Genomic DNA, 43366 nt, shown 5'->3' on the forward strand with positions numbered 1-43366 from the left:
ACTGTACATTATATTTGGATTTATACTCATCCACCTCCTGCTGGGTACGGAACACTCCATCTGTCTTGAAGCCCATCCATGAACCGAACGGTTGGCCAACCAAAGTCTTGTCAACCCCATTACCGCCACCATAAGTATAGTAAATTTCTTCCGTCAGCTCTGTCACTTCATTTTTGTAATATGAAAGGTTGAATGCTACATTATACTGGAAATCCTTTACCTTATCATTCCAGGTCAGTGCCATCTCGAAACCTTTATTGTTCATCGTACCACCATTATACCAGCAGTAACCACCCTCGCCAATGACAGCGATATACGGTTTCTCCACAAGCATATCACTTGTCTTCTTATCAAAATAATCGAGAGAAGCACTCAGACGTCCGTTCAGGAAAGCGGCGTCCACACCGATATTGAGCTGTCTTGTACTCTCCCACTTCAAATCGGGATTGGTAGACCTCACTTTGTAACCACCGGGAGCCAAAGTCGTTCCATCACCGTTCATGTTGTAGCTTGCATCCTTCAGACTAATCAAGTATTTTGTATAGGGAGCCTCATTATCAATAATATCGTTACCATTGACACCCCATGAAGCACGTAGTTTCAAATCAGCCAACCAATCCCTGGTCGCTTCCATAAACTTCTCACTTGAAATGCGCCAGCCTGCCGACACTGAAGGGAAGTAATCCACATTATTACCCTTTGCCAAGCGGGAAGAAGCATCACGGCGCACCGTAACAGAGGCCAAATACCGTCCTTCATAATCATAGTTCACTTTACCAAAGTAAGACACCATACCATAATTGGAAGCACCGGCACCTACATTCTTACCGGCAGTCACACCGTCGAGATAAATATAATCTTCATCTTCTACAGCCAGTCCCGTACCATAACCGAACATGGATTCCGAATGGTTCTTCTTGGCTTCTGTACCAAGAAGTGCAGTCAGATTGTTCTTTCCAAAAGCTTTGCTATAAGTCACGGTATTGGTCCATACCCAATCCAGTCTTTTGTTGGATGATTGAGTCAGCTTATTGACCTCATCGCGTGCCCATGCCGGCTCAAAAGTTTTGTTGGTTTCATCATAATAATTCATACCGAAATTGGTTTTCAGCACCAGGTTCTTAATCGGTTCAATTTCAAGGAATGCATTACCAAAGATACGCCAGTAATCATGTTTGTTCTGTTTTTCATTCTCCAACAAACGTGCCATATTGGGGGCATCACCCAAAACATCATTGATGGCATCGTTATAATTGCCATTCTCATCATAAACCGTCTTGGCAGGATGCTGTTTGATGGCATTCTCATCTACACCGGCCGGACTGAGGGTCTGTGTCCAACGATTGATGGCAACGTTCTCGCCGATACGCAAGCGATTGTCAAGATAATGATAGTTAGAACTGATGCGGGTATTGATACGCTGGAAATTCGTATTCTCTACCAGACCGTCATGGTCGAGATAGTTCAACGCTAACGAGAAGGCACCATTGTCAGAGCCCTTTGAAAGTGTCGCACTATAATTCTGCATCAAGGCAGTGCGATAAACCACATCGCGCCAATCCGTATCAACGGCATGTACTTTAGCTCCATTCAGGCCGATATAGTCTTGAAGTTGGGGAGTTGCACCATTACCATATATTTCGCTGCTTGGCGTAGCTCCATTATTGGCATACTTATAAGCCGACCAATAAACCTGGCCCCACGCATCTGCATTCAACATATCAAAGCCACATTGATAGGTCTGCAAAGTCAACGACATATCAAAATCCACACGGGTCTCCCCTTTCTTGGCACGTTTGGTAGTAATGATAATCACACCATTGGCAGCCTGTGCACCATAAATAGAAGCGGAAGCGGCATCCTTCAATACCTGAATGGATTCTACATCATTGGAAGAAAGGATAGACGAGATGTTCTCACGGGTCATCACACCGTCAATGACATAAAGCGGGGAATTGGCATCATTTCGGAAAGATGACTTACCACGGACCAATGTAGAAGTATTTCCACCGCCCGGTGTGCCGTCAGTCGTAATGTTCATACCGGCAACACGTCCCTGCAAGCTCGACAACACATTTCCCGTAGGAATATCTGCTACATCCTTCATCTTGACCACAGCCACCGAACCAGTCAAACTGGCCTTCTTCTCGGACATATAGCCGGTCACTACTACTTCATCAATCAACTGGGAATCTTCCGTCAACTCAATGCGTAAAGTGGGCCGTGCCTTTACTGTAACGGTTTTATATCCTATATAGGATACAGACAATGTGGCACCGGAAGCTACAGACAGAGTGAAATTTCCGTCAATATCCGTAATTGTTCCATTACTGTTGGAACCTACTTCCATGACAGAAGCACCGATAATGGATTCACCACTCGATTTTTCAACGACAGTACCTTTTACCTGGACTTGCTGGGCAAAGGAATAGATGCCCGCAAAGAGAAGCACAATTAGTGTGCAAAGCCTGAGACTAATGCTTTTCAACATATCTATTAATTTAAAGTTAGTAATAAACCAATTCTGCAATTGAGTTTTGTGTCAGCAAAATTAAGCGAAACCAGGATTTGCACCTATAACAAATGTTACGAAAGGTGGTATTTTTGATACATCCCCTTTCTAAAGGTATTCTACGCGTGTTTTTTGCTAAATAAACTTTAGCTTTAGCAGCAAATTAATAGAAAAGAATGAAAACAATATGGGAGCAGATGCTAATTGCACCAGCTCTCATAGTATACTCTCTCAGAATCAAAAACGAAAAGCAAAATGTTCCGCACACCGGTATCCTTCTTCATAAAGCTCCGTCAGCTTCTTGATGTCACGCTCGATGCGGTCTACCACTACCGGCTTCTGTGGACGGATCACAACGATTTCCCCGGCGGCTTCCATCCGTTCCACCTGCTCCAACTGTTGATTATAGACAATACTGCGGCGGTTGATGGCTTCACGCAATAGCGGATATTTCTTATATATAAAAGGTGGAACCTTCGTTCCCTGAATTTCCTTACGGTACCCATGATTGCGCGTCAACACCACCACATTATTGGTAAATCCATCCTGACGGGCACGCATCAAAGGGATACTGTCCACAATACCTCCATCCAGCATCGGGATGTTGTCCACGTAGGTAATGGGACAGACAAACGGCAGACTGCTCGAAGCACGCACAATATCAATGACGCGCTCTTTACTCCGCTTCTCCTCAAAATAGTTCGCTTCGCCCGTCTCGCAGTTGGTAGTTACCATCACATAACGTTCGGGACAATGAAAGTATGCCTCGTAGTCGTAGGGAAGTATGTGTTCCGGAAACTCCTGGAACAACAAATCGAAATCCATGATATTCCGCTTCTTCAACAGATACTTCAATCCGATGTAATTGTATTTTTCCAGCAAGTCGATATTACTGTACTTGGCACGCCCGCGCTGGCCGGACATATAGGAAAGTCCGTTGCAGGCTCCGGCACTGACGCCGATGGTATAGGGAAAGCGAATGCCATGATCCATAAAGCTGTCGAGCACACCGCAAGTGAAGACGCCGCGCATGCCACCGCCCTCCAAAACAAGACCGCTACGGTCGTCGATACGTATTATTTTCTCCATAAGTGTCAGAATTAACGCTCCAAAGATAGCTTTTGTTTACGATATTCTACCTATATTTGCAGTTGCAACTATAAATCTATAACATTTTAATTATGATGAAGAAATCAATACTGATGGCTGCATTGGGTTTATTAAGTTTAAACACAATAGCACAAGACACTACGAAAGAGGAAGGTTTCATCTTTACAACCGTAAAAGAAAATCCTATCACTTCTGTTAAGAACCAAAACCGTGCCGGTACATGCTGGTGCTACTCCGGACTGGCATTCATCGAATCCGAACTGCTCCGTATGGGCAAGGGCGAGTACGACCTTTCTGAAATGTTTATCGTACACAACACCTATCTGGACCGTGCCGACAAGGCAGTGCGTACACATGGTGACGTTTCGTTCTCACAAGGCGGTTCGTTCTACGATGTAATTTATGGTATGAAGACTTTCGGTCTGGTGCCCGAAGAGGAAATGCGTCCGGGCGTTATGTATGGTGACACGCTGAGCAACCACACCGAATTGACAGCCGTATCTGATGCCGTAGTGGCAGCTATCGCCAAAGGCAAACTGCGCAGCCTGCAAACCGACAGTGACAAGAACCCACTCTGGAAGAAGGCCATCACCTCTATCCACGATATTTACTTGGGCGAACGTCCTGAAAAGTTCACCTATAAAGGCAAAGAATACACTCCGAAGTCTTTCTATGAATCTACCGGACTGAATGCAGATGACTATATCTCACTGACTTCCTATACGCACCATCCCTTCTACCAGCCGTTCGTCCTGGAAATACAAGACAACTGGCGTTGGGCTTCTTCCTACAACCTGCCTATCGACGAGCTGATGGAAGTGTTTGACAACGCTATCAATAAGGGTTACACCATTGCATGGGGTAGTGACGTAAGCGAACAAGGCTTCACACGCGACGGTATAGCCGTAATGCCCGATGCAGAAAAGGTGCAAGAACTGAGCGGTTCTGACATGGCACACTGGCTGAAAATGAAACCCGAAGAAAAGAAACTGAACAGCAAGCCTCAACCGCAGAAGTGGTGCACACAAGAAGAGCGCCAGCTGGCATACGACAACTGGGAAACTACTGACGACCACGGTATGCTGATTTACGGTATAGCCAAAGACCAGGAAGGCAACGAATACTATATGGTAAAGAACTCTTGGGGTGAAGCCGGAAAGTACAAAGGTTTGTGGTATGCTTCCAAAGCTTTCGTGCGCTATAAAACAATGAACATCATTGTGCACAAGGATGCACTGCCTAAGGATATTGCCAAGAAACTGGGTATTAAATAAATAAAAGAAGGAGATGCATCAAACTGCATCTCCTTTTTCAATTCTTAACAAATCCTACAGATATCTTCCACAATCTGCGGAACCGTCAACCGGTTCTTCTTCAACTGTTCCTCCACATCGTAACGGTCGATAAACTCTTTCTTCACACCATAGTTCAGTACCTTCATATCCGACGGACCGTAGTAACGGGCAATCTTCTCGCCAAAGCCACCGTCCAGCACTCCGTCCTCAAGAGTAATGACCAGTGTATGGTCGAGCTTCAGGTCATCGAGCAAAGCCTCGTCCACACCCGTGATGTAGCGGGGATTGACAAGCGTGGCATCCATTCCTTTCTCTTCCTTCAACCGGGCAGCCACAGCTTCGCCCAACTGATAGAAAGAGCCCAGTCCCAATATGGCGACCTTCTCTCCACGATGGGACACCTCATAACGGTTCAGCGTCTTGCCGTAATCCTTCTCTGGTTCTACATTCCTGCGAACAACCCCATTGGCCGGCACGCGAATGGCAACCGGATGTTCCGTCTGACGGATGCCCCACTCCAGCATTGCCATATACTCCTCACGGCAAGTAGGTGCCAGATAAACCATATTCGGAATATTGCCGATAACCGGAATATCGAAAAGACAAAGATGGGTAACGTCATTCATACTCGACAAGCTTCCCCAGAAGACAAGAATCAGTGCAGGATTATTGTTGATGCAAAGATCCTGGGACAACTGGTCGTAGGCGCGCTGGATAAAGGTGCTGTAAACCCCGAATACCGGTTTTCCACCTCCGGCAGCAATGGCAGAAGCCATGGCAACAGCCTGCTCTTCGGCAATGCCCACATCAATGAACTGCCGCCCTGCCTCTTTGCGGCGCTCCGGTGTAAAGCCAAATACCGTAGGTGTACCTGCGGTGATACCCACCACAGTCGGGTCTTTCTTCATCTCCTGCAACAGATAACCGGCGGTAAGGTCGGCATAGTCTTCACCCTTCCCAGGCTCACCGGTCAGATTGCCGGTCTCAAGGTCGAACGGAACACTGTAATGGAAACGTTCTTTCTGCTCTTCCGCCAATTTGTATCCCTTACCTTTCAAGGTATTGATATGTACCACAACCGGATGCTTCTTGTCCTTCACTTCACGGAAAGCCTCTATCAATTGCTCCACGTCATTGCCATCCTTCACATAGAGATAATCATATCCCATTGCCTTAAAATAGTTGCAGGGAGCCTGACCCTCCGTTTCGCGCAACTGTTGCAGATTGCGGTATAGCCCGCCATGATTCTCGGCAATGGACATCTGGTTGTCGTTGACAATGACGATGAAGTTCGTGCCCAGTTCGGCACCTACATTCAATCCTTCGAAGGCTTCGCCACCACTTAGCGAGCCATCGCCGATGACGGCAATCACATTACCCGTCTCCCCCTTCAAGTCACGCGCCTTGGCAAGCCCGCTTGCCAGACTGACGGAGGTAGAGGTATGCCCAATGACGAAAAAGTCATGCTCACTTTCCGACGGTTCGGAATATCCGGAGACTTCGTCATACTCGTCCGCATTCATAAACGCTGCCCGGCGGCCTGTCAATATCTTATGGGTATAACTTTGGTGAGACACGTCATAGACTATCTTGTCCGTTGGTGAATCGAACACGTAATGCAGGGCTATGGTGGCTTCTACCATTCCCAGGTTGGGACCTACGTGTCCTCCGTGAGAGCTTAACTTGTTTAACAACACCTGGCGGATTTCTCCACCTAATCCGTTCATCTCGCTGACTGATAACTTTTTCACGTCAGCAGGGGAATTTACTTTTTCAATATACATATTCTATAATAACATTTAAGTAGCGATGCTTGTTTATCCGATGCCGCCCGTCGTGCAGGCCTCATCCGGACGCTGCAAAAGTACAGAGGAAACGGGAACGGAAAGGTAGATAAATTACCGGTTTTATTACCTTTTTTACAGATATAGAGCCAACTGATATTTGCGCAAAATCCCTCAACTTGTGCATTTTTCACCCCATTTTCTTGTCAAACCCAACTCTTTCCGTAAATTTGCAGGCTGATAATGAGTTAACCGGCCAATTTCAGTAGCAGGATTCTACTACTCCTATTCCCGGTACTGACATACAAAGAAATACTAATACTAATAATTAATAGCATGAGTTTGAAAATTGTTGTATTGGCAAAACAAGTTCCCGACACACGCAACGTTGGGAAAGATGCCATGAAAGCCGACGGAACTATCAACCGCGCGGCACTCCCTGCCATCTTCAACCCCGAGGACCTGAACGCTCTTGAACAGGCTCTCCGACTGAAAGATGAACATCCGGGCTCCACCGTTACCATCCTGACCATGGGACCGGGACGTGCAGCCGAAGTTATTCGTGAAGGACTTTACCGTGGTGCCGACAACGGCTATCTGCTGACCGACCGCGCCTTTGCAGGTGCCGATACGCTTGCCACTTCGTATGCCCTTGCCACAGCCATCAAGAAGATAGGCGACTATGACGTCATCATTGGCGGACGCCAGGCCATCGACGGCGATACCGCCCAAGTAGGCCCGCAGGTTGCCGAAAAGCTGGGGCTGACGCAAGTGACCTACGCAGAAGAGATTCTGAACGTGGACAAAGCCGCCAAGAAAATTACCGTGAAACGTCATATCGACGGGGGTGTGGAAACCGTTGAGGCTCCCCTGCCCATAGTCATCACCGTAAACGGAAGTGCCGCTCCCTGCCGCCCGCGCAATGCCAAACTGGTGCAGAAGTACAAACGCGCCCTCGGTGCCCAGGAAAAAGCTGCCATCACCAAGGAAGGCGCTGAGCTTGCCTACGCCGGCCTCTACGAGAAATATCCCTATCTGAACATCACGGAATGGAGTGTTGCCGACGTGAACGGCGACCTTGCACAATGCGGTCTGAGCGGTTCGCCTACCAAGGTGAAGACCATTCAGAACATCTCATTCCAGGCCAAAGAAAGCAAAACGCTGACGGGCAGCGACAAGGATGTGGAAGATTTGATTGTTGAACTGTTAGCTAACCATACGATAGGATAAGATTATGAATAATGTATTTGTATATTTAGAGATAGAAGGCACAACAGTTGCCGACGTCAGTCTCGAACTCTTGACCAAAGGTCGTAAATTAGCCAATCAGTTGGGCTGTCAACTGGAGGCAGTTGCTGCCGGCAACAATCTGGCAGGCATTGAAAAACAAGTATTGCCCTTCGGAGTAGACAAACTCCACGTATTCGACGCTCCGGGCTTGTTCCCCTATACTTCCCTTCCCCACTCCTCTGTCCTCATCAATTTGTTCAAAGAAGAAAAGCCGCAAATCTGCCTGATGGGCGCCACCGTTATCGGTCGCGACCTCGGCCCGCGCGTTTCTTCCGCTTTGACCAGCGGACTGACTGCCGACTGTACCTCACTGGAAATCGGCAACCACGAAGACAAGAAGGAAGGCAAGGTTTACGAGAACCTGCTGTATCAAATCCGTCCCGCATTCGGCGGTAACATCGTTGCCACGATTGTGAATCCCGAGCACCGTCCGCAGATGGCAACCGTTCGCGAAGGCGTGATGAAGAAAGAGATACTGGACGCTGACTATAAGGGCGAAGTCATCAACCACGACGTTGCCAAGTACGTGCCCGAGACGGATTATGTGGTAAAAGTCATCGACCGCCACGTAGAAAAGGCAAAACACAACCTGAAAGGCGCTCCCATCGTGATTGCCGGCGGCTACGGCATGGGAAGCAAGGAAGGTTTTGACATGTTGTTCGAGCTTGCCAAAGAACTCCATGCAGAGGTAGGCGCCAGCCGTGCTGCCGTCGATGCCGGTTATGCCGACCATGACCGCCAGATTGGCCAGACCGGTGTCACTGTCCGCCCCAAACTGTATATTGCTTGCGGCATCAGCGGACAAATCCAGCACATTGCCGGTATGCAGGAAAGTGGTATTATCATCTCCATCAACAATGACGAGAACGCTCCCATCAATACGATTGCCGACTATGTCATCAACGGTACGGTGGAAGAGGTTATCCCGAAGATGATAAAATATTATAAATCACACAGTAAATAACAATAAAGGTAATCATGAAAGGGCTGATTCTTATATTTGTTCTTCTTTCAGGTATATCTTCCGCTATCGCTCAAGAAAAGCTCTGGTTGGACAAGAATTACCAATGGACGGACGACTCCATCCAGGCAGTCAAGTATGCTCTTGTTTCCAAGATAAACAAGAAGTGCATCAAGGTGGAAGAGTATGCTTTGGAAGGACAAAAGAAGGATGTCTGGCATTTCTCCGAATACAAAAGCAATCCCCGCAAAAGGATAAGGGAAGGCCTGCATACATCATTCTATGCAAATGGCAAGGACAGCCTGACAGAAGTATATAGAGACAACCGCCTGGAGGGGCAGACCATGGTGTATTATCCCGACGGTGCCATACATCTGGCCCGGAGCTACAGCGATGGTAAACTTGACGGAACACTCCTGCAGTACTATCCCGACGGGAAACTCCGTAGAGAGGAACACTATTCAGAGAATCAGTGTACCGGTGGAAAGATGTTCGACGAGCACGGAACTGAAATGGAACATCAGCCGTATTTCGTGTTTCCATCCTTCCCCGGTGGAATAGAGAACCTCATGAAACTGGTGGCCAATGTTACCAAATATCCGGAAGACGCCTGGAAGCAAAAGGCAGAAGGAAGGGTAATCCTGCAGTTCGTTGTAGACGAAGAAGGCAAGATGACCCATCCCAAAATTCTCCAGTCCGTGCGTTATGACATCGACAAAGAAGCCATACGCGCTTTCGAGGCCATTGCCGACGTCTACCGCTGGTCGCCCGGCTATCAGGACGGAGAGGCCAAGCGAGTGAAATTCACCATACCCCTATACTTCAGAATACCTAAATAACCAAGAAATTATGGCAAATTTTTATACCGAAGTTCCCGAATTGAAGTATCATCTGAACAACTCGATGATGGAACGTATCTGCGAACTGAAAGAACGCGGTTACCAAGACAAAGACAAGTATGACTATGCCCCGCAGGACTATGCGGATGCTATGGACTCTTTTGACAAGGTACTTGAAATCACCGGAGAGATTACCGGAGAGATTATCGCTCCCAATGCCGAGGGCGTGGACGAAGAAGGTCCCCACTGTGCCAACGGCCGTGTGGAATATGCCAGCGGCACCAAGCAGAACCTCGACGCCATGGTAAAAGCCGGATTGAACGGTATGACCATGCCGCGCCGTTTCGGTGGCTTGAACTTCCCGATTACTCCGTACACCATGTGTGCCGAAATCGTTGCCGCCGCCGATGCCGGTTTCGGTAACATCTGGTCACTGCAAGACTGTATCGAAACGCTCTACGAATTCGGTAACGAAGACCAGCACAGCCGTTTTATACCGCGTGTCTGCGCCGGAGAGACCATGTCTATGGACCTGACAGAACCGGATGCCGGTTCCGACTTGCAGAGCGTAATGCTGAAAGCGACCTATGACGAGGCCAACAACTGCTGGCGCCTGAACGGCGTGAAGCGTTTTATTACTAACGGTGACGCCAATCTCCACCTCGTACTGGCACGTTCAGAAGAGGGTACCAAAGACGGACGTGGCTTGTCCATGTTCATCTACGATAAGAATGAAGGCGGTGTAGACGTGCGCCGCATCGAGAACAAGCTGGGTATCCACGGCTCTCCCACCTGCGAGCTGGTTTACAAGAATGCAAAGGCAGAACTTTGCGGCGACCGCAAGCTTGGTTTGATTAAATACGTTATGGCTTTGATGAACGGTGCCCGTCTGGGTATTGCCGCACAGTCGGTAGGCCTTTCACAAGCTGCCTACAACGAAGGTCTGGCTTATGCCAAAGACCGCAAGCAGTTCGGCAAGGCTATCATCGAATTCCCGGCTGTATATGACATGCTGGCTATTATGAAAGCCAAGTTGGATGCAGGACGCTCCTTGCTGTACCAGACTTCCCGCTACGTGGACATCTACAAAGCGCTGGACGACATTGCTCGCGAACGCAAACTGACTCCGGAAGAACGCCAGGAACAAAAGAAGTATGCCAAACTTGCCGACGCCTTCACTCCGCTGGCAAAAGGTATGAACTCTGAATATGCCAATCAGAATGCTTACGACAGCATCCAGATTCACGGCGGTTCGGGCTTCATGCTGGAGTATGCTTGCCAACGTATCTATCGTGATGCACGTATCACTTCTATCTACGAAGGTACTACTCAGTTGCAGACCGTAGCTGCTATCCGCTATGTAACAAACGGCTCATACTCTGCCACCTTGCGCGACTACGAGCAAGTGCCGTGCAGCGAAGAAATGCAACCGTTGATGGACCGCATCAAAGAGATGACCAACAAGTTCGAAGCCTGCACCAATGCGGTGAAAGAGGCACAGAATCAAGAATTGCTGGACTTCGTGGCACGTCGCCTCTATGAGATGGCTGCGGTATGTATCATGTCGCACCTCATCATCCAGGACGCGACAAAGGCTCCCGAACTGTTCGGCAAGTCGGCTCTGGTGTATGTGAACTACGCAGAAGCTGAAGTGGAAAAACACTTTAACTTCATCCGTAAGTTCAAGGCAGAAGAGCTGGAAAGCTACCGCAAATAAACGCATTGCTTGGACAAGGCAAATATAGCGGGCACCGGAGTTTAGCTACTCCGGTGCCCGCTTGTTTTTTCTGAAATACTTCCTCCTGCTTGCCCCTTCTTAAAAGGACAAAAGTTCTCAAAGAGACGAAAGGAAAATTAATACTCTCCGTGCAGCCTCAGCCTGCCGCGCAGCGAGTGTATCTCCCGCTGCATCTCTTCCATCCTTGCCAGCAGATGGTGGATGGCATCAATCCCTTCCATATTGATGGAAAGGTCGTAGTACATACGGCTGTACCGTTCCACATCCGGCAACTCGGAGAAAGGCAGATAACGCTCTCCACCTTCCTGCTCCACATCTATCAGTCCACTTTCGCACAGCATATCAATAAAAGTGGGCTCTATATGACACTTGTCACAATATTCGCTGATGACAATCCATTCGTTCTGCATAATCCGTTCTCCTTTCATTAGTTCATACTCTGAATTTTACGGAACATCTCTTTCTGCTGTTCCGTCAGGTTTGTCGGCAACTTCACGGAATAAGTCACGATGAGATCGCCAAACTGTCCCTCCTTCTTATATACGGGGAAGCCCTTACCCTTCAGACGTACCTTAGTCCCGTTCTGAGTTTCGGGTTTCACCTTCAGCTTCACCTGACCATCCAAAGTATCCACCAACTGGTCGCCACCCAGCAGGGCTGTATAAAGGTCGACGGTCACATCCACATACAAATCATCTCCCAAACGCTTGAATACCGAGTCGTCCGGAATCACAAACGTGATGTATAAGTCACCTGCAGGACCTCCGTTGATGCCCTCGCCACCATAGCCTTTCAGTTTGATGACCTGTCCGTTGGCCACACCGGCCGGAATGGTAATACGCACTTGCTTGCCATTCACCGTCAATATCTGTTTATGGGTCTTCGCAGCCTCACGAAGCGAGAGGTTCAAATCCGCATGATAATCCTGCCCGCGGAAACCGGCATTGGCACCACCTCCGCCGCGCGTACGATGACCGAACATCTGTTCGAAGAAGTCTGAGAAACCACCGGCATTACTGCCCGAAAATTCCTGGCCGTCGGAAGAATACCAATACGTACCGCCTCCGTCCGTACCAAATCCCGCACCGGAACCTCCAAAACCGGCACCGCCAAATCCCCCGAAGCCCCCGGCTTGCTGCTGTGCCCGCTTCTGCGCTTCAAACTCGTCGGCATGTTTCCAGTGTTCACCATATTCATCATATTTCTTTCTTTTTTCAGGATCACTCAGCACCTCATTCGCCTCGTTGATAGCCTGAAACTTATCCTTGGCCGTAGCATCGTTCGGATTCAAGTCAGGATGGTACTTGCGCGCCAGCTTGCGGAACGCTCTCTTGATGTCATCCTGAGATGCCTTTTTGTCCACTCCAAGGACCTGATAGTAATCAATATAAGCCATAGTCTATTAGTTTTATTGTCTAAATACCATAAAACAAATAACACGCCAATTTGTTTTACGCATTACTAAAATAGGTAAACGAAAATTAAAAAGCATCATCAAGCATAATAATTACGTGATAAACAAACATTTAGTTTCAACCAAACACTTATTTCACGTCTATAAAATACCAAAATAGTGTAAACGACACCTAATATCGTCTAATTATTCATCCTAAATCTTCCTAAAATTGACAGAAAATGCTTTATTTGTAATAAGGAAAATTTGTTTTATATATAATCCCCAACCTTAGATTAAAAACCCCCATTATGAAAAGTAATTATTGGCTCCTAACGGTAATATTCGCTCTCGTAGCCCTGCCGGGCAAAGCAGGCGAATGGATCAGAATCAACCAACTCGGCTATTTGCCGCAATCCGTCAAAGTCGCTGTATTCATGAGCGAGGAAGGAACAAACGTAGAAAATTATTCATTGATTGACGCTTTCACCGGAAAGGTGGTGCGTACCTTCAACACAACCAAGGCCACCGGCAAGATGGGAGGCATGAAGAGTACCTACCGGTTGAACTTCAGTGATTTCACAGAACCGGGCACGTATTATCTGAAAGCAGGCAAAGCGGTCTCCCCCCGTTTCCCCATCAATGCACAAGTCTACAACGGTACCGCAGACTACCTGCTGCACTACATGCGGCAGCAACGCTGCGGCTATAATCCGTTCCTGAAAGACAGCTGCCACGTGCACGACGGCTACATCGTCTATCATCCCACCAAAACCGGACAACATATAGACGTCCGCGGAGGCTGGCACGATGCTACGGACTATCTGCAATACACCACCACCTCCGCCAATGCCATCTACCAGATGATGTTTGCCTATCAGGAAAATCCGGAATCATTCGGTGACGCCTATGATGCAGCCGGACATCCGGGAGCCAACGGCATTCCCGACATCGTGGACGAAATCAAGTGGGGACTGGACTGGCTGAACCGGATGAATCCTGCTCCGGGCGAGCTGTACAACCAGATAGCCGACGACCGTGACCATGCCGGAATGCGCCTACCTAACAAAGACCTGGTGGATTACGGCTACGGACCGGGTAAAGGACGCCCCGTTTACTTTTGCAGTGGCGAACCGCAAGTACGTGGAGAGTTCAAGAATGCAACGACCGGAGTGGCAAGCACTGCCGGCAAGTTTGCCTCCTGCTTCGCTTTAGGCGCCAAGATACTGAAAGACTACTATCCTGAATTTGCAGCAGAAATCGAAGCCAAGGCCGATGCCGCCTATCAGGAAGGCGTAAAGAAACCGGGAGCATGCCAGACTGCCTCTGTCTTGTCTCCCTACATTTACGAAGAGGACAACTGGGTGGACGATATGGAACTGGGAGCCATGGAACTGTACAAAGCCACCGGCGACAACAAATACCTGGCCCAAGCCCTTGAATACGGACGTCGCGAACCGGTGACTCCTTGGATGGGCGCCGACAGTGCACGCCACTACCAATGGTATCCGTTCATGAACATGGGGCACTACCATCTTGCCAAAGTGGACAACAGCCGCATCAGCAAGGAATTCATCCGCAACATGCGTACGGGCATTGAACGCACGTACGAGAAAGCGGTAGAAAGCCCCTTCCTGCACGGTATACCCTACATCTGGTGTTCCAACAATCTGACTACCGCCATGCTAACCCAATGCCGGCTGTACCGTGAAACCACCGGCGATGACACATACGCCGAAATGGAAGCCTCCCTGCGCGACTGGCTGTTCGGCTGTAACCCTTGGGGAACCAGCATGATTGTGGAACTTCCCCTTTACGGAGACTATCCCTCGCAACCCCACTCCTCACTGCTGAATGCAGGCGTGGGCAATACTACCGGCGGACTGGTGGACGGTCCTGTCTATCGTACCATCTTCGAAAGCCTGCGCGGTGTCAATATGACGGGAATTCCCGGAACTCCCGGACAAGACTACGAACGCTTCCAGCCAGACCTGATGGTATATCACGACGCCATCCACGACTATTCCACCAATGAGCCTACCATGGATGGAACCGCCTGCCTCACGTACTACCTCTCTGCCATGCAGAAGGATGGAATGAAGCAAGCCGGTATCCCAAATGACAAGAATGTATATGTGGACGGAGGCATTATCCGCACCGATCCCTCAAAAAAGCAAATCACCCTCGTATTCACTGCCGCCGACAAAGCAGACGGTGCCGATGCCATCATCAGTACCTTGAAGAAGCATGGCATCAAAGGTGGCTTCTTCTTTACCGGAGAGTTCTATGAACTCTATCCCGATGTAGTGAAACGCCTGCTCGACGAAGGGCATTTTGTAGGCAGCCACAGTTACGGACATCTGTTGTACATGCCTTGGGAAGACCGTGATTCTCTGCTGGTCACCCGCGAAGAGTTTGAGAACGATATGATGAAAAGCTACGAGACCCTCCGCAAGGCAGGTATCGAATACAAGGACGCTCCCGTCTATATTCCTCCTTACGAATACTATAACAAGGAAATATCTGCCTGGGCAAAGAATATGGGTATTCAAGTCATCAACTATACCCCTGGTACCATGAGCAATGCCGACTACACCACTCCGGACATGGGACAGAAGTACCGGAGCAGCAAATTCATCTACGACAAGATTATGGAGGTGGAAAAGAAAGAAGGTCTGAACGGACACCTAATGCTGATACACTTCGGAACGGACGACCGCCGCACAGACAAGTTCTATAATGGCTATCTGGACAAGATGATTAAGACGCTGAAACGAAAAGGCTACACTTTTGTACCGGTCCGCGAGGCTGTCGGTATATAAGCATACTCTAACAAAGATTTATTGAAAAGGTTAGTTAAAAAGGTTATCGTGCAAAGGTATTTAAGGTAAATATTCAATCGGTTTGTTTTCAGTAAACCTTCCCCTACCCCCAAGAGGGGAAAGTTTCGAAGTAAGCTCCCAGCCTGTGAAGGTTAGGAGCTTTTATATATTTCAGAGAAGCCTTTTTACCGATTGCAGCAATTGCTCGATATCTTCTTCCGTAGTATCAAAAGAGGTTACAAAACGGATTTCGTGGATGGCCTCATCCCAGAAGTAGAAGAAATAGTCCTTCAACAGCTCGTCAATCACCGGACGGGGCATCGTAAGGAAAAGCTGGTTACTTTCCACCTTCTGCGTAAAATGCGCACCTGGCAATTCCTTCAATCCGTCGTAAAGAATCTTTGCCATACGATTGGCATGCGCGGCATTTTTCAACCAAAGGCTGTCCGTCAGATAGGCAGTAAACTGGCAGGACAGATAGCGGAGCTTGGATGCGAGCTGTGCCGACTGCTTGCGCACAAAATAAGCTTCCTTCTTCAAAGCTGGGTTAAAGACAACCACGCTTTCTCCCAACATCAGTCCATTTTTCGTACCACCGAAGCTGAGGATATCTATCCCGCAATCCACTGTCAGTTCCCTAAAGCCAAGATTCAAGGCTGCACAAGCATTTGCCAGACGTGCTCCGTCCATATGGACATACATGCCATGCCGATGGGCCAAATCCGTCAAAGCCCGCAACTCGTCCGGCTTATAGACAGTGCCCAGCTCCGAACATTGCGAAATATAGATGGCTCCGGGCTGCGAATGATGCTGTTCGCCGAAATGGCACAAATAAGGACGGACTAAATCGGGCGTCAGCTTGCCGTCAGGGGTAGCTATAGGACGAATCTGACAACCTGTCATACGGGCAGGCGCACCGCACTCATCGACATAGATATGTGCGGTCTCCGCACAAATAATGGAATTATAAGGGCGGGTACACAGCTGCAAAGCCACCGCATTACTGCCCGTACCATTGAATACGAACAACGGTTCGCAATCCGGCGTAAACGCTTCCCTTATTTTACGGACAGCCTCTTCTGTCCAAGGGTCATCCCCATAACCGACAGCATGGTCACTGTTGGCCCGGTTCAGTGCCTCCATTACCAACGGATGTACGCCTGAATTATTGTCTGAAGCAAAACTTCTCATAATCTTTCTGTTTTTGTTCATTGAAAAGAATGTGCAAAGGAAAGAATATTCTGCAACATGAAAAAACAAAGGAGCACAGATTTCATCCCCCCGGCAGAAAATGCTTCCGCACTATGAAATCTGTGCCCCTCAATCAATCCATTCACTCGGTTCCCTTTATCCGATATAAACATTTACCCCTAGTGAAACATAAAGTTCATCTTCTTCCTGATGAATTTCAATCTTGTCCTCACGGGCAAGCCACCCCAATGCGGCTCCCAACTCCTTGTCCTTCAGTCCGGACTTCCTCTTTAAAGAACCGTAGCTCCATCTGGTATAATCGCTAAGCAACTGCCAAACTTTCCCAGCATTTAGTCCAATTTCGCTTTTGTTCATTTTCTCTTCAATTAAAAAGGTTAATAGTTCTTGTTGATTAGGTTATCTTTACGAAGGGTAAAGATATGATTTTTTATTTTGCTAACAACAAAAACGAACAAAAGATATGAAAACTAATCATTTTTGTAACACTTTTGTAATATTACACGCTTTTTATTAATAATCAAGAAGGTAAATAGAACAAAAAAACCGCAGTATCTATCAAAAAGACACTGCGGTTCTCCTATTTGATTAAGCAATCAGGGAAAACGATCTTACATCATTCCGCCCATGCCTCCCATTCCGGGAGCACCCATCGGCATCTCAGGCTTATCTTCTTTCTTCTCTACGATTACACATTCTGTAGTCAGGAACATACCGGCAATAGAAGCGGCATTTTCAAGAGCCACACGAGTAACCTTGGCAGGATCTACCACACCGGCTGCATGCAGGTTCTCATAAACATCGGTACGGGCATTGTAACCGAAGTCTGCCTTGCCTTCGCGTACTTTCTGCACAACAACAGCACCTTCTTTACCGGCGTTGGCAACAATCTGACGCAACGGTTCTTCGATAGCACGCTTGATGATGTCGATACCTGTGGTTTCGTCCACATTGTCACCCTTGAAGCCTTCCAATGCATCCAATGCGCGAATATAGGCTACACCACCACCAGGAACGATACCTTCTTCGATAGCAGCACGGGTAGCACGGAGTGCATCGTCCACACGGTCTTTCTTTTCCTTCATTTCAACCTCAGAAGCAGCACCCACATAAAGAACAGCTACACCGCCAGACAACTTGGCCAGACGTTCCTGCAGTTTTTCCTTATCATAATCAGACTTCGTAGCAACAATCTGAGCCTTGATTTGTTCGCAACGTTCCTTGATGTTCTCTTTGTCACCGGCACCGTTTACGATGGTCGTGTTATCCTTGGAAACAGTTACCTTGTCGGCAGTACCCAGCATTTCGATAGTAGCTTGTTCCAGCTTCAGACCTTTTTCCTCGCTGATGACAACACCACCGGTCAGCACTGCAATATCCTCCAACATTTCCTTGCGACGGTCACCAAAGCCCGGAGCCTTCACTGCACAAATCTTCAACTGAGAACGCAGACGGTTTACAACCAAAGTTGTCAGCGCTTCGCTATCCACATCTTCTGCAATAACCAGCAAAGGACGACCGGTCTGTACTGCCGGTTCGAGGATAGGCAGGAAATCTTTCAGGTTGGAAATCTTCTTATCATAAATCAGGATGTACGGTTTTTCCATTTCGCACTCCATCTTCTCCGTATTGGTAACGAAGTAAGCAGAGAGGTAACCACGGTCGAACTGCATACCTTCAACCACACCGATAGTAGTATCAGTACCCTTTGCCTCTTCGATAGTGATAACACCGTCTTTGGAAACTTTGCGCATAGCGTCTGCAATCAGCTTGCCGATAACGGGGTCGTTATTGGCAGAAACGGAAGCAACTTGCTCAATCTTGTCATAGTTGTCACCCACTGTTTCCGCCTGGCCTTTGATAGAATCAACCACTTTGGCAACAGCCTTGTCGATACCGCGTTTGATATCCATCGGGCTAGCACCGGCAGTCACGTTCTTCAGACCTTCGGCTACGATAGCCTGAGCCAAAACAGTAGCAGTTGTAGTACCGTCACCTGCATCGTCGCCGGTCTTGGAAGCAACTTCCTTTACCAGCTGTGCGCCAGTATTCTGATATGCGTCTGCCAACTCTACTTCTTTAGCTACCGTTACACCATCTTTCGTGATGTGGGGAGCACCGAATTTCTTTTCGATGATAACGTTACGACCTTTAGGGCCGAGGGTTACTTTTACTGCATTTGCCAGTGTGTCGATACCTTTCTTCAATTGGTCGCGGGCATCGATATTGAATAATATTTCTTTTGCCATAACTATATTTACATTTTAACGATTTACAATTTACAAATTAACCTAAAACAGCGAGCACATCGCTTTGACGCATGATGAGGTACTTGGTTCCTTCAACTTCCAGTTCAGTACCGGCATACTTGCCATACAGCACTGTGTCACCAACCTTCAACACCATTTCTTCGTCTTTTGTTCCGTTGCCTACTGCAATAACTTCACCTTTCAAAGGTTTCTCTTTCGCTGTATCAGGAATAATGATACCGCCAATTGTCTTTTCTTCTGCAGGTGCAGGGAGTATCAGCACTCTGTCTGCTAATGGTTTAATGTTCATAATCTTTTTGTTTTATATGTTATACATTTGTTATAATGGTAATTTTGCTTTAAACAAGCGATAAACAACTTACGAAAACCGTGCCAAACGAACAAGCTGATTGTTTGGCAGACAAAGGCTGACAAAATGGCAAAGTATACAACAATATTTGCTATCTTTGCAGCCTCAAAAATGATTTGACTTATGAACGCAATATGGATAGTCCTCCCCATTCTTACCTTATTGATGTTTGAACTGGGACTGACATTACAAACCGAAGACTTTAAACTGTTCCGCAAACGCCCCCGCCCCATTATTGCCGGGCTGGCAGGCCAAATCATCCTACTGCCGATGCTGGCATTTGCTTTAGGACATGTCTTCCAGCTCGAACCTCTGTTCTTTATCGGCATCATACTCATAGCCTGCTCGCCAGGCGGCAGCTCATCCAACATCTTCTCCATGATAGCCAAAGGAGACGTAGCATTGTCCGTGTCACTGACGGCATGCAGCAGCATTATTACGCTGTTCACTATCCCCGTGATTATGGAATTCGCCACACACTTTGTAGACAGCAATCTGGACATAGATATCCATCTCCCCGTAGGCAGCCTTATCATGCAGAACCTGGTTCTGATGCTTCTTCCCATTGTAGCCGGCATATTCACGAAGCGCTACCGTCCGCAAATGGCAGAAAGGATTCATAATATATTGTCCAAGACAGCCTTTCCCGCACTTATCCTGCTGGCAACCATCTTCTTCATACAGCACCATGCTACCATCACCGGCCAATTCGGCAAACTGGGCCTCTGCATCTCCATTCTTATCCTGCTGGCTATGGGAGGCGGCGTAGTGCTATCGAAGTCCATGCGCCTCAACCGGAAAGAACAACGTACACTCATTATAGAAATCGGTATGCAGAATGCCGCACAAGCAATTGCTGTTGCCAGTAGTCCGTTTGTATTCAACAATGACATTATTGCAATACCTGCCATTATCTACGCACTGGTAATGAATGTTATTCTGCTGATTTATGTGGGAGTGGTGAAGCGGCAAAGATAATCTTCCAACCGGTATCTCCCCTTCTTCTGTGTCGCTTTTCCATACTGTATCACTTTCCGGGGGCAAAAATGCAAACAAGCCATACAATGAATGCACTGCTTTCCCCACACCGGATGCCCATCCACCAACCGGATATTACCTACCGGACAAGATTTGCCGCATATTCCGCAAGAGATACAGCCTTCATCTACATGGAAACTCCTTGTACCAATGACAAAACGGACAAACAAAGGATTCACAACATACGTTTTCAGCCAGGCAGCACTGCCCTCATGCACATTCCAGACCCTCTTCCGTGCAATGACATCTTCGGCAATCGAAGCGACAGCATGCCGTGCGTTCTCTATCTTCTTGAGGCAAAGCGCCCCATCGTCCAAATTGAACATCGGTACATAGGTATTGGGCATTGCAACAGACCAGGCTGCATCCAACGGAAAATGTTCCGCCAGGCGGTTCATTCCCTTTCCCATATCGTCCCCGCATGTACACACGGCATAACGGTAACAGCAGTCCGGCAACCGGAGCTGCGACAAAAAATCAATCAAGACACGAGGTGCATACCATGAGTGTACCGGAAAAACAATACCTAGTCTGTCAGCTATCGACAGCCCTGCGGGTATCGAGCCTTGCTTAAGGCAATCAACAATGCTGACGGCAGTATCATGCATAGCCTCTGCAAGCAATTCTGCAATCCAGCGTGAGTTTCCGGTTGCGGTAAAATAAAGTATCATCGGCAATATGTTTTGCCGACAAAGGTAGTGATTTGACTTGAATTCCTTCTATTCCAGCAGCTCTTCTATGGAATAATTTTCCCAGAACGCTTTTGTAGAATGTACCAATGAACTGCCCATATAGAGCAGGAACAATGCCGCTATGACAATCATCAGGAAACTGACGAGGGCATTGTGTTTTTCTTGCTTAAGCTCAACAGAAACCATAAGAACCTCCTTTTTTGTCAGTACAAAGATAAATGCAGGATGTTTCATTTTTCCTACGCCACTATTACAAATACCTATATTTGTGCCATAAATATACAAAAAAAGGAGCAATTTTGTGCTCCTTTTTAAATGTATTTCAGTTTTTATTATTTCAGTTCGCTAACCAGCTCTTGGGGAGTGACCATTTTCTGCTCTCCGGTCTCCATATTTTTCAATGTCACCTTACCTTCATTCATTTCATTCTCACCCACCAGGGCCACAAACGGGATGGCTTTGGAGTTCGCATACCCCATCTGTTTCTTCATCTTGCTTGCATCGGGGAAAATCTCGGCACGGATGCCTGCCGCACGCACTTCAGTCAATACATTCATTGAGAATGCGGCCTCTTTCTCACCAAAGTTGATAAACAGTAACTGAGTACCGTTCACCGCTTCTTTCGGATAAAGGTCAAGCTGGTTCAGCACATCAAAGATACGGTCTGCACCGAACGAGATACCGACACCACTGACACCGGACATACCGAATACACCCGTCAAGTTGTCATAGCGTCCTCCACCAGTAATACTACCGATTTGCACATCCAGCGCCTTTACTTCGAAGATGGCACCGGTATAGTAATTCAAGCCACGGGCCAATGTCAAATCCAGCTCGATTTCGTTCTTCAAGCCAAGGTTCTTTAAGGTGGAAAGGATAAATTCACTTTCCTCCACGCCTTTCAGTCCGGTCTCGCTGGCAGCAAGAACTTCCTTCAGAGTTGCAAGTTTCTCTTCATTACTTCCGCTCAACAAAATGATAGGTTGCAGTTTGGCGATAGCCTCGTCACTGATGCCTTTCTCTTTCAACTCGGCATTGACATTGTCCAGACCTATCTTATCCAACTTATCAATGGCCACAGTAATATCAACAATCTTGTCAGACTCACCGATGATTTCGGCAATGCCACTCAATACCTTACGGTTGTTAATCTTGATACAAACACGGATGCCGAAGCGGGTAAATACCGTATCGACAATTTGCATCAGCTCCACCTCATTCAGCAAGGAATCACTGCCTACCACATCGGCATCGCACTGATAGAACTCACGATAGCGTCCTTTTTGCGGACGGTCGGCGCGCCACACGGGCTGTATCTGATAACGTTTGAAAGGAAAAGTTATTTCATCGCGGTGCATCACCACGTAGCGGGCAAAAGGTACTGTGAGGTCATAGCGCAAACCTTTCTCGCAAAACTTGCAGGCAAGTCTCGGAGCATTACGGCTCAACAGTTCTTCATCTGTCAGTCCGGAAAAGTAATCACCGGAGTTCTGTATCTTGAACAAAAGCTTGTCGCCTTCCTCACCATACTTCCCCATCAAGGTAGAAAGCATTTCCATCGAGGGCGTTTCTATCTGCTGAAAACCATAGAGATGATACACCTCACGAATCGTATTGAATATATAGTTACGCTTCGCCATTTCTACGGGCGAGAAGTCACGGGTTCCTTTCGGAATACTTGGTTTTGCTGCCATAATCAGTTCAATTATTTTAAAAATCGGACGACAAAGTTACAGTATTTTATTGATTAAGAAAAGAGAATGTTTACCTTTGTATCATTACCGTCGCATAAAAACGACCAAAACAAACTTCAAACTTACACATTTATGAAAGAGAGACTGATTTTATTCTGCATGTTGTTGCTATGCGGCATCGGTGTTAGCCGGGCACAATCCGGCAACGCCAAAGACTTCGACCAAAAAGAAGAAACCATCGTACAAAAGCTGCAACAAGCCGTCAATGAGAAAAACTATAAAGAAGCCGAAAAGAACGGTAAGGCTTTGATAACTCTGTTCAAAGAACAAGACGAGAACACTCAGAAAAAGTACAGCTGGCTCATACAGTCCTATTACTACAATTTAGCCTGCTTCCAATCCTTGTTAAAGAAAAAAGGTGAAGCCATCAAAAATTTAGAACTGGCCTACGACAATGGATTTCAAGATTACAACCACATGATGAATGATACCGACTTAGACAACCTGCGCAGCGATAAACGGTTCAAGGCAGTGCTTGCCAAAGTGAAGAAAGTGGGTGACTACCTCGACATACTTCAAAAAACACCGGGATACACCCACAATGAGCGCCCTGATACACTCCCCCGCTTCGAATACATCAATCCCAACAACAAGTATTTAGTAGAGGTACGCCAATACTTCAAGTTGGACAGTGTGGCAGGCGCAGGCGACGAACTATCAAAAATAAAGAACATACTGACTTATATACACAATACCATAAAACATGACGGAAACCATGAAAGTCCGGCAGGCAGCAACATCATAAAATGGGCAGAAGCTTGCAAAGGCGGTGCGCGAGGTCTGCATTGCGGAGGTCTTGCCCATGTACTGAAGGATTGTTATCTGTCCATGGGATTTAAGGCACGCCACATCAGCGAATTACCCCAAAAATACATTGGCGAATGCCATTCCATTAACGTAGTTTATTCCAATACCTTGGATAAATGGATATGGGTAGACCCTACCAACAATGCCTGGGTGATGGATGAAAACGGCATCATGCTAAGCGTGCAAGAAGTGCGCGAACGTCTGCGAGACGGTCGTCCGGTAATCCTAAATGAAGAAGCCAACTGGAATAACCAGCAGAAGATTACCAAAGAATATTATTTAGACAGCTATATGGCCAAGAATCTCTATAGCATAAAAGCAGACGATGTACTGCTTTGCCCCTCAGACCCTAATGCAGAAAACTTCTTCCAAGCCAAGTACGTGGTCAATGACGATGCCTGGTTCTGGCAGTCGCCCTATTAGGAATAAAAAAACAGATGATGCATCCGGCAGAGACACATCATCTATTTAATCAGACCATCTGTTTCGGGTGAACAGATGGTCTGTTTTTTATGTCTGCATCATGTGTTTAATCTCTGCGTCCCATGAATATCATGATATAATAAATCAGGGTAGCAAGCGAACCGAGAGCAGCCACTACATACGTATAGGCAGCCGAGCGGAGTGCATCTTCCGCTTGCGCATGATTATATGAATTCGTAATGCCGGAATTGCTAAGCCATACCAGCGCACGCTTACTTGCATTGATTTCCACCGGCAAGGTGATGAAGCTGAATAAAGTTGTCAATGCAAACAGTATAATGCCCGCCAGCAACAGTTGCGGAAAGGAGTTCAGCATCAAGATACCTGCCAGCAGCAACCACGTCATCCACTGTGAGGCAAAAGAGACTACCGGCACCAGTTTGCTGCGCATTGTCAACGGAGCGTATGCGCGTGCATGCTGCACGGCGTGACCACATTCGTGGGCTGCAACGGCAGCAGCCATGATGCTATTACTGCTATAAACACTCTCACTCAGGTTTACTGTCTTATTGGCAGGATTATAATGGTCGGTCAGATGTCCGGGAGTATGCGTCACGGTCACATCGTAAATGCCATTGTCGTGCAGCATCTTCAAAGCAACGTCCGCTCCCGTCATTCCGTTGCCGGTAGGGATTTTAGAGTACTTCTTGAACTTGTTCTGAAGATTCATCTGTACCAGCCAACTGACGACGGCAATACCGATAAAAATAATCCATTGCATTCCTATCATTCCTGTTCCCATAATTTTCTTTCTTTAAATTGTGAATAAATCAGTCGTTTCTTATTGTATAACAAATAGTCTGCCAAAAATAAAAGGAAACGGTGAGCAATGCCAGCGTTTCCTTTATCTTTTAGGAAGAATTAAAGATTTCTGATTTATAATTTATTTTTCAATCTCCACCTCTATCACTTTATCAATATCCGTCGGAACCTCCGGCAAGTAGAGCATCACCCCTCCTTCACACTTACGGAACTTCACTGGAAGACGGTCGGCATACCCCACTGCCTTCCTCACTTTCTTGCCTTCCAACGGCAGGAAGAGAGCCTTATCCTGCAATTCGAGAATATGCACGTATAATTTATTTTCTCTTTGTGTAGTGACTCCCCAAGGATGCGGAGCAATGCAGCCGCCACGGGTTCCGTAGATGGTTTCACCGTATACCTTCATCCATTCCCCTACTTCTGCCAGACGCTCCAATGCAACAGCAGGCAGCTCACCGTCCGGCTGAGGACCGATATTCATCAGCAGATTGGCATCTTTACCCGCAGCCTTCACCAGGTAATGTATCAGCGTTTTGGTAGATTTATAATCCTGGTCCGTAATCTTATATCCCCACATTCCATTCATCGTCTCGCAGGTTTCAAGGGGCAAGGCGCTGATATCCTGCCCGGAAAGGCCGGCACGGTTCTCTCCCGGCAGGTCGCGCTCGAATATCTGGATGTCCTCGCCGGCAAACGGTGCTTGATGATGGTTGTTCCCAACCAAGCAAGCCGGTTGCAGGCGGTGTATCATGGCATATTGCCCGGGCAGTTGCCAGTCAAAATCCGGATTCTGGTCCTGGTCCCACCAGCCATCAAACCAAATGGCACCTATTTTTCCATAATTGGTGAGCAGCTCGGTCAGCTGGTTGTTCATGAATTTATAGTAGCTATTCCAGTCGCCCTTCGGATTCGGTCGTCCCGTTCCACGTCCGGTGCGTCCCCACGGAGCATCTTCGCGATACCAGTCGATGTGCGAATAGTAGAGATGCAGACGAATACCTTGCTTGTGGCACTCGTCCGCCAATTCTTTCAGAATATCCCGCTTAAAAGGGGTAGCATCCACAATATTGTAATCGGAAAAGCGTGTGTGGAACATAGAAAAGCCATCGTGATGCCGGGATGTAAAGCAGATATACTTTGCCCCGGACGCCTTAATGGCTGACACCCATCTGGCAGCATCGAATTTGGCAGGATAGAAACCTCCCGCCAGTTTGGCATACTCCTTATAATTAAGGTTCTTGTTCGTCATGGTCCATTCTCCGGTAGCCAGCATACTGTATATCCCCCAATGCAGGAAGATACCGAAGCGATTGTCCCGAAACTCCTGACGGGATTTCAAGTTCTCCTCCGTCGGCTGGTAAGTCTGCGACTGTGCGGAGCACACAAGAAGAAACAACAGTAAAAAAGACAAAAGACGTGTTTTCATGGCAATAAATAAAAAAGGCACGGATTATCCGGACACCCACGGTTCTTCAGATGAAGCCGCGAAATCCGTGTAATCCGTGTCTAAGGTTATCTGTTTGTTTTATTATTCCTCTGTATACCGTTCGATGGTCTGCTCACGGTCCGGTCCCAGAGAAACAATCTTGATGGGCACACCAAGCTGTTCTTCCAGGAATGACAAATATGCATTGAATTCTTCCGGGAACTCATCTTCACTCTGCATCTTGGTCATATCCGTCTGCCAACCGGGTAGCTCTACATAAACCGGTTCAACAGTCTCATTGATATCGAACGGGAAGTAATCAATCTCTTCCTCATCCATCTTGTAAGCTACACAAGCCTTAATGGTTTCAAAAGAATCGAGCACATCGCTCTTCATCATAATCAGTTTGGTAACCCCGTCTACCATAATGGCATATTTCAATGCCACCAGGTCAATCCAGCCACAACGGCGCTTACGTCCTGTCACAGAACCGAACTCATGACCCAGCGTGCAAATCTGGTCACCGGTCTTGTCGAATAATTCCGTCGGGAACGGACCGGCACCTACGCGCGTACAATAGGCTTTGAAAATCCCATATACCTCACCAATCTTGTTGGGAGCAATGCCCAGACCGGTACAAGCACCTGCACAAACCGTATTGGAAGACGTTACAAACGGATAAGAACCGAAATCAATGTCCAGCATTGTCCCCTGCGCACCTTCGCACAATACAGACTTGCCGGCAGCCAGCAGATTGTTCATCTCGTGTTCGCTGTCCACCAACTGGAATTGTTTCAAGTATTCGATACCTTCGAACCATGCCTTCTCCATTTCTGCAAGGTCATACTCATAGTTCAGGCTCTTCAATATCTGTTCATGACGGGCCTTGGCCGCTGCATACTTCTTGTCAAAGTCATGCAGAATGTCGCCTACACGCACACCGTTACGGCTGATTTTATCCGTGTAAGTCGGTCCGATGCCTTTTCCGGTCGTTCCTACCTTTGCATCGCCTTTGGCTGCTTCGTATGCAGCATCCAGTATGCGGTGAGTCGGCAGAATGAGGTGTGCTTTCTTGGAAATGTGCAAGCGTTCCTTCAAGTTATGGTCGGACGCTTCCAATGATTCGGCTTCCGCTTTGAAGAGAGCCGGGTCAAGCACCACTCCGTTACCGATGATATTCACCTTGTCTCCCTGGAATATTCCAGACGGAATGGAACGGAGCACATACTTCTGCCCTTCAAACTCGAGTGTATGTCCGGCATTCGGTCCGCCCTGGAAACGAGCTACGACATCGTATCTCGGAGTTAACACATCAACGACTTTGCCTTTGCCTTCGTCGCCCCATTGTAATCCTAATAATACGTCTACTTTCATTTTTCTTTTTTATGGTTATTATTCTTTTTCTTCCGTTTATTGGCCCGGTCACACTTGCTGCACAACCCATACATATATAAGGAATAGTGCGTAAGATTAAAACGGCTCAGTTTGGTATTCTCAATGGCATGTTGCAACTCCTCGTTCTGAAACTCGGTCACCTTTCCGCACTGGGTGCATATCTGGTGATGGTGCGTATCGCGATTATAAGATTTTTCGTATTGGGAAGAGTTGCCGAACTGATGCTTGATGACCAGACGAGCATTTATAAGCAAAATGATGGTATTGTAAAGCGTTGCACGGCTGACGCGGAAATTCTCCTGGTCGGCCATCAGTGAATAGAGCGTGTCGATATCAAAATGACCGTCTATGGAGTAAATGGTGTCAAGTATGGCATAACGTTCGGGAGTCTTCCGATGCCCGTTCGCATTCAGATATTCAGTGAATATCTGCCTAACTGTATCTTTCACATTCTGACTTTCCATTTGACGGCGCAGTTTTACAGCCAACAAAGTTAATCCTTTTTTGTGGAAAGCAAACGAGAAAGAGATAAAAATTGCGATAAGGGAAATATTCCCTTACCGCATCAGTCTCTATAACCATAGAACTAATCTAACAAACCTCCTCTTTTACAAGATTGTATAGTAATTGTTCTACATCAGAAGAAGAATTGTCCATACCCTCCACCCTGCGGCAAACTTGAAAAGAATTTTCCTCATTTTGCTGCATAAAGCGGCGGATAGCGGTCATGGCTGCATTGCGCACATGATAGGAGCCCGACAAAAAAGCCGTTATTGCCTGGTCGAGGAACTCATTTTCAACCCGTTCACTCATATCCCCTTTCTTCATCAATAGACGGGCTATGGTGAGGAAGCCGCAAACCTGCGTGTATTCGTCCTCGCTTGCAATCCAATGGAAGGACTTGGCAGGCGCATAAGGAAGATGTTGGAATAAATTCATGCAGGTAAGTTCTGCAATCTCGATATTACGGATATCTTCCACCCAGATATCGGCTATCTCGGGCAGGAAACTCTCTACCGGCTGTAAAAGTCCCGCCAATATTTTGCACTCTCTGATATCTTCTTTCCACAAAGCTTGAGCCAGAGAGTGGTCCTTCTCGTAACCGGCAGCAATACCCTTGATACGGGGCAACTCCACGCCGAAGTTCAGCTTATATACCAGCCCTTTCTCACGCATACTTTGGGATACAGCCCCGTTCATTGAGAGACGGAGCTGTGTCTTTATATCTTTCAGCCGCTGATGCAGCTGCTCTTTAGTATCTATCATAGTTCATCATTTATTGACAGAAGGCAATGTAGAATAATCTTTGCTATAACGCAACATCTGTTCCGCATAACCTTCATCATAAGTCACTGTCACATCTGTTATAGTACCGTCGGCATCCGTCACCGCTTCATACTTGGGATTGACGAACCCCTTATACGGCGCAAGATTCAGCTTCTTGTAGCGTTCCAGCACTTCGGCATGCAAAGCGGGATCGACTTTCACGGCATAGGCTTCCACCAAATCATGGGCACCGGCATAGTCACCGGTGGACTTGATACGCTGTATCTCGGCAAGCAACCGGCCAAACAAGTCACGCACTTTCTCATAATCGTTTATCACGACGTACGTCTTCCCATCCTTCTTTACCAATTCCACAACCTTCTCCGCCGCACCTTTCTCGTACACCCAGCGGGCTATGAGCTGACGGTTGCGCATATGGGCTTCTTCTACATTGTTACCCGGCTCGATACGTACAAGCTGTGTCATCAAACCATTCATCAGATAGGTGTAGTATTGAGCCTTATAAGCATCCGCACTTGGAGTAAGCCCCAGTTCCACCAGCTTCGGGTCGGCCACGTAGTAGAGTCCGAACAAGTCGGCGCGCGCTTCTTCGATAGTAGAACCATATGCCTTCAACGCATCCGGGTCCACACCCGGGAGCAATTTACCGGAACCATGTCCCAAACATTCATGCAGGTCAGTATGCAGTTCATCTGTCACATCTGCGTACTTATCAATCAGTTGAAGCTCTGCATCACTGTACACAAACTCCTCATTGAACCCGTTGCCATGAGCTGCCTTGTTATAAGCATCTGTAATGTTACCGATTGTAACGGATTTCGAACCATGATGGCTACGTATCCAGTTGGCATTGGGCAGGTTGATGCCGATAGCAGTTGCAGGATACAAGTCACCGGCCAGAATAGCCGCCGTGATTACCTTGGCAGACACCCCTTTCACTTTCTCCTTCTTGAATTGTCCGTCTACCGGCGAATGGTCCTCAAACCACTGTGCATTGCCGCTTATCAACTCTGTACGCTGGGTAGCTTCCAAATCTTTAAAATTCACCAGAGATTCCCAGCTTGCCTTCATGCCGAGCGGGTCACCATAACTTTCGGTAAAACCGTTCACAAAGTCAATGCGTGAGTTCAAATCCTTCACCCACAAAATGGCATATTCATCGAATGTCTTCAAATCGCCGGTTTCATAGAATTCCATCAGTTTGGCTATCACCGCCTTCTGCTCGGGAGTCTCGGCAACTCCTTCTGCCTTCTTCAGCCAGTAGACAATCTTTTCAAGTGCCTGTCCATACAAGCCCCCCACTTTCCATACTTTCTCCTGAATCTTGCCATCCTCTTTCACCAAACGGCTATTCAAACCATAGGAAACGGGAGTTTCATCCTGCGGATTCTTCAAGGCATTATAGAAATCTTCGGCCTCCTGCTGCGTCACGCCATCGTAATAATTGCATGCGGAAGTCAAAACCAAATCTTCACCGGCAGCTTGGTTCACCCGTTTGGGCATCACCGTGGGGTCGAAAATAACGGGGAACACTTCCTCGCACAGTTGTTCCACAGTCTGTCCTTCGGCAAGCGGCAATGTAGCTGCATCCACACTCTGTACAGCCTGCCTGAAGAATTCGGGAGTAAATCCCGGAACGAACTTTTCGCTGCCATAGTGATGATGAATGCCGTTAGAGAACCATACCCGCTTGAGGTACACTTCCATAGCCTTGAAATCAGGAGTATTCTTATCTCCCTTATAGCCGGTATAGACAGCTTCCAGCATCCGGCGAATCGTCAGGTTGTACTTGCCATTCTGGTCGAAAAGAATGTCTCTGCCCTGCAAAGCCGCTTCCGTCAAATAATAAACCAATTCTTTTTGTTTGAGGGACAAATCCTCAAAACCTGGTACGCGGTAACGTAAAATCTGTAAATCTGCAAATTGTTCCACTGTATAGTCAAATTTTTCTGCCTCAGCAGTTGTTTTCGGATTTCCGCCACAAGCCGTCAATAGAGAAAGGGCAGTCACCATAGAAATTAGTTGTTTCTTCATGTGTCGGGAGTATATGGATTGGTATTAAAAAAGAAGAAAAGGAAGTATCCCGAAACAACTGTTCCGGAATATTTCCTTTTTATTCATTCAGTCATACAGAATTATTTCTTCTTAGCTTCTTTTTCTGCGTGTCTTTTACGATATCCATTAGGAGTCTCACCTACATTTTTATAGAAAGCAGCATAAAAAGACTGACGATTTGCAAAGCCGACCATCGTACTGATCTCCTCTACATTCTTGTCAGCATATCTTTTGTCTGTCAACAAATGCTGAGCTTCTTTTACTCTATATTCATTCAGCAGGCAAGAATAGTTCATGCCGAAGCGTGAATTCACCACTGCAGACAAATAGCGAGTATTGGTCTGCAATTCTTTCGCCAAATCCTTAGCGGAATAATCAGCATCTCTGTACTTCTTTTGTACAACAACGATATTCAATATCTTGTCATACAACTCATCTGCCAATTCCGGCCTTATCAAAGAACGGTAGGCAGCATCCTTTTCTTTCTTTTCGCGCAGGTTGTAAGGACGTTTCTTCGTTCCTTTTTCCTGGGCATTGTTTTCTAAATCACTCATTGAATTAACTGGTTAGGGTTGTTTAAAATCGGAAAAGCCAAAGGGTTAGCCCCTTAGACTTTACAAAAGTCAGACATTTTTTTTTAATACACAACTTTTCCCGTATATATTTTTGATAAATAAACAACGAAAAAGGTTGAAAAGTAGGTCAATTCAGCCATTAATAAGAAACTTTAACCTTTTGCAGAAACTCATATGATACAAAATCTTGATGACTTTCCATTTGTAGTATATGCAATAATTAGTGTACCTTTGCCGGAAGAAATCCATACTGCCAGATTATGCTACAAACGCTCAAGACATATTTCGGTTACGACAGTTTCCGCCCCTTACAAGAAGACATCATACGCCATCTGATAGACCGTAAAGACGCATTGGTACTGATGCCTACGGGAGGTGGAAAGTCCATCTGCTACCAACTTCCCGCCCTATTGAGTGAAGGCACGGCGGTAGTGGTTTCTCCGCTCATTTCCTTGATGAAGGACCAAGTGGAAACGCTCTGTGCAAACGGTATCGCGGCCGGTGCACTGAACAGCAATAATGATGAAACAGAGAATGCTTCCCTACGACGTGCATGCATGGAAGGCAAGCTGAAACTGCTATATATTTCTCCTGAAAAATTATTGGCGGAAGCCAACTATCTGTTAAGGGATATGCATATTTCCCTTTTCGCCATTGATGAAGCTCACTGCATCTCACAATGGGGACACGATTTCCGTCCGGAATATACACAGATGGGCATCCTTCACCAACTGTTTCCCCAGGTTCCCATCATTGCACTTACTGCCACAGCCGATAAAATAACCCGTGAAGATATTATTAAACAGCTACACCTCAACCAACCGAGAATTTTCATTTCATCTTTCGACCGTCCCAACCTGAGTCTCACCGTAAAAAGAGGTTACCAGCAGAAGGAAAAAAGCAAAGCCATCCTCGACTTCATCGCCCGCCATCCGGGAGAGAGCGGCATCATTTATTGCATGAGCCGCAGCAAGACTGAAACAGTGGCACAAATGCTTCAAAAACAAGGGATAAAGTCAGCAGTCTATCATGCCGGACTGTCGTCGGCACGAAGAGATGAAGCACAAGACGACTTCATCAATGATCGCGTGCAAGTGGTATGCGCCACCATTGCCTTTGGAATGGGAATTGACAAAAGCAATGTGCGCTGGGTAATTCATTACAATTTGCCCAAAAGCATTGAAAGTTTCTATCAAGAAATAGGACGTGCCGGACGAGACGGAATGCCCAGTGACACCCTTTTGTTCTATTCACTGGCCGACCTCATTCTGCTCACTAAATTCGCAACGGACAGCGGACAACAAAGCATCAACCTGGAAAAACTGCAACGCATGCAGCAATATGCGGAAGCAGATATCTGCCGCCGCCGCATTCTGTTAAGCTATTTCGGTGAAAATACGACCTGCGACTGTGGAAACTGTGATGTATGCAAAAATCCCCCCGAACGTTTCGATGGTACAATAATCGTACAAAAGGCACTTAGTGCAATCGCGCGTTCCGAGCAACAGATAGGAACCGGTATTTTAGTGGACATCCTCCGAGGAAACATGAGTTCTGAAGTTACAGAAAGGGGATACCATCGCCTTAAGACCTTTGGAGCCGGGCGTGAAGTACCTGCCAGAGATTGGCATGACTACCTGCTGCAAATGTTGCAACTCGGCTATTTCGAAATAGCCTACAATGAAAACAACCATCTGAAAATTACTCAAAGCGGAACAGATGTCTTGTTTGGCAGAGCACGCGCCCTGCTTGTCACCATCCGCCGCGAGGAAGCTGTACAAGCTACAAGAGGCCGTAAACGCAAGGCTACAGTTCCAACCAAAGAATTGCCATTGGGATTGCCCAATAAAGAAAGTGGGGAACTTTTCGAGGCTCTCCGCACTCTCCGCAAACGCCTTGCCGACCAGGAAGCACTTCCTGCCTATATCGTACTGTCCGACAAAGTGCTCCACCTACTCAGCACCTCCCGCCCCACTACCATAGAAGAATTTGGTAATATCAGCGGTATCGGTGAATATAAAAAGAAGAAATACGGAAAAGAGTTTGTGGAACTGATACGGAAATACAGTTGAATATTATTTACACTGTAACAGTAAATCCCTAAGGTCACCTTGCGGCACGCCAAGCGAAATGGCTTTTTCGAAGTCACGTTTTGCCAACTCCTTTTTCTTTTGAGAAAGGTAAATTTGCCCCCGTATCAAGTAGGCTTCTGTCTGCGAAGCATCCAGCTTGATGGCTTCTTCCAAGTCCATCATGGCCAGGTCCACATGTTTCATATCCTGCTCTACACCCGCACGTGCTACGTAAAGTACGGCATATTGCTGGGTAGTCAGCCGGGTAGCTTCTCCTCCTTTTTCTGCAATCATGGCATTCAATATCGAAAGCGCCGCTTCATATTTGCCCTCCTTCTGCTCCAGTGTAGCCAACCCCAGACGGCCATTGTAACTCTGGGGGGCAAGTTTCAGCAGACGTTCATAATCAGACTTTGCAAAATTATAGTTGCGCTGCCGCATATAGATATAGGCACGCATCAGCAAGGCTTCCTGATTATCGCTTTCTATATCCAGCACCAAAGAATAGTCTATCCGGGCCAAATCATCCTTCCCCAACTCAAGGTAAAGAGCGGCACGATTCATCAGGGCAGGTATGGCACGCGGAGCAATGTTCAATGCCAGAGTATACGAGTCAAGGGCCTGCTCATACCGGTGCTGCCGACGTTGTATCGTACCCAAGTTGGAGAACAGCAAAGCGTTATGAGGATTGGCGGGCTCCATTTTCAAAGCTTGTTCAATGTATTTTTCGGCCAATGACAAGCTGTCTTGCTCCGTGGCTGCAACCGCACGTTCGCTCAGTTCCTGATAGGTTTGTGAAAAGGCAGGGAACATCGTGGCTCCACACAAGAAGAAAGAAAAAATAAGTTTCTTCATATAATAGTTCAGTATTTATTCCAAAGGATAGGTATCGAAAGCGAACAGTTCTGTTGACAAATAGCGTTCCCCCGTATCGGGCAGTAGGGCAACAATCATTTTATCCGCAAATTCAGGGCGTTCGGCCAGCAACCGTGCCGCATATACCGCCGCACCGGATGAGATGCCAGCCAGCAAGCCTTCCGTAGAAGCCAGCTCTCGTCCTCCACGAATGGCCTCGTCATCGGGCACCGGAATAATCTCGTCTACTACAGAAGCATCATAAATGGAAGGAATAAAATTGGCCCCAATCCCCTGGATGCGGTGCGGTGCATCTTCCCCTCCTTCCAGAACCGGAGAGGAGGCCGGTTCTACAGCCACAACATAGACATCCGGATTATGTTTCTTCAAGGCACGCGCCACTCCACAGACCGTACCGCCCGTGCCCACACCGGCAACAAAAACAGTCACTTTACCATCCGTGTCCGTCCAGATTTCTTCCCCCGTAGTATGTTCATGAGCCTTGGCATTGGAGGGATTCTCAAACTGCTGCAGAATAACCGCACCAGGTATCGCATCCCGCAATTCTTTCGCTTTGGCAATGGAGCCGGCCATACCTGCCAGTCCGTCGGTCAGTACAATCTCCGCACCCAAGGCTTTCAACAGATTACGGCGTTCCACACTCATGGTCTCCGGCATGGTCAATATCAAATGATATCCCTTGATGGTTGCTACCATCGCCAGTCCCACGCCGGTATTGCCACTGGTAGGTTCAATAATCGTGGCTCCGGGTTTCAAAGCCCCACGTGCCTCGGCATCCTCAATCATGGCAAATGCCACACGGTCCTTCACGCTTCCCGCCGGATTAAAAGATTCCAGCTTAGCCACAATATTTCTTTTCAATCCGTATTTACGACTGTATTCAGCCAATTCCATCAAAGGAGTATGCCCAATCAACTCCGTCAGGTTCTTTGCAATTTTCGCCATAATCTCACTGTCTAATACATTCTTCCCGTACACACTTATGTAACATGGATATGCTGACAAAGATATGGAAATTCCAAGAAATAAACCGTGCGGGAAAGGAAAGATTATACTGCCATCTATCAAAGCTTAACACGAATAAAGAGGATGAAAGGATATGAAACGATTGAAGAAGGCAGGATGAGGAGGAAGAACCATATCTGACAATCAGCGACTTCCCACTGCAAAGATGGTGCATGCTTTTTGCAGTAGTACTGCAAACGAGCTGCAGCGTTACTGCAAATAGGTTTGCAGTGGTACTGCAACTGCTTTGCAGCGCAACTGTAACAGCTTTGCAGTGACACTGCAAAAGGTTTGCAGAACTTTGCAGTGAGAAGTTACTGATGAACAGAACGGTAATGAGACACTGTTATCAAGACTTCTTAAGATAGTCTACAATCCACGCGCCCACTTCCTTGGTACCGTATTTGTCGCCACCTTCTACTTGAATCTCCGGTGTACGTACATTCGCATCGAGTGAAGCATCAACTGCCTTACGAATCAACGCCCCCTCCTCTTTCAGGTCGAAGTATTCGAAAAGCATGGCTACAGACAAAATTTGCGCCAGCGGATTGGCTATATTCAAGCCTTTCGCCTGCGGCCAGGAACCATGGATAGGTTCGAATACCGGCGTACTCTCTCCCGTAGAAGCAGAAGGCAGCAATCCCATAGAGCCACTGATGCAGGAACCCTCGTCCGTCAAAATATCACCAAACGTATTTTCCGTAACCATTACGTCAAAGAATTTCGGCTCTTGAATCATCTTCATGGCGGCGTTGTCCACAAACATATAGTCGGTTGTCACCTCGGGGTACTGCGGTGCCATCTCCTGGGCAATCTGTCTCCAAAGACGGGAAGAGGCAAGCACATTGGCTTTATCCACCACCGTAAGATGTTTACTGCGTTTCATGGCATATTCAAATCCGACTTTCAGGATACGCTCAATCTCAGGACGGGTATACATGTTCGTATCATACGCCTTGTCATTGTCCTGGTATTTCTCACCGAAGTACATGCCACCGGTCAATTCGCGGATGCAAAGGAAATCGGCACCATCCACCAGTTCCGCACGAAGGGGAGACTTATGGAGCAGACATTTGAAGGTCTGCACGGGACGGATGTTGGCAAACAGTCCCAGTTTCTTGCGCATAGCCAGCAAGCCCTGCTCGGGACGCACTTTGGCAGTAGGGTCATTGTCGAATTTCGGGTCACCTACGGCAGAGAACAATACAGCATCCGCATTTTTACAAGCCTCATAAGTGGCTTCGGGAAACGGGTCACCCACCTTGTCTATCGCGTCTGCACCGCAGATGGCATATTCATAGTTCACTTTATGTCCGAACTTCTCACACACGGCAGTCATCACATCCACGCCTACGGTAGAGATTTCGGGGCCGATACCGTCACCGGCCAACACTGCAATTTTAAAATCCATTGTTTTCTTTATTATTTAAAAGTTCATCTATCTTCTTTTTGTTTGCAAGATTCTTGCGGCGATACCGGTCACCCCACACAAAACCAGCTGTCAATATAAGGGTATTGATGGCTGACATAAGATACTCGTCCGCATCCAACTCGCCGCTCCACCAACGCAGAAAGAGGTTGAAAGCAAAAAGCAAGCCTGCATACAACGCATAGCATACATAAGGACGCCTCTCAAAAAACGATTTCTTTTTCTCCATGAGATCCATTTTTTATGATTCGTATTCGTCTTCTATGATATTCAGCATCTTCACCGTCGCCTTGATGGCTGCTTCCGTCTGGTCTGCGTCCAATCCGCGTGTACGGAATATCGTATCTTCAAAACTCCAGGTAATAACCGTCTGCACAAAGGCATCGGTACGCCCACCGGGAGGAATGGTCACGGCATAGTTCGTCAGCATCGGGAACTTACGACCCAGTGTCACTTTATATATCTTGCGCAAGGCGCGCACAAAAGCATCATACTGGCCATCTCCACTGGAACTTTCCTCATATTCCTTTCCGTTAATTTCTATCTTCAACGTAGCCATCGGCTTCAATCCATACGCCAGATTCACAATATAGCTCTTAAGGCTGACGCGTTCTTCTGCCATTCCGTGCTTCAGTACGTCCGAAACGATATAGGGCAGGTCTTCTTGCGTCACCAACTCTTTCTTGTCGCCCAACTCAATGATGCGTTCGGTCACTTTGCGCATGGCATCTTCATCCAGTTGTAACCCCAAGTCCTCCAGATTCTTCCGGATATTGGCTTTACCGCTGTTCTTGCCCAGGGCATACTCTCGCTTGCGGCCAAAGCGTTCGGGCAGAAGGTCGTTGCAGTAGAGGTTACTTTTATTGTCACCGTCGGCATGGACGCCTGCCACTTGGGTAAATACATTCTCGCCCACAATCGGTTTATTGGCAGGGATTACGATACCCGAGTAGGACTCCACCACACGGCTTACGTCGTTCAGGCGGCTTTCGTCAATGTTGGTAATGGCATTGAAGTGGTCTTTCAAGATAGCCTGCACACTGGCAAGCGGAGCATTGCCGGCGCGTTCGCCCAGGCCGTTAATGGTAGTATGCAGTCCCTTGCAACCGCTAAGTACGGCGGCAAGCACATTGCTCACGGCAAGGTCATAGTCATTGTGGGCATGGAAGTCAAAATGGGCATGCGGATAGCGTTTCACCATCTTGCGCATGAACTCGATGACCTGCAGCGGGTTCAATACGCCCAACGTGTCAGGCAACATATAGCGGCGGATATTGGTCTGCTCCAAGGCGTCCATCAGACGGAACACATATTCCGGAGAATCTTTCATGCCGTTGCTCCAGTCTTCCAGATAGACATTCACTACCATATCCTGCTCGTTGGCGTAATCCACTACGGACAGAATATCCTCGATATGCTCTTCGGGAGTCTTCTTCAACTGGTAGGTGCAATGCTTCAGCGAGCCTTTGCACAGCAGATTGATGACACGGCAACCGGTCGCATGTATCCAGTCCACCGACGTGTGGCCATCTACAAAGCCAAGCACTTCTACTCTTGGCAACAGATTACGGCGTGCCGCCCAGTCACAAATCATTTTTACGGCATCAAACTCTCCTTCGGATACCCGCGCAGAAGCCACCTCCACCCGGTCTACCTTCAATTCCTCCAGTAACAAACGGGCAATCATCAGCTTCTCATGGGGCACAAAGGAGACTCCGCTGGTCTGTTCACCGTCGCGGAGCGTAGTGTCCATGATTTCTATCTTCGGATGATTATGCTTCATTTTTATTCTCCCAAGCTTCTATCTTATCTTTATTCTCAACCAGAAAATCGATGTCATCCAAGCCATTCATCAGGCAATGTTTCTTGTAGGCATTGATTTCAAAATGTTCGATCTTGCCCGTAGCTTTGTTGGTGATGGTCTGTTCGGGCAGATTCACTTCTACTTCCATCTTCGGATTGGCAGAGATAGAGTCGAACAACTCTTTCAGGAACGGCTCACTTACCACCACCGGAAGCACAAAGTTGTTCAGTTCATTGTTCTTGTGTATATCGGCAAAGAAACTCGATACCACCACGCGGAAACCGTAACCGGCAATGGCCCATGCAGCATGCTCACGGCTGGAACCGGAACCAAAGTTCTTTCCCGCCACCAGAATCTGTCCACCGTAAGTGGGATTGTTCAAAACAAAGTCCTTGTTCAGAGAACCGTCCGGATGATAGCGCCAATCGCGGAATAAATTATCTCCGAAGAACTTTTCCTCACGGGTAGTAGCTTTCAGAAAACGTGCAGGGATTATCTGGTCTGTATCCACATTCTCTAATGGAAGAGGCACACAAGTACTGGTTATTATATCAAATTTTGTCTTCATCTTTGTATTTACGATTTACAATTTACGATTGAAAATACTCTTGATTTACCTTTGTTGAACGATGTTTGATTTACGAAGTAATTTTAATCGTAAATCGTCCAATCGTACATCAAATCAGCGTTCTCGGGTCAGTAATTACTCCAGTCACTGCCGCTGCTGCAGCTACAAGCGGGCTGGCAAGCAGTGTTCGGGAACCCGGTCCTTGGCGTCCTTCAAAATTACGGTTACTGGTAGACACTGCATACTTTCCGGCAGGCACCTTATCGTCGTTCATTGCCAGGCAAGCAGAACAACCCGGTTGGCGAATGGCAAAACCGGCCTCTTCCAAAATCTTGTCCAGTCCCTCTTCGCGAATCTGTGCATCTACCATCCAGGAGCCCGGAACCAGCCATGCCACTACATTCTCGGCTTTCCGACGGCCTTTCACAATGGAGGCAAATGCACGGAAATCCTCAATGCGTCCATTGGTGCAGGCACCCAAAAACACATAGTCAACCTTCTTACCCAGCAAAGGTTCTCCCGGTTGGAAACCCATATAGCTCATAGACTTCATGAAAGAGGTCCGGGCAGCTTCTCCCATGCCTTCGGTAGTAGGAATATGTTGTGTGATACCCATACCCATGCCCGGGTTGGTACCGTATGTAATCATCGGTTCAATATCTTCGGCAGCAAAACGGACTTCCTTGTCGAACACTGCATCCTCATCACTCTTCAATGTTTTCCAATAGGCCAATGCCTTGTCCCATGCCTCACCCTTCGGAGCATATTCGCGTCCTTTGATGTACTCGAAAGTGGTCTCATCCGGAGCAACCATACCGCCGCGGGCACCCATCTCTATACTCAGATTGCACAAGGTCAGACGGCCTTCCATAGTCAGACTACGCACAGCTTCTCCGGCATATTCCACGAAATATCCCGTAGCGCCGCTGGTCGTCATCTTCGACATCATGTACAATGCCACATCTTTTGCCGTCACTCCCTTGCCAAGTTTGCCGTCGACAGTGATGCGCATTGTCTTAGGACGGGTCTGAAGGATACATTGCGAGGCCATTACCATTTCCACCTCACTCGTACCGATACCGAAAGCCACTGCTCCCATCGCCCCGTGGGTGGAAGTATGCGAGTCACCGCAGACAATGGTCATGCCAGGCAGGGTCAGCCCGCGTTCCGGACCTACTACATGGATAATTCCGTTCTTCTTGTCCATCATGCCGAAATGGGCCAATCCAAACTCTTCCGCATTCTTGGCCAGTGTATCTACCTGAGTCTTTGAAACCGGGTCTTCAATCGGCTTGTCCTGGTCATGCGTCGGCGTGTTATGGTCGGGCATACAGAAAATCTTTTCCGGACGGAAACACTTGATTCCACGTTCGCGCAATCCCGAAAAGGCTTGCGGGCTGGTTACTTCATGACAATAAAGCCGGTCAATATAAAGCTGTGTGGGACCGTCTTCCACTTTCTGTACCACATGGGCATCCCAGATTTTATCAAATAATGTATTCATCTCTTTATGTACAATTTAGCTATTTACAATTTACGATTAAAATCACATCTTGAACTTATTGATACAGTCGATGTACGCTTCCACTGATGCCGCGATAATATCCGTATTGGCACCGAACCCATAATAAATATGATTATCGTATTCCACCTGCATATGTACCTTACCCATATCGTCGCTACCCTTGCTGATAGCCTGGATAGTGAATTCCTTCAATGTCATATGGCGGTCAATAATCTTCTTCAAAGCCTTGATAGCAGCGTCTACCGGACCGTTTCCACTGGCAGCGGCTTCAAACTTCTCGCCAGAGATGTTCAATCCCAAACTGGCAACCGAACGAACCCCCACCCCACTGGTCACCTGGAGATATTCCAGTTTGATACGGTGGTTCTGCGTACGATTTGCCCCTGCCAATACCAGAATGTCGTCATCATTGATATCTTTCTTCTTATCGGCAAGTTTCAAGAACTCTTCATACACTTTGTCCAGCTTCTCCTGATCCAGCTGTACTCCCAATATCGACAAACGATTCTTCAAGGCTGCACGTCCGCTACGGGCTGTCAATACGATGGAATTATCATCAATACCCACATCATGCGGGTCAATGATTTCGTACGTCTGCACATTCTTCAATACACCGTCCTGGTGAATACCCGACGAATGGGCAAAAGCATTGCGACCTACAATAGCCTTGTTGGGCTGCACCGGCATGTTCATCAGGCTGGACACCATACGGCTGGTTGGATAAATCTTCTGTGTATTGATGTTGGTCTCGATTTCTATGTCCTTGTGACATTTGATAATCATCGCCACTTCCTCAAGAGAAGTATTGCCGGCACGTTCACCAATACCATTGATGGTTACCTCCACCTGGCGGGCACCATTCAGCACGCCAGCCATTGTATTGGCAGTAGCCATGCCCAAGTCATTGTGGCAATGAGTAGAAATAATGGCATTATGAATACCGTTGACATGTTCCATCAGATATCTTATCTTCGCGCCATACTCATCAGGCAAGCAATACCCCGTTGTATCGGGAATATTCACCACAGTAGCACCTGCCTTGATAACAGCTTCTACCACCCGTGCCAAATATTCATTATCCGTTCGGCCTGCATCTTCGGCATAGAACTCTACATCATCCACATACTTACGTGCATACTTTACGGCAGCCACTGCACGCTCTATAATTTCTTCGCGATTGGAATTGAATTTATACTTAATGTGCGAGTCAGATGTACCGATACCAGTATGAATGCGTTTATGCTTGGCAAACTGCAAAGCCTCTGCCGCCACATCAATATCTTTCTGTACGGCACGTGTCAAGGCGCAGATAGTGGGCCATGTCACAGCTTTTGATATCTCAATGACCGAATTGAAATCTCCCGGACTTGAAATCGGAAATCCGGCTTCAATCACGTCCACCCCCAGGGCTTCCAGTTGTCTGGCTACCTGAATCTTTTCCACTGTATTCAATTGGCATCCCGGAACCTGCTCGCCATCGCGGAGCGTTGTGTCGAAAATAAATAATTTGTCACTCATTGCTTTATTGTATTTAATTTATGTTCCATAAAAAAAGCCTTTCGCACTTGGAAGTGAGAAAGGCTTCATATATCATTGCATCTTACATATATATTCACGCACAGCACTCACTTCCACTAAACCTTGCCAGTAGAATAATAATACCACACAGTAGAATATATGTAAAGTTCTGAATCATCTTCTTTTTGTTTTGACGTTGCAAAGGTAGATATTATTTCGTAGCACACAAAGAAATTCGTTACTTTTTTCCGATAAAAAATATCACTTTATAAGTTTGTATTCATTTATCGCTAAAATATATCACAAAAAGAGGCGTACCTTGAGGTACGCCTCTTCCTTATTCTTCAATTCAATACAAGTTCTGAATTACTTCTTCTCACAAGGTTTGTTACACTTGGCACCATCACATGCAGCCTTAGGACACGCTGCTGAATCAGCAGCCTGGCAACATGCCTTTGCAGAGTCACATACTTGTTCTGTTTTTGCAGCACAGCAAGAATCTGCCTCAGTTGCATTAGAATCTGCAGCCTTTTTGTTGCCACAAGATGTCACTGCGAAAGAAAACGCTACCGCAACGGCAGCCAATAAAACTTTAGTCTTCATACTTTCAATTTGCTTTAAACGTTGATATAAAATTAGTTCGGCGCAAATATAAGAAAAGTTTATGAGACCGCCAAAAACGAACAAAGCCTCCGTATCCTTATCAGACACGGAGGCTTCTTC

37 protein-coding genes (1 of these 37 only partly in view) are annotated in these 43366 nt (G+C 47.2%); 9 read left to right on the top strand and 28 right to left on the bottom strand.

Features of this window, described 5'->3' with window-relative positions; translation table 11 throughout:
- Both DW896_RS06045 and DW896_RS06050 read right to left on the bottom strand, forming a co-directional pair.
- Positions 1-2491 carry the 5' portion of a TonB-dependent receptor gene (locus tag DW896_RS06045; protein ID WP_119993015.1) on the bottom strand. Its footprint begins 581 nt before the window's first position, so 2491 of the gene's 3072 nt are visible here — the first part of the coding sequence; the start codon lies at positions 2489-2491; the stop codon falls past the left edge of the window.
- A gap of 258 nt (positions 2492-2749) precedes the next feature.
- The gene (locus tag DW896_RS06050) at positions 2750-3601 is read right to left on the bottom strand and encodes a patatin family protein (protein WP_119993017.1); all 852 of its coding nucleotides are present in this window, start codon (positions 3599-3601) and stop codon (positions 2750-2752) included.
- A 95-nt stretch (positions 3602-3696) separates the two neighbouring features.
- Between DW896_RS06050 and DW896_RS06055 the strand changes: the two genes are divergently transcribed.
- A complete protein-coding gene (locus tag DW896_RS06055) occupies positions 3697-4896 on the top strand; it encodes an aminopeptidase C (protein ID WP_119993040.1) in 1200 nt (399 codons plus the stop codon).
- Between the two features lie 44 nt (positions 4897-4940).
- Here DW896_RS06055 and DW896_RS06060 read toward each other — a convergent pair whose 3' ends face one another.
- Positions 4941-6701, bottom strand: a complete 1761-nt coding sequence (locus DW896_RS06060; RefSeq protein WP_119993020.1) for a 1-deoxy-D-xylulose-5-phosphate synthase — start codon at positions 6699-6701, stop codon at positions 4941-4943.
- A 336-nt stretch (positions 6702-7037) separates the two neighbouring features.
- On the opposite strand from DW896_RS06060, the gene DW896_RS06065 reads away from it, so the two are divergent.
- From DW896_RS06065 to DW896_RS06080, 4 genes are read left to right on the top strand one after another with little or no spacing between them, the layout of a single operon-like run.
- The gene (locus tag DW896_RS06065; protein WP_005826262.1) at positions 7038-7931 is read left to right on the top strand and encodes an electron transfer flavoprotein subunit beta/FixA family protein; all 894 of its coding nucleotides are present in this window, start codon (positions 7038-7040) and stop codon (positions 7929-7931) included.
- 4 nt (positions 7932-7935) lie between these two features.
- On the top strand, positions 7936-8955 hold the full coding sequence (locus DW896_RS06070) for an electron transfer flavoprotein subunit alpha/FixB family protein (RefSeq protein ID WP_005826260.1): 1020 nt from the start codon (positions 7936-7938) through the stop codon (positions 8953-8955).
- A gap of 14 nt (positions 8956-8969) precedes the next feature.
- Entirely contained in the window at positions 8970-9791 is an 822-nt protein-coding gene (locus tag DW896_RS06075; RefSeq protein WP_119993023.1) for an energy transducer TonB, read from the top strand.
- A gap of 10 nt (positions 9792-9801) precedes the next feature.
- Positions 9802-11508 carry an acyl-CoA dehydrogenase family protein gene (locus DW896_RS06080; RefSeq protein WP_005826256.1) on the top strand — a complete coding sequence of 569 codons (1707 nt, stop codon included), beginning with the start codon at positions 9802-9804 and terminating at the stop codon, positions 11506-11508.
- A 137-nt stretch (positions 11509-11645) separates the two neighbouring features.
- Here the strand turns inward: DW896_RS06080 and DW896_RS06085 are convergent, their stop codons facing one another.
- Both DW896_RS06085 and DW896_RS06090 read right to left on the bottom strand, forming a co-directional pair.
- Positions 11646-11939, bottom strand: a complete 294-nt coding sequence (locus DW896_RS06085) for a chaperone modulator CbpM (RefSeq protein WP_009036538.1) — start codon at positions 11937-11939, stop codon at positions 11646-11648.
- Between the two features lie 17 nt (positions 11940-11956).
- A complete protein-coding gene (locus DW896_RS06090; RefSeq protein ID WP_005826253.1) occupies positions 11957-12925 on the bottom strand; it encodes a DnaJ C-terminal domain-containing protein in 969 nt (322 codons plus the stop codon).
- A 308-nt stretch (positions 12926-13233) separates the two neighbouring features.
- Here DW896_RS06090 and DW896_RS06095 point away from each other — a divergent pair, with 308 nt between their 5' ends.
- Positions 13234-15744: a glycoside hydrolase family 9 protein gene (locus tag DW896_RS06095; RefSeq protein WP_119993025.1), complete on the top strand. Its 2511-nt coding sequence runs from the start codon at positions 13234-13236 to the stop codon at positions 15742-15744.
- Positions 15745-15915: 171 nt separating this feature from the next.
- Here DW896_RS06095 and DW896_RS06100 read toward each other — a convergent pair whose 3' ends face one another.
- From DW896_RS06100 to DW896_RS06115, 4 genes are all read right to left on the bottom strand, one after another.
- Complete coding sequence (locus DW896_RS06100; RefSeq protein WP_119993042.1) at positions 15916-16935, bottom strand: low specificity L-threonine aldolase; 1020 nt, start codon at positions 16933-16935, stop codon at positions 15916-15918.
- Positions 16936-17091: 156 nt separating this feature from the next.
- Positions 17092-17310: a winged helix-turn-helix domain-containing protein gene (locus DW896_RS06105; protein WP_005826242.1), complete on the bottom strand. Its 219-nt coding sequence runs from the start codon at positions 17308-17310 to the stop codon at positions 17092-17094.
- 254 nt (positions 17311-17564) lie between these two features.
- The gene (gene groL, locus DW896_RS06110; RefSeq protein WP_005835590.1) at positions 17565-19202 is read right to left on the bottom strand and encodes a chaperonin GroEL; all 1638 of its coding nucleotides are present in this window, start codon (positions 19200-19202) and stop codon (positions 17565-17567) included.
- 37 nt (positions 19203-19239) lie between these two features.
- Complete coding sequence (locus DW896_RS06115) at positions 19240-19512, bottom strand: co-chaperone GroES (protein ID WP_004290132.1); 273 nt, start codon at positions 19510-19512, stop codon at positions 19240-19242.
- 183 nt (positions 19513-19695) lie between these two features.
- Here DW896_RS06115 and DW896_RS06120 point away from each other — a divergent pair, with 183 nt between their 5' ends.
- On the top strand, positions 19696-20550 hold the full coding sequence (locus tag DW896_RS06120) for a bile acid:sodium symporter family protein (RefSeq protein WP_009036534.1): 855 nt from the start codon (positions 19696-19698) through the stop codon (positions 20548-20550).
- Here the strand turns inward: DW896_RS06120 and DW896_RS06125 are convergent.
- The 3 genes from DW896_RS06125 to hisS all read right to left on the bottom strand — a co-directional run bounded on the left by DW896_RS06125 (position 20520) and on the right by hisS (position 22996).
- The gene (locus tag DW896_RS06125; protein ID WP_009036533.1) at positions 20520-21281 is read right to left on the bottom strand and encodes an EFR1 family ferrodoxin; all 762 of its coding nucleotides are present in this window, start codon (positions 21279-21281) and stop codon (positions 20520-20522) included. The genes DW896_RS06120 and DW896_RS06125 overlap by 31 nt on opposite strands.
- Before the next feature lie 48 nt (positions 21282-21329).
- On the bottom strand, positions 21330-21488 hold the full coding sequence (locus DW896_RS21450) for a hypothetical protein (protein WP_008663974.1): 159 nt from the start codon (positions 21486-21488) through the stop codon (positions 21330-21332).
- Positions 21489-21634: 146 nt separating this feature from the next.
- On the bottom strand, positions 21635-22996 hold the full coding sequence (gene hisS, locus DW896_RS06135; protein WP_009036531.1) for a histidine--tRNA ligase: 1362 nt from the start codon (positions 22994-22996) through the stop codon (positions 21635-21637).
- Between the two features lie 132 nt (positions 22997-23128).
- Here hisS and DW896_RS06140 point away from each other — a divergent pair, with 132 nt between their 5' ends.
- Positions 23129-24286, top strand: coding sequence for a transglutaminase domain-containing protein (locus DW896_RS06140; RefSeq protein WP_034528561.1), 1158 nt, complete (start codon positions 23129-23131; stop codon positions 24284-24286).
- A 106-nt stretch (positions 24287-24392) separates the two neighbouring features.
- Here the strand turns inward: DW896_RS06140 and DW896_RS06145 are convergent, their stop codons facing one another.
- The 7 genes from DW896_RS06145 to DW896_RS06175 all read right to left on the bottom strand — a co-directional run bounded on the left by DW896_RS06145 (position 24393) and on the right by DW896_RS06175 (position 31825).
- A complete protein-coding gene (locus DW896_RS06145; protein ID WP_005826222.1) occupies positions 24393-25088 on the bottom strand; it encodes a zinc metallopeptidase in 696 nt (231 codons plus the stop codon).
- A 141-nt stretch (positions 25089-25229) separates the two neighbouring features.
- Positions 25230-26534: an alpha-L-fucosidase gene (locus DW896_RS06150; protein ID WP_005826218.1), complete on the bottom strand. Its 1305-nt coding sequence runs from the start codon at positions 26532-26534 to the stop codon at positions 25230-25232.
- A 102-nt stretch (positions 26535-26636) separates the two neighbouring features.
- Positions 26637-27908, bottom strand: coding sequence for an adenylosuccinate synthase (locus DW896_RS06155; protein WP_119993028.1), 1272 nt, complete (start codon positions 27906-27908; stop codon positions 26637-26639).
- A complete protein-coding gene (locus DW896_RS06160) occupies positions 27905-28393 on the bottom strand; it encodes a Fur family transcriptional regulator (protein ID WP_005835580.1) in 489 nt (162 codons plus the stop codon). The genes DW896_RS06155 and DW896_RS06160 overlap by 4 nt, the downstream gene beginning before the upstream one ends.
- A gap of 127 nt (positions 28394-28520) precedes the next feature.
- On the bottom strand, positions 28521-29195 hold the full coding sequence (locus DW896_RS06165) for a DNA alkylation repair protein (RefSeq protein WP_117749344.1): 675 nt from the start codon (positions 29193-29195) through the stop codon (positions 28521-28523).
- Positions 29196-29201: 6 nt separating this feature from the next.
- Positions 29202-31250, bottom strand: coding sequence for a dihydrofolate reductase (locus DW896_RS06170; RefSeq protein WP_009036527.1), 2049 nt, complete (start codon positions 31248-31250; stop codon positions 29202-29204).
- A gap of 101 nt (positions 31251-31351) precedes the next feature.
- Entirely contained in the window at positions 31352-31825 is a 474-nt protein-coding gene (locus DW896_RS06175) for an AraC family transcriptional regulator (protein ID WP_005826207.1), read from the bottom strand.
- A 281-nt stretch (positions 31826-32106) separates the two neighbouring features.
- Between DW896_RS06175 and recQ the strand changes: the two genes are divergently transcribed.
- Positions 32107-33918, top strand: coding sequence for a DNA helicase RecQ (recQ, locus tag DW896_RS06180; RefSeq protein WP_119993030.1), 1812 nt, complete (start codon positions 32107-32109; stop codon positions 33916-33918).
- A 3-nt stretch (positions 33919-33921) separates the two neighbouring features.
- Here the strand turns inward: recQ and DW896_RS06185 are convergent, their stop codons facing one another.
- From DW896_RS06185 to DW896_RS06225, 9 genes are all read right to left on the bottom strand, one after another.
- Positions 33922-34773, bottom strand: a complete 852-nt coding sequence (locus tag DW896_RS06185; RefSeq protein ID WP_005826199.1) for a lipopolysaccharide assembly protein LapB — start codon at positions 34771-34773, stop codon at positions 33922-33924.
- Between the two features lie 15 nt (positions 34774-34788).
- Positions 34789-35739, bottom strand: coding sequence for a cysteine synthase A (gene cysK, locus DW896_RS06190; RefSeq protein ID WP_035449638.1), 951 nt, complete (start codon positions 35737-35739; stop codon positions 34789-34791).
- Positions 35740-36148: 409 nt separating this feature from the next.
- Positions 36149-37210 carry a 3-isopropylmalate dehydrogenase gene (gene leuB, locus DW896_RS06195; protein ID WP_005835570.1) on the bottom strand — a complete coding sequence of 354 codons (1062 nt, stop codon included), beginning with the start codon at positions 37208-37210 and terminating at the stop codon, positions 36149-36151.
- On the bottom strand, positions 37200-37457 hold the full coding sequence (locus tag DW896_RS06200; protein WP_005835569.1) for a hypothetical protein: 258 nt from the start codon (positions 37455-37457) through the stop codon (positions 37200-37202). Before DW896_RS06200 ends, leuB begins: the two co-directional genes overlap by 11 nt.
- Positions 37458-37469: 12 nt before the next feature.
- Positions 37470-39011, bottom strand: coding sequence for an alpha-isopropylmalate synthase regulatory domain-containing protein (locus DW896_RS06205; RefSeq protein ID WP_005826194.1), 1542 nt, complete (start codon positions 39009-39011; stop codon positions 37470-37472).
- Positions 39001-39600, bottom strand: coding sequence for a 3-isopropylmalate dehydratase small subunit (gene leuD / locus DW896_RS06210; protein WP_005826193.1), 600 nt, complete (start codon positions 39598-39600; stop codon positions 39001-39003). The genes DW896_RS06205 and leuD overlap by 11 nt, the downstream gene beginning before the upstream one ends.
- Before the next feature lie 109 nt (positions 39601-39709).
- Complete coding sequence (gene leuC, locus DW896_RS06215) at positions 39710-41104, bottom strand: 3-isopropylmalate dehydratase large subunit (protein ID WP_005826191.1); 1395 nt, start codon at positions 41102-41104, stop codon at positions 39710-39712.
- Between the two features lie 42 nt (positions 41105-41146).
- Positions 41147-42643 carry a 2-isopropylmalate synthase gene (locus tag DW896_RS06220; protein WP_005835565.1) on the bottom strand — a complete coding sequence of 499 codons (1497 nt, stop codon included), beginning with the start codon at positions 42641-42643 and terminating at the stop codon, positions 41147-41149.
- A gap of 366 nt (positions 42644-43009) precedes the next feature.
- A complete protein-coding gene (locus DW896_RS06225; RefSeq protein WP_034528908.1) occupies positions 43010-43246 on the bottom strand; it encodes a hypothetical protein in 237 nt (78 codons plus the stop codon).
- Between the last annotated feature and the right edge of the window lie 120 nt (positions 43247-43366).

Source organism: Bacteroides sp. AM41-16, from assembly GCF_003603495.1.
Lineage (GTDB): Bacteria > Bacteroidota > Bacteroidia > Bacteroidales > Bacteroidaceae > Bacteroides > Bacteroides uniformis.

What these genes read in the sequence shown, in the direction of transcription:
- DW896_RS06165 (WP_117749344.1), bottom strand. Translation starts at nt 29,195, where the DNA reads ATGATAGATACTAAAGAGCAGCTGCATCAGCGGCTGAAAGATATAAAG.
- DW896_RS06145 (WP_005826222.1), bottom strand. Translation starts at nt 25,088, where the DNA reads ATGGGAACAGGAATGATAGGAATGCAATGGATTATTTTTATCGGTATT.
- DW896_RS06100 (WP_119993042.1), bottom strand. Translation starts at nt 16,935, where the DNA reads ATGAGAAGTTTTGCTTCAGACAATAATTCAGGCGTACATCCGTTGGTA.
- recQ (WP_119993030.1), top strand. Translation starts at nt 32,107, where the DNA reads ATGCTACAAACGCTCAAGACATATTTCGGTTACGACAGTTTCCGCCCC.
- DW896_RS06170 (WP_009036527.1), bottom strand. Translation starts at nt 31,250, where the DNA reads ATGAAGAAACAACTAATTTCTATGGTGACTGCCCTTTCTCTATTGACG.
- DW896_RS06205 (WP_005826194.1), bottom strand. Translation starts at nt 39,011, where the DNA reads ATGAAGCATAATCATCCGAAGATAGAAATCATGGACACTACGCTCCGC.
- DW896_RS06065 (WP_005826262.1), top strand. Translation starts at nt 7,038, where the DNA reads ATGAGTTTGAAAATTGTTGTATTGGCAAAACAAGTTCCCGACACACGC.
- DW896_RS06150 (WP_005826218.1), bottom strand. Translation starts at nt 26,534, where the DNA reads ATGAAAACACGTCTTTTGTCTTTTTTACTGTTGTTTCTTCTTGTGTGC.
- DW896_RS06095 (WP_119993025.1), top strand. Translation starts at nt 13,234, where the DNA reads ATGAAAAGTAATTATTGGCTCCTAACGGTAATATTCGCTCTCGTAGCC.
- DW896_RS06070 (WP_005826260.1), top strand. Translation starts at nt 7,936, where the DNA reads ATGAATAATGTATTTGTATATTTAGAGATAGAAGGCACAACAGTTGCC.
- DW896_RS06185 (WP_005826199.1), bottom strand. Translation starts at nt 34,773, where the DNA reads ATGAAGAAACTTATTTTTTCTTTCTTCTTGTGTGGAGCCACGATGTTC.
- DW896_RS06055 (WP_119993040.1), top strand. Translation starts at nt 3,697, where the DNA reads ATGAAGAAATCAATACTGATGGCTGCATTGGGTTTATTAAGTTTAAAC.
- leuD (WP_005826193.1), bottom strand. Translation starts at nt 39,600, where the DNA reads ATGAAGACAAAATTTGATATAATAACCAGTACTTGTGTGCCTCTTCCA.
- DW896_RS06125 (WP_009036533.1), bottom strand. Translation starts at nt 21,281, where the DNA reads ATGATACTTTATTTTACCGCAACCGGAAACTCACGCTGGATTGCAGAA.
- DW896_RS21450 (WP_008663974.1), bottom strand. Translation starts at nt 21,488, where the DNA reads ATGGTTTCTGTTGAGCTTAAGCAAGAAAAACACAATGCCCTCGTCAGT.
- groL (WP_005835590.1), bottom strand. Translation starts at nt 19,202, where the DNA reads ATGGCAAAAGAAATATTATTCAATATCGATGCCCGCGACCAATTGAAG.
- DW896_RS06175 (WP_005826207.1), bottom strand. Translation starts at nt 31,825, where the DNA reads ATGAGTGATTTAGAAAACAATGCCCAGGAAAAAGGAACGAAGAAACGT.
- DW896_RS06115 (WP_004290132.1), bottom strand. Translation starts at nt 19,512, where the DNA reads ATGAACATTAAACCATTAGCAGACAGAGTGCTGATACTCCCTGCACCT.
- DW896_RS06090 (WP_005826253.1), bottom strand. Translation starts at nt 12,925, where the DNA reads ATGGCTTATATTGATTACTATCAGGTCCTTGGAGTGGACAAAAAGGCA.
- DW896_RS06160 (WP_005835580.1), bottom strand. Translation starts at nt 28,393, where the DNA reads ATGGAAAGTCAGAATGTGAAAGATACAGTTAGGCAGATATTCACTGAA.
- DW896_RS06225 (WP_034528908.1), bottom strand. Translation starts at nt 43,246, where the DNA reads ATGAAGACTAAAGTTTTATTGGCTGCCGTTGCGGTAGCGTTTTCTTTC.
- DW896_RS06075 (WP_119993023.1), top strand. Translation starts at nt 8,970, where the DNA reads ATGAAAGGGCTGATTCTTATATTTGTTCTTCTTTCAGGTATATCTTCC.
- DW896_RS06050 (WP_119993017.1), bottom strand. Translation starts at nt 3,601, where the DNA reads ATGGAGAAAATAATACGTATCGACGACCGTAGCGGTCTTGTTTTGGAG.
- DW896_RS06155 (WP_119993028.1), bottom strand. Translation starts at nt 27,908, where the DNA reads ATGAAAGTAGACGTATTATTAGGATTACAATGGGGCGACGAAGGCAAA.
- DW896_RS06060 (WP_119993020.1), bottom strand. Translation starts at nt 6,701, where the DNA reads ATGTATATTGAAAAAGTAAATTCCCCTGCTGACGTGAAAAAGTTATCA.
- cysK (WP_035449638.1), bottom strand. Translation starts at nt 35,739, where the DNA reads ATGGCGAAAATTGCAAAGAACCTGACGGAGTTGATTGGGCATACTCCT.
- hisS (WP_009036531.1), bottom strand. Translation starts at nt 22,996, where the DNA reads ATGGCAGCAAAACCAAGTATTCCGAAAGGAACCCGTGACTTCTCGCCC.
- DW896_RS06220 (WP_005835565.1), bottom strand. Translation starts at nt 42,643, where the DNA reads ATGAGTGACAAATTATTTATTTTCGACACAACGCTCCGCGATGGCGAG.
- DW896_RS06085 (WP_009036538.1), bottom strand. Translation starts at nt 11,939, where the DNA reads ATGCAGAACGAATGGATTGTCATCAGCGAATATTGTGACAAGTGTCAT.
- DW896_RS06200 (WP_005835569.1), bottom strand. Translation starts at nt 37,457, where the DNA reads ATGGAGAAAAAGAAATCGTTTTTTGAGAGGCGTCCTTATGTATGCTAT.
- leuC (WP_005826191.1), bottom strand. Translation starts at nt 41,104, where the DNA reads ATGAATACATTATTTGATAAAATCTGGGATGCCCATGTGGTACAGAAA.
- DW896_RS06140 (WP_034528561.1), top strand. Translation starts at nt 23,129, where the DNA reads ATGAAAGAGAGACTGATTTTATTCTGCATGTTGTTGCTATGCGGCATC.
- leuB (WP_005835570.1), bottom strand. Translation starts at nt 37,210, where the DNA reads ATGGATTTTAAAATTGCAGTGTTGGCCGGTGACGGTATCGGCCCCGAA.
- DW896_RS06120 (WP_009036534.1), top strand. Translation starts at nt 19,696, where the DNA reads ATGAACGCAATATGGATAGTCCTCCCCATTCTTACCTTATTGATGTTT.
- DW896_RS06080 (WP_005826256.1), top strand. Translation starts at nt 9,802, where the DNA reads ATGGCAAATTTTTATACCGAAGTTCCCGAATTGAAGTATCATCTGAAC.
- DW896_RS06105 (WP_005826242.1), bottom strand. Translation starts at nt 17,310, where the DNA reads ATGAACAAAAGCGAAATTGGACTAAATGCTGGGAAAGTTTGGCAGTTG.